This window comes from Kribbella sp. NPDC003557, assembly GCF_040610805.1.
Lineage (GTDB): Bacteria > Actinomycetota > Actinomycetes > Propionibacteriales > Kribbellaceae > Kribbella.
The window spans coordinates 939,273-996,022 of record NZ_JBEXMY010000002.1; the positions used below are offsets into that span (position 1 = coordinate 939,273).

At 70.1% G+C, this 56,750-nt stretch carries 53 protein-coding genes (1 of these 53 only partly in view); 29 read left to right on the forward strand and 24 right to left on the reverse strand.

The window, feature by feature from the left end; genetic code table 11:
• Positions 1-20 precede the first annotated feature (20 nt).
• From ABZW60_RS10485 to ABZW60_RS10495, 3 genes are read right to left on the reverse strand one after another with little or no spacing between them, the layout of a single operon-like run.
• Positions 21-830, reverse strand: a complete 810-nt coding sequence (locus ABZW60_RS10485) for an ABC-2 family transporter protein (protein WP_355475480.1) — start codon at positions 828-830, stop codon at positions 21-23.
• Complete coding sequence (locus ABZW60_RS10490; RefSeq protein ID WP_355475481.1) at positions 823-1,629, reverse strand: ABC-2 family transporter protein; 807 nt, start codon at positions 1,627-1,629, stop codon at positions 823-825. The genes ABZW60_RS10485 and ABZW60_RS10490 overlap by 8 nt, the downstream gene beginning before the upstream one ends.
• Positions 1,626-2,642, reverse strand: coding sequence for an ATP-binding cassette domain-containing protein (locus tag ABZW60_RS10495; RefSeq protein WP_355475482.1), 1,017 nt, complete (start codon positions 2,640-2,642; stop codon positions 1,626-1,628). The genes ABZW60_RS10490 and ABZW60_RS10495 overlap by 4 nt, the downstream gene beginning before the upstream one ends.
• A 196-nt stretch (positions 2,643-2,838) precedes the next feature.
• Between ABZW60_RS10495 and ABZW60_RS10500 the strand changes: the two genes are divergently transcribed.
• Positions 2,839-3,390: a MarR family transcriptional regulator gene (locus ABZW60_RS10500; RefSeq protein WP_355475483.1), complete on the forward strand. Its 552-nt coding sequence runs from the start codon at positions 2,839-2,841 to the stop codon at positions 3,388-3,390.
• 330 nt (positions 3,391-3,720) lie between these two features.
• On the forward strand, positions 3,721-5,142 hold the full coding sequence (locus ABZW60_RS10505; RefSeq protein WP_355475484.1) for a molybdopterin-dependent oxidoreductase: 1,422 nt from the start codon (positions 3,721-3,723) through the stop codon (positions 5,140-5,142).
• Here the strand turns inward: ABZW60_RS10505 and ABZW60_RS10510 are convergent.
• Positions 5,123-5,734 carry a TetR/AcrR family transcriptional regulator gene (locus ABZW60_RS10510; protein WP_355475485.1) on the reverse strand — a complete coding sequence of 204 codons (612 nt, stop codon included), beginning with the start codon at positions 5,732-5,734 and terminating at the stop codon, positions 5,123-5,125. The genes ABZW60_RS10505 and ABZW60_RS10510 overlap by 20 nt on opposite strands.
• 56 nt (positions 5,735-5,790) lie before the next feature.
• Between ABZW60_RS10510 and ABZW60_RS10515 the strand changes: the two genes are divergently transcribed.
• A complete protein-coding gene (locus ABZW60_RS10515) occupies positions 5,791-6,495 on the forward strand; it encodes a hypothetical protein (protein WP_355475486.1) in 705 nt (234 codons plus the stop codon).
• The gene (locus ABZW60_RS10520) at positions 6,492-8,555 is read left to right on the forward strand and encodes a YhgE/Pip domain-containing protein (RefSeq protein WP_355475487.1); all 2,064 of its coding nucleotides are present in this window, start codon (positions 6,492-6,494) and stop codon (positions 8,553-8,555) included. Before ABZW60_RS10515 ends, ABZW60_RS10520 begins: the two co-directional genes overlap by 4 nt.
• On the opposite strand, the gene ABZW60_RS10525 is transcribed toward ABZW60_RS10520, so the two are convergent.
• The 3 genes from ABZW60_RS10525 to ABZW60_RS10535 all read right to left on the reverse strand — a co-directional run bounded on the left by ABZW60_RS10525 (position 8,552) and on the right by ABZW60_RS10535 (position 11,478).
• Entirely contained in the window at positions 8,552-9,811 is a 1,260-nt protein-coding gene (locus ABZW60_RS10525) for a hypothetical protein (protein ID WP_355475488.1), read from the reverse strand. The genes ABZW60_RS10520 and ABZW60_RS10525 overlap by 4 nt on opposite strands.
• A 70-nt stretch (positions 9,812-9,881) precedes the next feature.
• Positions 9,882-10,775, reverse strand: coding sequence for a BadF/BadG/BcrA/BcrD ATPase family protein (locus tag ABZW60_RS10530; protein WP_355475489.1), 894 nt, complete (start codon positions 10,773-10,775; stop codon positions 9,882-9,884).
• Positions 10,776-10,845: 70 nt separating this feature from the next.
• Positions 10,846-11,478 carry a hypothetical protein gene (locus ABZW60_RS10535; protein WP_355475490.1) on the reverse strand — a complete coding sequence of 211 codons (633 nt, stop codon included), beginning with the start codon at positions 11,476-11,478 and terminating at the stop codon, positions 10,846-10,848.
• Between the two features lie 103 nt (positions 11,479-11,581).
• Here ABZW60_RS10535 and ABZW60_RS10540 point away from each other — a divergent pair, with 103 nt between their 5' ends.
• The 9 genes from ABZW60_RS10540 to ABZW60_RS10580 all read left to right on the forward strand — a co-directional run bounded on the left by ABZW60_RS10540 (position 11,582) and on the right by ABZW60_RS10580 (position 23,238).
• Positions 11,582-12,685: an FAD-dependent monooxygenase gene (locus tag ABZW60_RS10540; protein ID WP_355475491.1), complete on the forward strand. Its 1,104-nt coding sequence runs from the start codon at positions 11,582-11,584 to the stop codon at positions 12,683-12,685.
• A gap of 79 nt (positions 12,686-12,764) precedes the next feature.
• Positions 12,765-13,553 carry a TIGR03084 family metal-binding protein gene (locus ABZW60_RS10545; protein ID WP_355475492.1) on the forward strand — a complete coding sequence of 263 codons (789 nt, stop codon included), beginning with the start codon at positions 12,765-12,767 and terminating at the stop codon, positions 13,551-13,553.
• Positions 13,550-15,259, forward strand: a complete 1,710-nt coding sequence (locus tag ABZW60_RS10550; RefSeq protein ID WP_355475493.1) for an acyclic terpene utilization AtuA family protein — start codon at positions 13,550-13,552, stop codon at positions 15,257-15,259. Before ABZW60_RS10545 ends, ABZW60_RS10550 begins: the two co-directional genes overlap by 4 nt.
• Positions 15,256-16,368: an acyl-CoA dehydrogenase family protein gene (locus tag ABZW60_RS10555; protein ID WP_355475494.1), complete on the forward strand. Its 1,113-nt coding sequence runs from the start codon at positions 15,256-15,258 to the stop codon at positions 16,366-16,368. The genes ABZW60_RS10550 and ABZW60_RS10555 overlap by 4 nt, the downstream gene beginning before the upstream one ends.
• A complete protein-coding gene (locus ABZW60_RS10560; RefSeq protein WP_355475495.1) occupies positions 16,365-17,918 on the forward strand; it encodes a carboxyl transferase domain-containing protein in 1,554 nt (517 codons plus the stop codon). Before ABZW60_RS10555 ends, ABZW60_RS10560 begins: the two co-directional genes overlap by 4 nt.
• Positions 17,919-17,923: 5 nt before the next feature.
• Positions 17,924-19,900, forward strand: coding sequence for a biotin carboxylase N-terminal domain-containing protein (locus tag ABZW60_RS10565; protein WP_355475496.1), 1,977 nt, complete (start codon positions 17,924-17,926; stop codon positions 19,898-19,900).
• The gene (locus ABZW60_RS10570; protein ID WP_355475497.1) at positions 19,897-21,054 is read left to right on the forward strand and encodes an acyl-CoA dehydrogenase family protein; all 1,158 of its coding nucleotides are present in this window, start codon (positions 19,897-19,899) and stop codon (positions 21,052-21,054) included. The genes ABZW60_RS10565 and ABZW60_RS10570 overlap by 4 nt, the downstream gene beginning before the upstream one ends.
• A gap of 23 nt (positions 21,055-21,077) precedes the next feature.
• Positions 21,078-22,634: an AMP-binding protein gene (locus ABZW60_RS10575; protein WP_355475498.1), complete on the forward strand. Its 1,557-nt coding sequence runs from the start codon at positions 21,078-21,080 to the stop codon at positions 22,632-22,634.
• Positions 22,627-23,238 (forward strand): TetR/AcrR family transcriptional regulator, encoded by a 612-nt coding sequence (locus ABZW60_RS10580; protein ID WP_355475499.1) that lies wholly within the window; start codon positions 22,627-22,629, stop codon positions 23,236-23,238. The genes ABZW60_RS10575 and ABZW60_RS10580 overlap by 8 nt, the downstream gene beginning before the upstream one ends.
• Here the strand turns inward: ABZW60_RS10580 and ABZW60_RS10585 are convergent.
• Positions 23,211-23,942, reverse strand: a complete 732-nt coding sequence (locus tag ABZW60_RS10585) for a helix-turn-helix transcriptional regulator (RefSeq protein ID WP_355475500.1) — start codon at positions 23,940-23,942, stop codon at positions 23,211-23,213. The genes ABZW60_RS10580 and ABZW60_RS10585 overlap by 28 nt on opposite strands.
• A gap of 54 nt (positions 23,943-23,996) precedes the next feature.
• On the opposite strand from ABZW60_RS10585, the gene ABZW60_RS10590 reads away from it, so the two are divergent.
• Positions 23,997-25,115: an MFS transporter gene (locus ABZW60_RS10590; protein ID WP_355475501.1), complete on the forward strand. Its 1,119-nt coding sequence runs from the start codon at positions 23,997-23,999 to the stop codon at positions 25,113-25,115.
• A 1-nt stretch (position 25,116) separates the two neighbouring features.
• Here ABZW60_RS10590 and ABZW60_RS10595 read toward each other — a convergent pair whose 3' ends face one another.
• Both ABZW60_RS10595 and ABZW60_RS10600 read right to left on the reverse strand, forming a co-directional pair.
• Entirely contained in the window at positions 25,117-25,482 is a 366-nt protein-coding gene (locus ABZW60_RS10595) for a hypothetical protein (protein WP_355475502.1), read from the reverse strand.
• A gap of 33 nt (positions 25,483-25,515) precedes the next feature.
• Complete coding sequence (locus ABZW60_RS10600; RefSeq protein WP_355475870.1) at positions 25,516-27,741, reverse strand: NACHT domain-containing protein; 2,226 nt, start codon at positions 27,739-27,741, stop codon at positions 25,516-25,518.
• A gap of 152 nt (positions 27,742-27,893) precedes the next feature.
• Here ABZW60_RS10600 and ABZW60_RS10605 point away from each other — a divergent pair, with 152 nt between their 5' ends.
• Together ABZW60_RS10605 and ABZW60_RS10610 are read left to right on the forward strand one after the other, a co-directional pair.
• Positions 27,894-29,345: an MDR family MFS transporter gene (locus tag ABZW60_RS10605; protein WP_355475503.1), complete on the forward strand. Its 1,452-nt coding sequence runs from the start codon at positions 27,894-27,896 to the stop codon at positions 29,343-29,345.
• Between the two features lie 9 nt (positions 29,346-29,354).
• Positions 29,355-30,362 carry a GNAT family N-acetyltransferase gene (locus tag ABZW60_RS10610; RefSeq protein WP_355475504.1) on the forward strand — a complete coding sequence of 336 codons (1,008 nt, stop codon included), beginning with the start codon at positions 29,355-29,357 and terminating at the stop codon, positions 30,360-30,362.
• 102 nt (positions 30,363-30,464) lie between these two features.
• Here ABZW60_RS10610 and ABZW60_RS10615 read toward each other — a convergent pair whose 3' ends face one another.
• Positions 30,465-30,896 carry a MarR family winged helix-turn-helix transcriptional regulator gene (locus tag ABZW60_RS10615; protein WP_355475505.1) on the reverse strand — a complete coding sequence of 144 codons (432 nt, stop codon included), beginning with the start codon at positions 30,894-30,896 and terminating at the stop codon, positions 30,465-30,467.
• A gap of 28 nt (positions 30,897-30,924) precedes the next feature.
• Here ABZW60_RS10615 and ABZW60_RS10620 point away from each other — a divergent pair, with 28 nt between their 5' ends.
• Positions 30,925-31,383: a MarR family winged helix-turn-helix transcriptional regulator gene (locus ABZW60_RS10620; RefSeq protein WP_355475506.1), complete on the forward strand. Its 459-nt coding sequence runs from the start codon at positions 30,925-30,927 to the stop codon at positions 31,381-31,383.
• A 376-nt stretch (positions 31,384-31,759) separates the two neighbouring features.
• On the opposite strand, the gene ABZW60_RS10625 is transcribed toward ABZW60_RS10620, so the two are convergent.
• On the reverse strand, positions 31,760-31,933 hold the full coding sequence (locus ABZW60_RS10625) for a hypothetical protein (RefSeq protein ID WP_355475507.1): 174 nt from the start codon (positions 31,931-31,933) through the stop codon (positions 31,760-31,762).
• A gap of 228 nt (positions 31,934-32,161) precedes the next feature.
• Between ABZW60_RS10625 and ABZW60_RS10630 the strand changes: the two genes are divergently transcribed.
• Complete coding sequence (locus ABZW60_RS10630) at positions 32,162-33,457, forward strand: XRE family transcriptional regulator (RefSeq protein ID WP_355475508.1); 1,296 nt, start codon at positions 32,162-32,164, stop codon at positions 33,455-33,457.
• A gap of 4 nt (positions 33,458-33,461) precedes the next feature.
• Positions 33,462-33,995: a GNAT family protein gene (locus tag ABZW60_RS10635; RefSeq protein ID WP_355475509.1), complete on the forward strand. Its 534-nt coding sequence runs from the start codon at positions 33,462-33,464 to the stop codon at positions 33,993-33,995.
• A gap of 6 nt (positions 33,996-34,001) precedes the next feature.
• Here the strand turns inward: ABZW60_RS10635 and ABZW60_RS10640 are convergent, their stop codons facing one another.
• Positions 34,002-34,463: a helix-turn-helix domain-containing protein gene (locus ABZW60_RS10640; RefSeq protein WP_355475510.1), complete on the reverse strand. Its 462-nt coding sequence runs from the start codon at positions 34,461-34,463 to the stop codon at positions 34,002-34,004.
• On the opposite strand from ABZW60_RS10640, the gene ABZW60_RS10645 reads away from it, so the two are divergent.
• Both ABZW60_RS10645 and ABZW60_RS10650 read left to right on the forward strand, forming a co-directional pair.
• Positions 34,359-35,243 carry an oxygenase MpaB family protein gene (locus tag ABZW60_RS10645; RefSeq protein ID WP_355475511.1) on the forward strand — a complete coding sequence of 295 codons (885 nt, stop codon included), beginning with the start codon at positions 34,359-34,361 and terminating at the stop codon, positions 35,241-35,243. The genes ABZW60_RS10640 and ABZW60_RS10645 overlap by 105 nt on opposite strands.
• Positions 35,244-35,293: 50 nt before the next feature.
• Entirely contained in the window at positions 35,294-36,463 is a 1,170-nt protein-coding gene (locus ABZW60_RS10650) for an ROK family transcriptional regulator (protein WP_355475512.1), read from the forward strand.
• 19 nt (positions 36,464-36,482) lie between these two features.
• On the opposite strand, the gene ABZW60_RS10655 is transcribed toward ABZW60_RS10650, so the two are convergent.
• Positions 36,483-37,079: a ParA family protein gene (locus ABZW60_RS10655; RefSeq protein ID WP_355475513.1), complete on the reverse strand. Its 597-nt coding sequence runs from the start codon at positions 37,077-37,079 to the stop codon at positions 36,483-36,485.
• A 258-nt stretch (positions 37,080-37,337) separates the two neighbouring features.
• Between ABZW60_RS10655 and ABZW60_RS10660 the strand changes: the two genes are divergently transcribed.
• Together ABZW60_RS10660 and ABZW60_RS10665 are read left to right on the forward strand one after the other, a co-directional pair.
• Positions 37,338-37,859, forward strand: coding sequence for a sigma-70 family RNA polymerase sigma factor (locus ABZW60_RS10660; protein WP_355475514.1), 522 nt, complete (start codon positions 37,338-37,340; stop codon positions 37,857-37,859).
• A complete protein-coding gene (locus ABZW60_RS10665; RefSeq protein ID WP_355475515.1) occupies positions 37,856-38,107 on the forward strand; it encodes a hypothetical protein in 252 nt (83 codons plus the stop codon). Before ABZW60_RS10660 ends, ABZW60_RS10665 begins: the two co-directional genes overlap by 4 nt.
• On the opposite strand, the gene ABZW60_RS10670 is transcribed toward ABZW60_RS10665, so the two are convergent.
• On the reverse strand, positions 38,091-38,951 hold the full coding sequence (locus ABZW60_RS10670) for an NAD(P)-binding domain-containing protein (RefSeq protein WP_355475516.1): 861 nt from the start codon (positions 38,949-38,951) through the stop codon (positions 38,091-38,093). The genes ABZW60_RS10665 and ABZW60_RS10670 overlap by 17 nt on opposite strands.
• A gap of 42 nt (positions 38,952-38,993) precedes the next feature.
• Here ABZW60_RS10670 and ABZW60_RS10675 point away from each other — a divergent pair, with 42 nt between their 5' ends.
• The gene (locus ABZW60_RS10675; protein WP_355475517.1) at positions 38,994-41,864 is read left to right on the forward strand and encodes a BTAD domain-containing putative transcriptional regulator; all 2,871 of its coding nucleotides are present in this window, start codon (positions 38,994-38,996) and stop codon (positions 41,862-41,864) included.
• A gap of 94 nt (positions 41,865-41,958) precedes the next feature.
• Here ABZW60_RS10675 and ABZW60_RS10680 read toward each other — a convergent pair whose 3' ends face one another.
• The 5 genes from ABZW60_RS10680 to ABZW60_RS10700 all read right to left on the reverse strand — a co-directional run bounded on the left by ABZW60_RS10680 (position 41,959) and on the right by ABZW60_RS10700 (position 47,541).
• The gene (locus ABZW60_RS10680) at positions 41,959-42,912 is read right to left on the reverse strand and encodes an ABC transporter substrate-binding protein (protein ID WP_355475518.1); all 954 of its coding nucleotides are present in this window, start codon (positions 42,910-42,912) and stop codon (positions 41,959-41,961) included.
• The gene (locus ABZW60_RS10685) at positions 42,909-44,861 is read right to left on the reverse strand and encodes an ABC transporter permease subunit (protein WP_355475519.1); all 1,953 of its coding nucleotides are present in this window, start codon (positions 44,859-44,861) and stop codon (positions 42,909-42,911) included. Before ABZW60_RS10685 ends, ABZW60_RS10680 begins: the two co-directional genes overlap by 4 nt.
• Complete coding sequence (locus tag ABZW60_RS10690) at positions 44,861-45,931, reverse strand: glycine betaine/L-proline ABC transporter ATP-binding protein (protein ID WP_355475520.1); 1,071 nt, start codon at positions 45,929-45,931, stop codon at positions 44,861-44,863. The genes ABZW60_RS10685 and ABZW60_RS10690 overlap by 1 nt, the downstream gene beginning before the upstream one ends.
• Before the next feature lie 248 nt (positions 45,932-46,179).
• Entirely contained in the window at positions 46,180-46,638 is a 459-nt protein-coding gene (locus ABZW60_RS10695) for a group II truncated hemoglobin (protein ID WP_355475521.1), read from the reverse strand.
• 12 nt (positions 46,639-46,650) lie between these two features.
• Positions 46,651-47,541, reverse strand: a complete 891-nt coding sequence (locus tag ABZW60_RS10700; RefSeq protein ID WP_355475522.1) for an aminoglycoside phosphotransferase family protein — start codon at positions 47,539-47,541, stop codon at positions 46,651-46,653.
• Between the two features lie 46 nt (positions 47,542-47,587).
• Here ABZW60_RS10700 and ABZW60_RS10705 point away from each other — a divergent pair, with 46 nt between their 5' ends.
• From ABZW60_RS10705 to ABZW60_RS10715, 3 genes are all read left to right on the forward strand, one after another.
• Positions 47,588-48,295, forward strand: a complete 708-nt coding sequence (locus ABZW60_RS10705) for a hypothetical protein (RefSeq protein ID WP_355475523.1) — start codon at positions 47,588-47,590, stop codon at positions 48,293-48,295.
• Between the two features lie 61 nt (positions 48,296-48,356).
• Positions 48,357-48,590: a hypothetical protein gene (locus tag ABZW60_RS10710; RefSeq protein WP_355475524.1), complete on the forward strand. Its 234-nt coding sequence runs from the start codon at positions 48,357-48,359 to the stop codon at positions 48,588-48,590.
• An 11-nt stretch (positions 48,591-48,601) separates the two neighbouring features.
• Positions 48,602-49,381, forward strand: coding sequence for a Fic family protein (locus ABZW60_RS10715; RefSeq protein ID WP_355475525.1), 780 nt, complete (start codon positions 48,602-48,604; stop codon positions 49,379-49,381).
• A 10-nt stretch (positions 49,382-49,391) separates the two neighbouring features.
• Here ABZW60_RS10715 and ABZW60_RS10720 read toward each other — a convergent pair whose 3' ends face one another.
• From ABZW60_RS10720 to ABZW60_RS10730, 3 genes are all read right to left on the reverse strand, one after another.
• Positions 49,392-50,216, reverse strand: coding sequence for a siderophore-interacting protein (locus ABZW60_RS10720; RefSeq protein WP_355475526.1), 825 nt, complete (start codon positions 50,214-50,216; stop codon positions 49,392-49,394).
• Between the two features lie 72 nt (positions 50,217-50,288).
• Positions 50,289-51,320 (reverse strand): hypothetical protein, encoded by a 1,032-nt coding sequence (locus ABZW60_RS10725; protein ID WP_355475527.1) that lies wholly within the window; start codon positions 51,318-51,320, stop codon positions 50,289-50,291.
• Positions 51,321-51,322: 2 nt separating this feature from the next.
• The gene (locus ABZW60_RS10730) at positions 51,323-52,375 is read right to left on the reverse strand and encodes a hypothetical protein (RefSeq protein WP_355475528.1); all 1,053 of its coding nucleotides are present in this window, start codon (positions 52,373-52,375) and stop codon (positions 51,323-51,325) included.
• 182 nt (positions 52,376-52,557) lie between these two features.
• Here ABZW60_RS10730 and ABZW60_RS10735 point away from each other — a divergent pair, with 182 nt between their 5' ends.
• Positions 52,558-55,161 carry a hypothetical protein gene (locus ABZW60_RS10735; RefSeq protein ID WP_355475529.1) on the forward strand — a complete coding sequence of 868 codons (2,604 nt, stop codon included), beginning with the start codon at positions 52,558-52,560 and terminating at the stop codon, positions 55,159-55,161.
• A 1-nt stretch (position 55,162) separates the two neighbouring features.
• On the opposite strand, the gene ABZW60_RS10740 is transcribed toward ABZW60_RS10735, so the two are convergent.
• Entirely contained in the window at positions 55,163-56,281 is a 1,119-nt protein-coding gene (locus tag ABZW60_RS10740; protein WP_355475530.1) for an endonuclease, read from the reverse strand.
• 334 nt (positions 56,282-56,615) lie between these two features.
• Between ABZW60_RS10740 and cysS the strand changes: the two genes are divergently transcribed.
• Positions 56,616-56,750: the beginning of a cysteine--tRNA ligase gene (gene cysS / locus ABZW60_RS10745; RefSeq protein ID WP_355475531.1), read on the forward strand. It continues 1,320 nt past the right edge of the window; only the first 135 of its 1,455 coding nucleotides appear in the window; its start codon is at positions 56,616-56,618; the stop codon falls past the right edge of the window.

The following is a 56,750-nucleotide window of genomic DNA, read 5'->3' on the forward strand; positions in this document are numbered from 1 at the left end:
TTATCCACAGGCCCGGGAAGTCAGCTCCCGGGGCTCGTGTATCTCGGCATCATCTTGGTGAAGAAGGAGTAGCCCAGGACGAAGACCGCGGCCCCGGCGAGCGGGGAGAGGGTGGTCAGCCAGGTGGGAAGCGGGACGTCGGCGGTGCGGCCGAGGAGGACTGTCGCAGGAAGGAAGGAGATGAAGGCCATCGGGACGAGCGTGCAGAAGGCATAGAAGGTCGCCCGGCCGAACATGGTCAGCGGGTAGCCGGAGAACTGGGTGATCGAGTTGTCGGCGAAGATCCGGAGGGAGAACGTGGAGGTGGCGACGAAGGAGAGGCCGCAGAAGAAGGTCTGGATACCGGTCTCGACCAGGCTCCCGCCGACGACCGCGAGCAGTAGGTAGCCGACCTTCGCCGCGGTCCAGTCGACCGGTGCCTGCCAGCTGAAGATGATCAGCGCGCCGGCGCCGAGCAGCGCGTCGCCGAGCGACATCAGCGGGAACCACCGCGTGACCAGCTGCAGGAACGGGTTCACCGGTCGCAACAGAACCCGGTCGAACTCGCCGTCCCGGACCATCTCGTCGAGCAGCCGCAGCGACCCGAACGGGACGACATAGAGGGCGTGTGACGCGAGCCGCATCGCGAACACGAACGCGATCTCCGGGAAGCCCCAGCCCGCGATCAGACCGAACTTCCCGAGGAGGACACCGAGGAACAGCAACTGCGTGCCCTGGTACGCGACCCCGCCCATCAGGGTGGTCCAGAAGTTCACCCGGTACTGCAACTGCGCCCGCAGGGCGGCGCGTTCGAGGATGACGTACTGGCGCAACCACGTCTGCTCAGCCACCCTGCACCACCACCCGGTGGCGCGCCCGCCGCCACACCAACTCGAGGAGGACGACCAGCACGACCACCCACGCGAGCTGTACGGCGACCAGCGCCACGGCCTCGCCGCCGCGCGTCTGACCGAGGTAGATCGACACGGGTGTGTACACCTGCGCCTGGAACGGCAGCCATTCGACCGACGCCCGCAACCAGCCGGGCATGAACCACAACGGAATCAGCGACCCCGAGAGGAACGCGCTCCCGAACCGGTACACGATCAACGGCCCACTGACCTCGAACGTCCAGAACGTCACCATCGACACGATCAGGTTGCACAGCATCGCGACCACCACACCGCCGGCCGTCGCCACGACCGACAGGAGTCCCGCCGCCCACCCGGGCGGAAGCATCAGCGCACCGAGGAGCCCCGCGGCGGCGAGGCCGATCGCGCCGAGAGGCAGGCGGGCGAGCAGTACGCCGAGGTTCTGCCCGAACACTTGCCACATCAGGCCGAGCGGCCGGGTCAGGTCGGTCGCGATCTGTCCGTTCCGGATCCGCATCGGCAACGAGGAGAACTGCCACGGAAGGAGCACCGATTGCAGGCACGCCGCGATCGCCGCGTAGGCGACAGCCGTCCGGGCGTCGACGCCGTCGACCGGGCCACGCCCGGAGTACACGATCCGCCAGACCGCGATCGCCAGCACGACCTGGATGACCAGCGTGACCGCACCGGTGACCAGATCACCGCGATAGATCAGGACGGATCGCGTGCCCGCCCGGGTCATCCCGCGGAATGCCCTGAGCTGCGTTGCCGTGCTCACGTCAGCAAGCCGTCGTACAGCTGGGAGATCACATCGGTCAGTCGTGGATCGACGATGGACAACTCGTCCACCTGGTACACCTGCGACGCCCGCGCGATCAGCTCGGGGGTGGTGATCTCCCGCGGGTCGAAACGCAGGACGACGCTGCGGTCCGGGTACGGGAGGACGGTGCCGACGGCGCCGGCGTCGACCTCGGTCGCGAACGGGATGTCAGCAACGCGGCGGATACTGCGCTCCGCCAGCGTGAGGACGAGGAAGCGGTACGGCATGAAGCGTTCCTTCAGCCGGGCCAGGTCGCCGTCGTACAGGACGGTGCCCGAGTCGATCACGATGATGCGCTGGCACAGCCGCTCGACGTCGTCCATGTCGTGCGTCGTCAGCACCACTGTCGTGCCGGCGGACCGGTTGGTCTCGGCGATGAACTCGGTCAGCCGGGCCTTCGCGACCACGTCCAGGCCGACGGTCGGCTCGTCCAGGAAGAGGATCGACGGCTCGTGCAGCATCGCGGCGACCAGATCGCCGCGCATCCGCTGGCCGAGCGACAGCGAGCGCACCGGCGTGTCCAGGAAGTCGGACAGGTCGAGCAGTTCGGTGAACAGGCCGACACGTTTGCGGTAGGTCGACCGGTCGAGGTCGTAGAGATCCGCGAGTACCTCGAAGGAGTCCCGGAGCGGAAGGTCGTACCAGAGCTGGGTTCGCTGCCCGAACACCACGCCGATGTTGCGGGCGTTCCGGGCACGGTCGCGGCAGGGCTCCAGACCGGCGACCCGACAGACGCCGGACGTCGGGGTGAGGATGCCGGTGAGCATCTTGATCGTGGTCGACTTGCCGGCGCCGTTCGGGCCGAGGTACCCGACGAGTTCGCCGGGCTCGATCTCGAAGTTCACCCCGTTCACCGCGCGGGTGGTGTCGCGCTTGGTGCTGAACAGCGCCCGCAACCGCGGCAACCGGCCTTCCAGTACGACGGGTCTGCTGAACTCCTTGACGAGCTCGGCCGCCTCGATCACCGCCATGCGTACCCTCCCCAGCGAGTGCGTCCGGTCATGGTCCCACCGTTGCGGCAGCGACGCAGGTTGAATTTCACCGTTCTAGACCAGTTGGGCCGCAGCGTGTCGGTTACGCTCAGGAGGCTTACGATTAGGGGTCGATCTGTAGCCGAAAGGTCACCCCGTGTAGCGAAGTGACCTAGTCAGCTAATAGAGTCCGCGCATGACCATCGCGCCTTCGCTTTGCTCGCCCCTAGCGCTCGCCGATGCAGAACCCACTCGCGCCGCCGAACCCTGGGAAAGCGACGTGCTGACGGCCTACGGGTTGTTGCGAGAAGCAGCAGCCGAGCTGGATCACCTGATGCGCCATTCCCTGAAGCGCAGTGGACTGCAAATGGCAATGTTCGAACTGTTGCTGCGGCTCGCCCGCAGCCACGGTGAGAAGCAGCGTCTGACCTCCCTCGCCCGGGAGTTGACCGTCACCACCGGCGGCATCACCCGACTGGTCGACCGAGCCGAGAACCTCGGCCTGGTTCGCCGGGAGCCGTGCCCTGACGACGCCCGCGGCTCGTTCGCGGTCCTGACCGAGGAGGGGAAGCGGCGGCTGCGCGAAGCACTGCCGGATCACCTGCTCGAGATCGACAGCCTCTGGATGTCCCAGTTGGCCGACGAGCGGGACGTCGTCCTCGGCAAGCTCCGCCGGGTCCGGGACAACGCCCGCCGCTGGCCGAACGGCCGCCCGGGCCTCGGGCCGATCACGCCCGACCGGATCTGACCAACTTCACAACTACACAAAGCATTACCCGCGACTAACGGATGGGGCGCCCGACTGGTGTCGGGCGCCCCGTCGCGCAATGGTTGAGAAGTGAAACAACCCGCAGACCAGCCCCCCACCAGCACCACGCCCCACGAGGCCAACGGTCGCGGCGGGCTTGGCGGGGAAACCGACAGCCAGGCGACCGGCGAGGCCGGCGCTGCCGGGGCAACCGCCGCTCAGGCGGCCGGTGGGGTGCGGGGTGTGGCTCGGGGGGTTTGGTGGCGGGGGGCGGTTGGTGGGGTTTTGGCTGCTTTGGCGGGGTTGGCTGTGGGGAGTGTTGTTGCGGGGGTGTTGGGGACTCCGCAGACGCCGGTGGTGGCGATCGGGTCGGCGTTCATCGATCGGGTGCCGCCTTGGTTGAAGGATCTGGCGATCTCCTGGTTCGGGACGCATGACAAGACTGCGCTCCGGGTCGGGATCCTGATTGTTGTCGCGGTGCTTGCCGCTGTGGGCGGGATGCTTGCCGTACGGCGGTACTGGGCCGGCGCCCTGATCACCGTGGCGCTCGCCGGGGTCGCGGTCGCGGCAGCGGTGACCCGCGCCGACTCCGGCCAGACCGGGTTCCTTCCCTCCGCGCTCGCCGGTGTCACCGCGCTGATCATCCTGAGACTGTTCAGCCGCCGCCTCGAACCACTGCTCGACTTCCCCGACGACGGCGTCAGCCGCCGCGGGTTCCTGCAATTGTCGGCCGGCGTCGCGCTCGGCTCCGCCGCGGTCGCCGTGGCCGGCAACATCGTCGGCGGGAACCGTGCCGCCGTGGCAGACGCCCGCAAGCAGCTCCGCCTTCCCCAGCCGCCGACCCTGGCCCCGCCCGCCGGTGTCCAGGCCGAGGGCGCCGTACCGTGGGCGACGCCGAACGTGGACTTCTACCGCATCGACACCGCCCTCTCGGTGCCGCAGATCGTGCCCGCGGACTGGAAACTCCGCATCCACGGCATGGTCGACCGCGAACTCACCCTGACCTTCGACGACCTGCTCAAGCGCCAGGTCATCCACAAGTGGGTCACGCTGACCTGCGTCAGCAACGAGGTCGGCGGCGACCTGATCGGCAACGCGTTGTGGTCCGGCGTCCTGCTGAAGGACCTGCTCGAGGAGGCTGGTCCGGCGAAGGACGCCGATGCGATCCAGTCGATGTCGAAGGACGGGTTCACCGCCGGTACGCCGCTGCCGACGCTGCTCGACGACCGGCAGGCGATGCTCGCGTTCGCGATGAACGGCGAGCCGCTGCCGGTGGAGCACGGATTCCCGGTGCGCATCGTCGTCCCCGGGCTGTACGGCTACGTGTCGGCGACGAAGTGGCTGGTGGACATCGAGGTGACGCGGTTCGACCGGTTCGAGGCGTACTGGACGCCGCGCGGCTGGTCGGAGCTCGGCCCCATCAAGTTGTCGTCGCGGATCGATACCCCACTCGGGAAGAAGGTCGACCCGGGACCGGTCACGGTCGCGGGCGTGGCCTGGGACCAGCACGTCGGGGTGTCCAAGGTCGAGGTCCGCGTCGATGGGGGCCCTTGGCAACAAGCCACGTTGGCCACCGACCCGTCGATCGACACCTGGCGGCAGTGGCACTGGACGTGGAACGCGACGGGAGGCACGCATCTGCTGCAGGTACGCGCGTTCGACGCGGAGGGCAATCCGCAGATCGAGGCCTCCGCGCCGCCGGCCCCGGACGGCTCGACCGGCTTGCACACGGTCAGCGTGAAGGTCGGCTGACCGCTTCCAGCACCATCGGCAGGAACGTGTGCTCGAGCGAGCCCGCCGGCACCTTCCGCGGCTCGAGCAGGCTCTGCGAGCGAGCCCCCTCGTGCAGCGCGATCACCATCCGGACGAACTGCTCCGCCGGCACCGTCAATTCCAGCCCACCCGTCTCGGCGATCTGCTCGACGAGCCGGGTCAGGCTCTCGCGGAACATCGCGCGCTGCTTGTTCAGCGCCTGCGCCGCCTCCGGATCGCGCAGTGCGTGCAGCGTGAACTCGGCCGAGATCAGATGCCACTGCCGCTGGTCCGCCGCGGCCTCGTCGAGCAGCCCCAGGACGGCGTCCAGCAGTGTGCCGGGCTGCGTGCCGAGGTCGGGGAGCAGCGCCTCGATCTGCTCCAGCAGGCGGTCGGTCGTGGCCTGGAACAGCGCGAGGACCAACTCGTCCTTGGATCCGAAGTTCGAGTAGAAGGCGCCGCGGGTGAATCCGGCCCGCTCGCAGATGTCCTCCACCGACGCGCCGTGGAAGCCGCGCTCGGCGAACACCTCCAGGGCTCCCTCGAGAAGTCGGGCCCGGGTGTTGGAGCGGCGGCGCTTGGGCGGTTCCATAGGAGTAGGATACAGTTCTGTATTGAATACACAACCGTATTGAACGGGGATGCAGGATGGAGCTCGAGGCCGCCGGGATCAGCGTGCGGGGTCCGCACGCGCCGATGCTGCACGCCACGTCGCTGTCGGTCGCGGATCACCAGGTGGTGCTGCTGACCGGCTACCCGGGCGCCGGCCACGTGGCAGCGTCGCTCGGTCTGTCCGGGCGGCTGAAGCTCGACACCGGTTCGGTCCGGCTCGACGGCAAGGCCGACGCGGCCATGCTGCGACGGCGCGTTGCCGTGGTCGACACACCCGGCATCACGGAGCCGGACGACGCCCTGCCCGTCCAGACCGTGGTGGGCGAGGAGCTGGCGATCGCGGGTCGCAAGGCGGGACGCAAGGCCGTGCTGGAGTGGCTGAACGAGCATGACGCGGCAGAGCACGCCGACAAACGGTTCGAGCACCTCCCGGTCGCAGTACGGACCAGGCTGCTCACGGAGCTCACCGTGGCGCGCCCCGACGTACAGGTGGTCATTCTGACCATGCCGGACAGGCACGGAGGCGATCCGCACGAGTGGTACGAGCTGGGACGCGGGCTGGCCGCACAGGGGTATGGCGTGATCATCACCTGCGCTGACGCGTCCGCCCGGCTGCTGGACGTCAAGGCGGCCCGGATGGGCGAGACGGACCAGCCCGACCCGGTGCAGGTCACCCCGATCGCTCCGGTGGAGCCAGTCACCCCAATCGAAGAAGAAGAAGAAGTGGAGACAGAGGCGTGACCGCGCTGCGGATGGCCCTGAGTGAACTGCGGCGTCTGACGGCCGGACGGCTGCCCAAGCTGGCTGTGGTGGCGCTGCTGCTGGTGCCGGTGCTGTACGGCGGCCTGTACCTCTACGCGAACCACGACCCGTACGGCCGGCTGAACAAGGTCCCGACCGCGGTCGTCGTCGAGGACGAAGGTACGACGCTGGCGACCGGTGAGAAGCTCAACGTGGGACCGCAGGTCGCGGACGAACTGGTGAAGTCGAAGAGCTTCGACTGGCACCAGGTGAACCGTGCCGACGCGACGCAGGGGGTGTCGGACGGCAAGTACGAGTTCGCACTGGTGCTGCCGAAGACGTTCTCGGCCGACCTTGCGTCGAGCGCGGACTTCACGCCGCGGCAGGCCGAGCTGGAGCTGCTGACGAACGACGCCAACAACTACATCGCGCATACGATCGCCAACCAGGTCGTCGCGCAGGTGACGAAGACCGTGGCGTCAGAGGTGAGCGAGACCGCGGCGTCGCAGCTGCTGGCCGGCTACAACACCATCCACAAGAACGTGAGCTCAGCGGCTGCTGGTGCCGCACAGCTGCAGACCGGCTTGACGTCGGCGGCGACCGGAGTCACGAAGCTCCAGTCCGGCGCGTCACAGCTCAACACCGCGCAGAAGCAACTCTCGGCCGGTGCGACGCAGCTGGCCGCAGGGGCCACACAGGCTTCGCAGGGCGCTTCTTCGTTGGCGACCGGCGCCGCGAAGCTCGACAACGGTCTGGACACGTTGCAAGACAAGACGGCCTCGCTGCCGAAGCAGACGAAGCAACTCGCTGCCGGTGCGGACCAAGTTGCGGATGGCAACGAGAAGATCGCCGGTGCGGGCCGGCAGGTGGCGTCCGCGTCCAACACGTTGGTGAAGGACCTCAAGACCTTCGACACGCAGCTCGCGGCGCGGCTGAAGGCGCAGGGGCTCAGTCAGCACCAGATCAACCTGGTGCTGACGGAGACGGCCAAGCTGCGGACCCCCGTCGTACAGGCGAACACGAAGATCCAGTCGACGTCCAAGCAGCTCAACACACTCGCCACCGGCGCGCGCAAGGTCTCGAACGGCGCGTCTGCTCTGGCCAAGGCAACGCCCGCTCTGACGAACGGCATCCGTACGGCGTCCAGCGGGGCGCACCAGCTCAGCACCGGCGCCGGACAGCTCAAGATTGGGCTGGGGACGTTGCAGACCGGTGCGCAAAAGCTTGCTGCTGGTGAGAAGCAGGCCGTGACCGGACAGGGACAGCTGCTGACCGGCGTGAACAGCCTGGCGACCGGTGTCGGCCAACTGAAGACCGGTGCGACGCAACTGAACACCGGTCTGCAGAGCGGTGTGAAGCAGATCCCGAACCCGTCCGCGGACCAGCGCAAGGCTGTGGCGGAGACGCTCGGTGCGCCTGTCACGCTGCAGAACGTCTCGCAGGCCACGGCCGACAGCTACGGCGCCGGTCTGGCTCCGTTCTTCCTCAGTCTGGCCTGCTGGATCGGTGCGTACGTGCTGTTCCTGCTGGTGCGGCCGCTGTCGCCGCGTGCGCTAGCCGCTTTGCAGTCGCCGTTCCGCGTGGCGCTCGGCGGTTGGTTGCCTCCAGCCCTCTTCGGCGCGATTCAGGCCACGCTGGTCTTCGTCGCCGTCGTCCTCGGACTCGGCATTCACGCCGCGCACCCATGGCTGACCGTCGGGTTCCTGATCCTGACGTCATTCACCTTCGTCGCGATCCTGCACGCGCTGTCCGCATGGTTCGGCGCGGTGGGTAAGTTCCTCGGCCTGGTCCTGATGGTCGTTCAGCTGGTCAGCGCCGGCGGCACGTTCCCGTGGCAGACCATTCCCGAGCCGCTGTACTTCTTCCACCACGTCCTGCCGATGAGCTACGCCATCGACGGCGTCCGCCACCTGATGTACGGCGGCCCGGGCGCCTCGCTCGGCGGAGACCTCCTGGCGCTCGCCCTCTGGTTCACCGCCGCCCTCACGGCCTCCACCCTCGCTGCCCGCAACCAGCGCGTCTGGCCTGCCAAGAAGCTCCAGCCAGAACTGGCTCTCTAGCTGTTCACGAAAGCCGCGGTCTGGGTGATGAGCTGGTGGGTCGTCGGTTGGTCGAAGAAGGTGATGAGGGCTTCATAGGTGCCGGCCTCGGCGGCCGACGGGTCCACGACGTACCCGTAGTAGCCGTCGGTGTAGCCGACGACCCGGGTGATGGGGTGGGTGCTGTCGGACTGGAGACACGCGCCGTGGACCGCGAAGAGCTCGACCGGGAGGTTGATCCAGCAGACGTCGCCCATGGTCACCGTGCTGATGTTGAGGTCCAGACTCGGCGGCAGTGACGCGGCGGCCATCAGGGCCTGGCCGCGGGCGCCCTCCAAGCGGGTCTGGGAGATGCGTCCGGAGGGGTCGCCGGCGCCGTTGGTGCGGGACTCGGCGTCGACACGGCTCTCCACGACGGACGCGAGCTTCTCGGACTCGTCGACGGGTGGGACGGACCGGACCGGCAGCGTCAGCGTCGTACGGCGGATTGTCGGCGCGGACCGCGGTAGCTCGAGGCCCGGAGAAGCCAGCGCCTCACGGACCCGGGCAGCCAGCAGACCGCCCAGCCTGGTGACCTCGGTGGCACCGCGACCCTGACGAGTGAAGCGCGGACTGACGTCACCGGCCGCACCCTGTAGGAACCCGACCACAGCCGGAGCCAACGCGGCGCGGGCGGCGCCCGGCCAGTCGGCGGAGTACTGCAGGTTCTCCGGGCCGTACGTCGTCGGGTGGCACGCGAAGTCCAGCAGCACCGCCTCCAGCGAGCCGGACGCGCCGTGGAGCGCGAGGATGCCGGCGGTGTTGTCGTGCGGCCCGTTCTTGCGGTGCCGGTTGGTCCCGACGCCGACGACCTCGATCGAATGCCAGCTCGGCGTCACCGGCTGCCGCTCCAGCCGGGCCGCGCGCACCGCGCCGACCAGCGAGTCGACGAGGTCACATTCACGCTCGGCCGGGATCACCGGATGGATCTCACCGGTCCACCCGGACGGGCCGGAGTGGGTGTGCGAAGCGGACACCACGACCTGCGACGGCGGGATGCCTGCGGCGGCTCCGGCGGCCTCCGCGAGCTCCGATGAGAGCGTGCTCCCGGCCGCGATCGCGTCCAGCGTGAGCCACAGCACGCCCGGATCGTCCGCAGTCGACAGCCAGATCAGGGTGGCGTGAAGCGCGTCCGCGGTGCCGGTCGAGAGTCCTGTACGGGCCGCGTACCCGTCGAGCCGGTGGCCGGGCGGCGGCGTGACGTCCAAGGACGTCGCGGCCAGGAGGAGTTCGTTCACGTGAAGTCTCCAGCTGTCGTACCGGCTCGGATCGGACGATGCCTGCCAAGATATACGGTCAACACCGTAATTATCGAGGGCGCGGATGCGCGACGATCAGATCGGCGTACGGCCCCACCGGACCGGTGGCCAGGCGTTCGGCGCCGTCGAGCGAGTTGCCGGCCGCCGCTGTCAGTCTTGCTCGCGCGGGCAAGGCCTCGCGGACCGGCGTCAGCAACTGGTCCCCGGCGCCGTCGAACAGGCCGCCGACGCAGGCGACCGGCACCGGGCCTTCGCCTGCCAGTTGGGCGACCGCGGCGCTGATCGTCTCGGCGATGTCACCAGCTGCGTGGACCAGGAGCTCGACGGCGACCGGGTCGCCTTCGGCCGCGCACCGCAGGACCTCGGGGGCGAAGCGGGCCACATCGTCGACGAGCGTGGTCGACCGGTAGAGCGCGACCGGATCGAGCGCGGTGTCCGCGAGCTTCGTCATCGGACCGCGGCCGTCCCGGGCCCGCTGGACGGCGACCAGGCCGGCGCGGCCGATCGCGAACGCGCTGCCGGCGTCGCCGAACAGGTAGCCGTGCCCGTCGAGCTTGCGCCACGTACCGTCGCGATCCACCGCGAGACAGACCAGCCCGGTGCCGGCGGCGACCACCACGCCGTACCCGTCCGGTAACGCGCCGGCGTGCGCCGTGACCATGTCCTGGGTGAGACGCACCTCGTCGGCGTCCAGCAGCTCACCGACCTCGGCGGCGAACCGCTCGGCGGCGCCGTGGGCTTGCGGGTAACCGGTGAGGCCGAGCGCGACGACGTCCACCCGACCGTCCACCTCGGCCTCGGCCGCGGCGATGCGGATCGCGTCGAGCAGCTTGGTCACGGCATCAGGTCCGTGCGTGTAGCCGGGACCCTTGCCGGTCCGTTGGGACGGGAGGACACGAAGACGGAGCGCGGACTGGCCGCCGTCGATGGCGATGCGGGTCATTGGGTCGTCCCGGGTGGATAGTCCTGACAATTCCTGACACTGCTGACAGGAGCGTACCCACAGGTTCCCGCTACCGGGGAAGGGCTGCCTCGAACTGATTCAGCAACGCCGGCAGCTCGACACCGGTGAGCTGGATGCTCGGATGCATCCAGTCGTTGAGGATCGGGTCCTCGGTGGCCAGGTGGTCCGCGAGCTCGGTCTGGCTCAACTCGAACACGTGCGCCGGGTTGCCGGTGAGGTCGACGACGGTCTGCATCAGCCGGCCGACCTGGTCCTCCCACAGGACGTGGTCGTGCTGGTCCGGGCGGATCAGCAGGATGTCCACGTCGCTGTCCAGCTCACCGTCGCCGCGGGCGATCGCGCCGTACACACTTCCGTGGACCGGCGGGACCCGCCAGCCGCTGATCTCGTCGGCGAGCCGGCCGACCAGCAGACCGCGGAGATTCGCGAGCTGCTCGACGATCGGGGCGGCCAGGTGCTTGCGATTGAGGCGGTACAGCAGCGAGTTGCCGAGATCGTCGACATGGACGAGCCCGGTCGCGGCCAGCCGCTGCAGCACGAGCCGCACCCCCGCGACACTGCCGGAGCCGGCGAGCTTGTGGATCTGCCGGCCGGACAAGCCGTCCTCGGCCCGGGCCAGCACCTGCAGCACCGGCCCGTCGAGCGACGGCACCACAGTGCTGATCGGGCTGTTCAGATCCATAATCCGCACCACAGTAGTGATCACCGGACGGCTCAAGTAATCACCATGACGGGTCAGCTACCCCGGATCATTCGGTACGCCGGCGAGAAGTACCCTCCGCCGCATGCCTGATCGTGAACGAACCGCACTGGTGATCGGCGCCGGGATCGGCGGACTGGCGGCGGCGATCGGCCTGCGGCGCGCCGGCTGGTCGGTGAGCGTGCTCGAACGCGCGCCGGTCATCGCCGAGGTCGGCGCCGGCCTGACGTTGTGGCCGAACGCGGTGAAGGCGCTGGGCGCGCTCGGCCTCGACGTCACGGATCGCAGCGTGCCGACGATCTCCCGCGGGAACATCCTGACGCCGCGCGGGCGATGGGTGCGGCGGAATCATCCGGGGGACGTGGGTGTGCTCGCGATCCACCGCGCGGACCTGCACGACGTACTGCGGAAGGCGTTGCCGGAGTCGGCGTTGCACACCGATGCCGAGGTGACCGCGGTGTCGGTGGACGGGAGCGTGACGTGCGCGGACGAGGAACTGCGCGCCGATCTGGTGGTTGCGGCCGACGGGGTGAACAGCTTGGTCCGGCGGACGTTGTGGTCCGGGGAGGCGGTGTTCCAGCATCGGACGGTCTGGCGGGGTGTGACGGCGCCGGGGTCGGTGTGGCCGGTGCAGGAGTCGTTGACGATGGGGCGCGGGGTGCAGTTCGGTGTCCTGCCGTTGCCCGGGGAACGTGTGTACTGGTTCCTCACCGCGAACGAGCCGCGGGCGAACACGTCGTACGGCGATGAGCGGGCCGAGGTCCTGCGACGGGTCGGCGACTGGCACGAGCCGATTCCGGCGCTGGTCGCCGCGACGCCGGAGGATCAGGTTCTGCACAACGACATGCTGGACATCGATCCGGTGCCGACGTTCGTGAAAGACCACGTCGTACTGCTCGGCGATGCTGCGCACGCGATGACACCCGACCTCGGCCAGGGCGCGTGCCAGGCGCTGGAGGACGCGGTAGTCCTGGCCGCGAACGCGGACGACCTGCCACGCTACGACCGCGAACGACGAGCCCGAGTCCACCCGATGCTGACCGCGGCCCGAGCCAGCGTCACCCGCAACTCCGACACCAACCCGCTGCGCCACGCCGCTCTCCTGGTCGCGGCCCGCCTACTTCCCCCCGCCACCTGGCGCAAAGCCACCGCCCAATGGTCCAACTGGACCGCCCCCACCCTGCCGTAGTCCAAAAACAAGCACGCTTGATTCTTTTTGTGGGGCGTGGGACGCTCGGCTGGACGACGGTCTCGGTTGGGAGTGCGGCGTGCGACTGGACGAGGTGCTGGCGGATCTTTGGGCTGAGAGTGCTGAGCTGGACCGGCTGGTGGGTGGGCTGGCGGCTGAGGAGTGGGCGACGCCTACGCCGGCCGAGGGGTGGACGATCGCTCACCAGATCGCTCACCTGAGCTGGACGGACGAGGCTACCCAGCTCGCCGCGACCGACCCCGAGGCGTTCAAGGCGTCGCTGCAAAGAGCAGCGGCCAGCCCGACGACGTACGTCGACGACGGCGCCGCCGAGACTGCCGCGCTACCACCCGACCAGCTGCTGACGTACTGGCGGGAGACCCGCGCCGAGGTCGCCGAGGCGCTGAAGAAGGTGCCGGCCGGCGAGAAGGTGCTCTGGTACGGGCCGCCGATGAGTCCGACGTCGATGGCGACCGCGCGGCTGATGGAGACGTGGGCGCACGGGCAGGACGTGTTCGACGCCCTCGGCGTACGACGGCAGCCGACGAACCGCCTGCGGCACGTCGCGCACCTCGCGGTCCGCACGCGCGACTTCGCGTACCTGCTCAACAACCGCAAGCCGCCCACCGACCAGTTCCGGGTCGAGCTCACCGGCCCGGACGGCGACACGTGGACCTGGGGCCCGGAGGACGCGACGCAACGGGTGACCGCGCCGGCCCTCGACTTCTGTCTGCTCGCCACACAGCGCCGGCACCGGGACGACCTGTCCGTGCAGGCCGAGGGCGCTGATGCCGAGGAGTGGCTGGGGATCATCCAGGCCTTCGCGGGACTGCCCGGGAAGGGTCGGCAGGCGGGGCAGTTCGCATGACCGAGCCGATCCGGATCGGGAACGCGTCGGGGTTCTACGGCGACCGGTTCAGTGCGGTGCGGGAGATGCTGACCGGCGGGCCGTTGGACGTGCTGACCGGGGACTACCTGGCCGAGTTGACGATGCTCATCCTCGGCCGCGATCGGATGAAGGACCCGGGTCTGGGTTATGCGAAGACGTTCCTGAAGCAGCTCGAAGCAGGGCTGGGTGAGGCGCTCGATCGCGGCGTGAAGATCGTCAGCAACGCAGGCGGGCTCAACCCGGCCGGCCTCGCGCAGGCGATCACCGACCTGGCGGAGCGGCTCGGGCTGCATCCCAAGATCGCCTGGGTCGAGGGCGACGATCTGCTCGGCCGCGCGCAGGAGCTCGGACTGGGCCAGCCGCTCACCGCGAACGCGTACCTCGGCGCGTGGGGCATCGCCGAAGCCCTGCAGGCCGGTGCGGATGTGGTGGTGACCGGGCGAGTCACGGACGCGTCGGTGATCGTCGGGCCGGCCGCGGCGCATCACGGGTGGAAGCGGACGCAGTACGACGAACTGGCCGGCGCGGTCGTCGCCGGGCACGTGATCGAGTGCGGCTGCCAGGCGACCGGCGGCAACTACGCGTTCTTCACCGAGATCCGCGACCTCGGGCGGCCCGGGTTCCCGATCGCGGAGATCCACGCGGACGGCAGCAGCGTGATCACCAAGCACGACAACACCGGCGGCGCGGTCACGATCGACACGGTCAAGGCGCAGCTGCTGTACGAGATCGCCGACGCCCGGTACGCCGGACCGGACGTCACCACCCGCCTCGACACGATCGAGCTGGCCGCGGACGATCCCGACCGCGTCCGGATCTCCGGGGTCCGCGGTGAAGCCCCGCCGCCGACGTACAAGGTCTCGCTGAACAGCGTCGGCGGGTTCCGCAACGAGGTCGACTTCGTGCTGACCGGGCTGCAGCTGGAGCAGAAGGCCGAGCTGGTGCAGCAGCAGCTCGAGCAGGCGCTGCCGAAGCGGCCGGCCGAGCTGAAGTGGACGCTGGCCTGGACCGAGAAGCCGAACGCCGAGTCCGAGGAGGAGGCCAGCGTCTTCCTCCGGTGCGCGGTGAAGGACCCGGACCCGAAGGTCGTCGGCCGCGCGTTCAGCAGCGCCGCGGTCGAGCTGGCGCTGGCGAGCTACCCCGGTTTCCACGTCACCGCGCCGCCCGGCGACGGTTCGCCGTACGGCGTTTTCCGCGCCGGGTACGTCGACATCCACGAGGTGGAGCACGTCGTCGTACTCCCCGACGGCTCCCGGCACGTCGTCGAACCGGCGCTCGAAACGCGCCGGCTCGAACCGGTCGACGACATCGAGGCGCCGATGCCGCTGCTGCAGCTGTCCAGCGGACCGCCCCGCACGCGCGAGGTCCCGCTCGGCCGGATCGCCGGCGCCCGGTCGGGTGACAAGGGCGGCGACGCCAACGTCGGCGTGTGGGTGCGCGACGAGAAGGACTGGCGCTGGCTCGCGCACACACTCACGGTCGAGCTGTTCCAGACACTCCTTCCGGAGACGCGGCCGCTGACCGTCACGCGCTACCTGCTGCCGAACCTGTGGGCGGTGAACTTCGTCGTCGAGGGCCTGCTCGGCGAGGGCGTCGCGGCGCAGGCGCGGTTCGATCCGCAGGCGAAGGCGCTGGGCGAATGGCTGCGGTCGCGGTACGTCGACGTCCCGGAGGTGCTGCTGTGAACGACTTCCGGGAGTCCGTGCGGCGATTCATGGCGGCGGAGGTGCTGCCGCATCTCGATCAGTGGGAGCGGGACGGCGAGCTGCCGCGCGAGCTGCACAAGAAGGCGGGCGCTCTCGGGCTGCTGGGGGTCGGGTTCCCGGAGGCCGTCGGTGGTGGCGGCGGGTCGTTGCTCGACGCGATCGACGTGGTCGAGGAGATGCACTACGCCGGCGGATCCGGCGGCCTCGTCGCTTCGCTGCTGACGTGTGGCATCGCGCTTCCGCACATTATTGCTGCGGGCAACGAAGAGCAGGTCGAGCGGTGGGTCCGCCCCACGGTCGATGGTGAGCTGATCGGGGCGCTGGCGATCACGGAGCCCGGTGGCGGGTCGGATGTGGCGTCTCTTCGGACGACGGCGCGGCGCGAGGGTGACGTGTTCGTGGTGAACGGCGCGAAGACGTTCATCACATCGGGATGCCGCGCGGATTTCGTGACGACAGCGGTTCGTACCGACGGCCCCGGCGCGCGGGGGATCAGCTTGCTGGTGATCGAATCCGGGTTCGTCGTGTCGCGGAAGCTGGAGAAGATGGGGTGGCTGTGCTCGGACACGGCCGAGCTGTCGTTCGACGACGTACGGGTGCCGGCGAGCAATCTGGTCGGCGCTCCCGGCAGCGGGTTCGTGCAGCTGGCCGTGAACTTCGTGGCCGAGCGGTTGACGTTGGCGGTGCAGGCGTACGCCGGGGCTCAGCGGGCGCTCGACCTGACCGTCGAGTGGTGCCGCAACCGGGAGACGTTCGGGCGGCCGTTGATCTCGCGACAGACGGTGCAGCACACGTTGACCGAGATGGCGCGGCGGATCGACGTGGCGCGGGTCTATGTGCGGGAGGTGGCGCGGCGGGCGGATGCCGGTGAGGACGTGATCGCGCAGACCTGCTTCGCGAAGAACACCGCGGTCGAGGCCGGGCAGTGGGTGTGCGACCAGGCGCTGCAGCTGCACGGCGGCCTCGGGTACATGCGGGAGGCCGAGGTGGAACGCCAGTACCGCGACCAGAAGATCCTTGCCATCGGCGGTGGGACCACCGAGATCCTGACCGGCCTGGCCTCGAAGAGACTGGGGTTCACCGCATGAGCAATCGTGAGGCGATGCTGGAGAAGCTTGCCGCGCTGGACGTGGAGCACGCGAAGGCGCTGGCGGGCGGCGGGGAGAAGTACGTCACCCGGCATCACAAGCGCGGGAAGTTGCTGGCCCGCGAGCGGATCGAGCTGCTGCTCGACCCGGACTCGTACTTCCTCGAGCTGTCGCCGCTGGCCGGCTGGGGGTCGGACTTCACGGTCGGCGCCAGCCTGGTCACCGGGATCGGCGTGGTCGAGGGTGTCGAATGCCTGATCACCGCCAACGACCCGACCGTCAAAGGCGGATCCAGCAACCCCTGGACGCTGAAGAAGGCGTTGCGCGCCGACGAGATCGCCCGGGCGAACCGGCTGCCGGTGATCAGCCTGGTCGAGTCCGGCGGCGCGGACCTGCCGACGCAGAAGGAGATCTTCATCCCCGGCGGCGCGATGTTCCGGAACCTGACCCGGTTGTCGGCCGAGGGGATCCCGACGATCGCGCTGGTGTTCGGCAACTCGACCGCGGGCGGCGCGTACATCCCCGGCATGAGCGACTACGTCGTGATGGTCGACGGCGGCGCGAAGGTGTTCCTGGCCGGGCCGCCGCTGGTGAAGATGGCGACCGGTGAGGACGCGGACGACGAGTCACTCGGCGGTGCGTCGATGCACGCGCGGCAGTCCGGTCTCGCCGACTACTTCGCGGTGGACGAGCCCGACGCGATCCGGCTCGGGCGGCAGATCGTGTCCCGGCTGAACTGGCGCAAGCTCGGCCCGCCGGCCGCGCCGTCGTACGACGAACCCCGGTTCGCCGCCGACGACCTGCTGGACATCGTGCCGGGTGATCTGAAGGTCCCGTTCGATCCGCGGGACGTGATCGCCCGGGTGGTGGACGGGTCGGTGTTCGACGAGTTCAAGCCGCTGTACGGGTCGTCGCTGGCGACCGGGTGGGCGTCGGTGCACGGCTACCCGGTCGGGATCCTGGCGAACGCACGCGGTGTGCTGTTCAGCGAGGAGTCGCAGAAGGCCGCGCAGTTCATCCAGCTCGCGAACCGGGCGAACACGCCGCTGATCTTCCTGCACAACACGACCGGCTACATGGTCGGCCAGGAGTACGAGCAGGGCGGGATCATCAAGCACGGCGCGCAGATGATCAACGCGGTGTCGAACTCGACGGTGCCGCACCTCTCGATCCTGATGGGCGCGTCGTACGGCGCCGGGCACTACGGGATGTGCGGGCGCGCGTTCGACCCGCGGTTCCTGTTCGCGTGGCCGTCGGCCAAGTCGGCGGTGATGGGGCCGCAGCAGTTGGCCGGCGTGCTGTCGATCGTCGCGCGCGCGGCCGCCGACGCGAAGGGGCAGCCGTACGACGAGCAGGCCGACCGGCAGATGCGCGCGTACGTCGAGGGGCAGATCGAGGCGGAATCGCTGCCGATGTTCCTGTCCGGCCGGCTGTACGACGACGGCGTCATCGACCCCCGCGACACCAGGACCGTGCTCGGCATCTGCCTGTCCGCCATCCACTCGGCACCTGTGGAGGGCACGTCCTCCTTCGGTGTCTTCCGGATGTGAGCCCGATGAGAACCCCCGATCAGGAGCCGCGCGTGATCAACTCGGTGCTCGTCGCCAACCGGGGCGAGATCGCTCGCCGCATCTTCCGGACCGCTCGTTGTCTCGGGCTGTCAACCGTGGCTGTCTACTCGACCGCGGATGCCCGGATGCCGTTCGTGGACGAGGCGGACGCGGCCGTTCAGCTGCCTGGCAACACACCTGGCGAGACCTATCTGCGGGCCGATCTGGTCGTCGACGCGGCGCGGCGGGCGGGCGCGGACGCGGTCCATCCCGGGTACGGGTTCCTGTCGGAGAACGCCGCGTTCGCGCAGGCGGTGATCGACGCCGGGCTGACCTGGATCGGTCCGCCAGTGGACGCGATCTCGTCGATGGGGTCGAAGATCGAGGCGAAGAAGCTGATGGCTGCGGCCGGGGTACCGGTGCTGGCCGAGCTCACGCCCGCCGAGGTGTCCGCGGACGATCTGCCGGTACTGGTGAAGGCATCGGCCGGTGGGGGCGGGCGCGGGATGCGGGTGGTGACGCGGCTGGCGGATCTCGCCGCGGAGATCGACGCGGCGTCGGCGGAGGCGGAGTCGGCGTTCGGGGACGGGACGGTGTTCTGCGAGCGGTATCTCGCGTCCGGGCGGCACATCGAGGTGCAGGTGATGGCGGACCGGCACGGGACGATCTGGGCGGTCGGTGAGCGGGAGTGCTCGATCCAGCGCCGCCATCAGAAGGTCGTCGAGGAGGCGCCGTCACCGCTGGTCGAGCGGCTGCCGTCGATGCGGCCGCGGCTGTTCGACGCGGCCCGGAAGGCGGCCGCGGCGATCAACTACGTGGGGGCCGGGACGGTCGAGTTCCTCGCGGACGAGGACGGCAACTTCTACTTCCTCGAGATGAACACGCGGCTCCAGGTGGAGCATCCGGTGACCGAGGAGACCACCGGCCTCGACCTCGTCGAACTCCAACTCGCCGTCGCAGCCGACGAACACCTCCCACCGGAGCCGCCGCCAACCGTCGGCCATGCGATCGAGGTCCGCCTGTACGCCGAAGACCCGTTGCACGACTGGCAACCACAGACAGGAACACTCCAGCGCTTCGCGCTGGAGCAGGAGGTGCGGACGGCCGCTGACCCGGGCCAGGTCAGGTCCCGGCACACGGGAGTTCGGGTGGACTCCGGGGTGGAGAGCGGGTCGGAGGTTTCGGCGTACTACGACGCGATGCTGGCGAAGGTGATTGCGTTCGGGACTGATCGCGCGGCGGTGGCTCGGCGGTTGGGCGGGGTGTTGGAGCGGGCGGTGATTCATGGGGTGGGGACCAATCGGGACCTGCTGGCATGGGTTCTGCGGCATCCGGCGTTTCTTGCGGGGGATACCGACACCTCGTTCTTCGACACGCACGGTGTGGGCCCGGCGGTGGACGACGCGGTCGTGCGCGTGTCGGCTCTGGCTGCTGCTCTGGCGGATTCCGCTGGGCGGGTGGGGCCTGTGCGGGTGCCCAGCGGGTGGCGGAACCTGGCCTCGCAGCCACAGCGGAAGAGCTATCGGTACGGCGACGAGATGGTCGAGGTCGAGTACCGCCTGACGCGGGACGGGTTGGTTGTCGACGACGGCATCCAGCTGATTTCCCTGGACCATGGGCGAGTAGTGCTCGAGGTCGACGGTGTGCGCAGGGCGTTCGACGTCACGGCGTACGGCGGGCTCACCTGTGTGGACTCCCCGCTCGGCAGCGTCGCGCTGCACCCGGTCGAGCGGTTCGTGGATCCGGCCGACCAGGTCGCCGCCGGGTCGTTGGTGGCGCCAATGCCCGGCACCGTGATCCGGGTCGGCGTCGCGGTCGGTGACGTGGTGAAGCAGGGACAGCCGCTGCTCTGGCTGGAGGCGATGAAGATGGAACACACGATCGCCGCCCCGGCGGACGGCGTGGTCGGTGAGTTGAAGGTGGCAGCAGGACAACAGGTCGAGGTCGGCGCCGTACTGGCTGTGGTTGGGGAGGACGTATGAGTTTCGTCGAGTCGGAAGAGCGTCAGCAGCTGCGCAAGGTCGTCGCTGAGCTCGGGAAGAAGTACGGCTACGAGTGGTTCAACCGGCAGGCGCGGACCGGCGGTCACACCACCGAGCTGTGGCTGGAGGCCGGCAAGCTCGGGTTCCTCGGCGTCAACCTCCCCGAGGAGTACGGCGGCGGTGGCGGCGGCATGGCCGACCTGTCGATCGTCCTCGAGGAGCTCGGCGCGGCCGGATGCCCGCTGCTGATGATGGTCGTGTCGCCGTCGATCTGCGGCACCGTGATCTCCCGCTTCGGCACCGGCCAGCAGAAGCAGCACTGGCTGCCCGGCCTCGCCGACGGGACGACGATCATGGCGTTCGCGATCACCGAGCCGGACGCCGGCTCGAACTCGCACCAGATCACCACCACGGCCCGCCGGACCGACGACGGCTGGTCATTGACCGGGCGCAAGGTGTACATCTCCGGACTCGACGTCGCGAAAGCCGTCCTGGTCGTCGGCCGCACCGAGGACGCCCGCACCGGCAAGCTCAAGCCGGCGCTGTTCATCGTCCCGACCGACGCGCCGGGCGTCGAGTTCCAGCAGATCGAGATGGACCTGATCAGCCCGGACAAGCAGTACGCGCTGTTCCTCGACGACGTACAGCTGCCGCGCGAGGCGCTCGTCGGGGCCGAGGACGCGGCGCTCCTGCAGCTGTTCGCGGGGCTCAACCCGGAGCGGATCATGGCGTCCGCGTTCGCGATCGGCATCGCCCGGCACGCGCTCGGCAAGGCGACGGCGTACGTCAAGGAACGCCAGGTGTGGAAGCAGCCGATCGGCGCCCACCAGGGCATCGCGCACCCGCTCGCCCAGATCAAGATCGAGCTCGAGCTGGCCCGGCTGATGATGCAGAAGGCGGCGGCGCTGTACGACGCGGGCGACGACCTGGCGGCGGGTGAGGCGGCGAACATGGCGAAGTACGCCGCGGGCGAGGTCGCCGTACGAGCCACCGACCAGGCCGTGCAATCGCTCGGCGGGAACGGTATGACGGTCGAGTACGGCGTCGCCTCACTGGTCGCCGCGGCCCGGGCCACCCGGATCGCACCGGTCAGCCGGGAGATGATCCTCAACTTCGTCGCACAGCACAGCCTCGGGCTGCCCAAGTCTTACTAGCTCGTACCAGGAGGAGTGGGGCCATGATCATCACGAGTGAATTCCCGCCGGTCGAGGTACTCGACGTACCGATCCACGACGCCGTGCTCGGCAGAGCCCAGGAGTACGGCGACCGGCCGGCGATGGTCGACGGCGTCACCGGCAAGGAGCTCAGCTACGCCCAGCTGGACCACCTGACCCGGCGGGTCGCGGCCGGGCTGGCCGAGCTCGGTGTCCGGCACGGCGACGTGATCGCGCTGTACAGCCCGAACACGATCCTCTACCCGGTGGTGTTCTACGGCGCCACCCGCGCCGGCGCGACCGTGACCACGGTGAACGCGCTCTATACCGCGGACGAGTTGCACAAGCAGTTGATCGACTCGAAGGCGAAGTTGCTGGTGACGATTTCGCTGTTCCTGCCGGTCGCGACCGCCGCGGTCGAGGGCACCGACGTCGAGCAGATCTTCGTCTGCGACCAGGCCGACGGGTACCGGTCGATCCAGGAGCTGTTCGCCTCCACCGGCCCGGAGCCGTCGGTGACGATCGACCCGGCGTCCGACGTCGCCGTCCTGCCGTACTCCAGCGGGACCACCGGCGCGGCCAAGGGCGTGATGCTGACGCACCGCAACATCGCGACGAACATCGCGCAGGCCGAGGCCACGATCAAGCTGGGCGAGGACGAGCGGGTCATCGCGATCCTGCCGTTCTTTCACATCTACGGGTTGACCGTCCTGATGAACCTGCCGCTGCGGCTCGGCATCACGGTGGTGGTGCTGCCGAAGTTCGACCTGGAGCAGTTCCTGACCACGCTCCAGGACCAGCGGATCACGCGAGCGTTCGTCGCACCGCCGGTGGTTCTGGCGCTGGCGAAGCACCCGGCCGTCGACGCGTTCGACCTGTCCGCACTGCAGCACGTGATGTCGGCCGCGGCGCCGTTGGACGGCGAGCTGGCCGAGGCGTGCGCGAAGCGGCTCGGTCTGCACGCGGTGACGCAGGCCTACGGGATGACCGAGTTGTCACCGGGTACGCACGCCGTACCGCAGGACGACCCGGAGCCTCCGCCCGGCGCCGTCGGCAAGCTGTTCCCCTCGACCGAGATGCGGCTGGTCGGTGCCGACGGCAACGATGCGGACGAGGGTGAGATCTGGATCCGCGGGCCGCAGGTGATGAAGGGGTATCTCGGCCGGCCCGCCGAGACCGACGCCACCATCGACCGCGACGGCTGGCTGCACACCGGCGACATCGGCCGGATGGACGCGCGCGGCTACCTGTACGTCGTCGACCGCGTGAAGGAACTGATCAAGTACCACGGGTACCAGGTGCCGCCGGCGGAGCTGGAGGCCGTGCTGCTCACCGACGACCGGATCGCCGACGCCGCCGTCATCGGGGTCGACGCGGACGGCAACGAAGTGCCGAAGGCGTTCGTGGTGCCGATGCCCGGCGTCTCGCTGACGGCCGACGATGTCATCGAGTACGTCGCGGCGCGGGTGGCGCCGTACAAGAAGATCCGGCAGGTGGAGTTCATCGACGCGGTGCCGAAGGCGGCGTCGGGGAAGATCCTGCGGCGCGAGCTGCGGGCCCGTGAGGCCGCGCGTGAGTGAGGCCCTGAAGGAACCCCAGCAGGACCGTTCGCGGGCCACCCGGCAGCGGTTGCTGGAGGCCGCGGTCGAGTCACTGGCCGAGGTCGGGTACGCCGCGACGACGGTGTCGGTCGTCGCGGCCCGGGCCGGGGTCTCACGGGGTGCGGCGCAGCATCACTTCCCGACCCGGGCGGACCTGTTCGCGGCGGCGGTCGAGTACATGACCGAGGTACGGCTGGCGGAGATCCGCGCGCAGGCGGCCGCGCTGCCGAGTGGGGCGGGGCGGACCGAGGCGATCGTCGGGATGCTGGCCGACGTGTACACCGGGCCGCTGTTCCGGGCCGCGCTGCATCTGTGGGTGGCGGCGTCGACGGAGGAGGCGTTGCGGCAGCAGATCGTGCGGCTGGAGGCACATGTGGGCCGGCAGGCGCACCGGGCGCTGCTCGACGTCCTCGAGGTGAGCGAGCGGACGCCTGGGGTGCGGGAGACCGTGCAGGGTGTGCTGGACATGGCGCGCGGTCTGGGGCTGGCTGACCTGCTGACGGACGACAGTGCGCGGCGGCGGGGCATCGTGCGGCAGTGGAGCCGCATCCTTGATCAAGCCCTGCGCGATCCCGGGGTGTGACCGAAGGCGCTCTTGAACGTGTCGATGAACGCACTCGTCGACGCCCAGCCGGTCCGGTGCGCCACCCGCGTCACGGACTCCCCGTCCGCGAGCAACACCAGCGCCTCGTGCAGCCTCAACTGAGTCCGCCACTGCGGAAAACTCATCCCCAGCTCAGCCCGACACAGCCGACTCAACGTCCGCTCACTCGCCCCCACCTCCCGCCCCAACTCAGTCAGCGTCCTGGAGTCCGCAGGGTCGTCCCGCAACAAGTCACAGACCGCAGCCAGCCGCACGTCCCGCGGCGCAGGCAAGTAGGTCGGCCGCTGAGGCGACACCTGCAACTGATCCAACAACACACCCCGCAACCGCCCCCGCTCAGCAGTCTCACGGCCCTCCTCTGCTGTGTAGGTGAGGATGAGTTCTCGGAGGAGGGGGCTGACTACAAGAGCTGAGGGAGTGGTGAGGGCGAGGGGGTTTTCTCTGAGGCCTACGGTGTGCAGGGTTGTCTTGCCGTAGGCGCGGTGTTGGTGGACCGTGCCGGCGGGGATCCAGATGGCTCGGGTGCCCGGGGCTACCCAGCTGCCGGCGTCGGTGGTGACTGAGAGGACCCCGCGCCCGGCGTACACGATCTGGTGGCGGTCGTGCCAGTGCGGCTCGATGCCGCCGCCGGCCTCGATCGGTCGCCGGCCGGTGGTCGCGGGACGCTGGCGGGTTTCCGGCATGGATTGGCATTTTATCGGAAGCCGGACACGCCCCCCGCCACAGACGATCGACAGGTGAAGAAACCGATCGGACTGATGGCCACCGGCCACGCGTGCGTGGACATCTACCAGGGCTGCGTGCCGGCGCTCGTCCCGTTCCTGGTCGCCGAGCGCGGCCTCGGGTACGTCGCGGTGTCCGGCATCACGCTGGCCGCGACGCTGCTCTCCTCGGTCGTCCAGCCCGTGTTCGGCGTGCTCACCGACCGGCGCCCGCTCACCTGGCTGATCCCGGTCGCGATGACCACCGCCGGTCTCGGCATCGCCCTGATCGGTGTCGGGCACGAGTACTGGCTGACCTGGCTGGCGGCCGCGCTGTCCGGCCTCGGCGTCGCGGCGTACCACCCGGAGGCAGCCCGGATGGCCCGGATCGTGAGCGGCGGCAGCCACGTCGGGATGAGCTGGTTCTCGGTCGGCGGCAACGTCGGATTCGCGCTCGCGCCCGTCCTGGTCACACCGATCATCGCGACGGGAGGGCTGTCGCTGACCCCGCTGCTCGTCGTACCGGCGATCCTCGGCGCCGCGATCACCTCGTGGGCGATCCGCACACGCGTCGCCGTCACGGTCGCCCACGGCCGGACCGAGGGGGCGGACGACTGGCCTTCGTTCCTGCGGTTGTCGCTGATCATGATCTGCCGGTCGATCGTGTTCGTCGGCCTCGGCACCTTCATCGCGCTGTACGCCGGCCAGCGGGTCGGCGGCGGTACGACGACCGGCGGTGTCGCGCTGTTCGTGCTGTTCGCGGCCGGCGCGCTCGGCACTCTCCTCGGCGGTCGGCTCGCCACCCGCTACGGGCGGGTCCGCACGCTGCGAACGTCGTACGCCGTCGCCGTACCCGCGATCGCGTGCCTCGTGTTCGTGCCGGGACCGGCCTTCTTCGGCTTCCTCGCCGCGACCGCTATCGCCATGTCGATCCCGTTCTCGCTGCACGTGACGCTCGGCCAGGACTTCCTGCCCGGACGGGTCGGTACGGCGGGCGGCATGACGCTGGGGCTCGCCGTCAGCATCGGCGGTGTGGCGACGCCGGTCCTCGGCACCATCGCAGAGCACACCTCACTGCGGCTGGCGCTCAGCACGCTGATCGCGCTGGTCCTGTGCAGCACGCTGATCGGCTACGCCATCAACGAGCCCGCCTGAGCTACCGGTCGAACTTGCGGTAGGACGCGTCCAGCTCACGCACCTCGGCGGCGGCGTGCAGCGTCACGCCGTCCTGCGGCGCGATGAACTTGCCCAGCAACTCCAGCGTTGCCTCGGTCAGCCTCGCCTTCACCTCGTCGGTGCGACCGGGCAGCAGCCCGATGGACACCGTGACCAGCGCATGCCCCTCGTCCGCGCGGTCGTCGTACCCGTAGGCCGACAGACAGTCGTGCCGGATCAGCGTCTTGCACGCCTCAGGCTTGGCCGCCGCGATCTCCACAACAGCCTCGTGCAACGACCGGGTGAACCCATCGACATCGAAGGCGTCCTCCACCGGATGCGAGTAGTCGACCGTGATCTGCGGCATGCGCGCTCCTCTCCTACGCCGAACAACAGCACCCTAACGGCCCGCCCGCTCCGCAATCCGCCTGTCCACCTTCGCGGCGAGCTCGTCCGGTACACACTCGGCCAGGTGGTCGCGCACGAGCAGGTGGATGAACGAGTACTGCGCATGCCCGGTGCGGGCCAGCACGTGGCGATCCGCGGCGTACTGCAGGAACGCTCTGCGGTGCCAGGGCAGGTACCCGGTCCAGCGCAGCAGCGAGTCGTGCAGCAGCCGGGACATCGGTCCCGCGAGAACCGGCGGTCTGCGACGCCACGCCTTGGCAGCCACAGTGCCGACGACGATGCCGACGACTGCCTCCAGTTGCGGCGACGCCAGATCCGCTCCGAGCAGCACTGCGACCAGAAACGCTGCAACTGCTCCACCGGCGACCCACGGGTCCATCCGCCAGCCCTTGTCAGCCGTGCTGGGCAGATGGTCGGTGGGCAGCGACTTCACCATCCGAACGCCCTGAGCGACCAACAACCCCACCGCCACCCCACAGGCGTAGGCGGTGGCGTCACCAACGCTCAGGGTGATCCAGCTCGCCACCACAACCGCAGCCACCCGTACGCCGAGCAGCATCCGCCGCCGGTTGTTGTGGAACACGATCAGCTCGACACCGTAGGCGCCCGCGATCACCGCGGCCTCGACGACGAGCGCCGGCTTGGCCGTGAGCAGCTCGACCAGGCCGAGCGCGGCAACGATAACGGCGACCGTGACCGCCGTACCGCCGAACAGGATCAGGAGGAACAGTGGCACGCGGTCCGGTCCGCTGCCTTCGCGCTTCTGCCACGGATGCGGCACCAGGTGCACGAGCAGCAAGGCAGAGCCGGCCGCGGCGAGTCCTGCGAGTACGCCGTACTGCGCGACCATCACGAGCGTCACGCCGGCGGTCAGTGAAGCGAACAGGGCGGGCAGACAGACCGCATGCGTCAAGTCGTCCACCTCCGGCAGCGACAGCCCGTACCAGCCGTCGGGCATCATCCACCGCGGCACCGCGGTACGGTCGCCGGCGCGACGACGGGTCCACCAGGCCAGACACCACAGACGCCGTACCGCGGTCCTGGCGTCGTACTGCCGCGCGGCCCGGCGGTTCCGGGCGAGGACCTCGCAGATGTAGGTGTCGAAGAGCTCCCGGCGCAGGTCTGCGACGCCGCGGGCACTGACGTCCTGCGGAGCGCGGCCCTGGTACGCGAGGACCATCACGTTGAGCATCAGCGGCGAGTTGACCAGTTCCCAGAGCGCGTCGTCCTGCTCGATCGCCGCACGTGCGCCGTCGAGCGCGGGGCCGACAGCGGCGAAGTAGTCGAGGACCTGTTCCCTCGTGAGCGGTCTGATGTGCACAGCACCGAACAGCCGGAGCTTCTGCGGCAGGCGCTCGTAGTCGTTCGTCCGGCACGTCACCGCGAGCTGACCGATGCGGTAGTTGTGGCGAAGCCCCTCCAGCACCGGCGCGAGTTTGGCGCGGTGCGGTTCGGCGATCTCGTCCAGTCCGTCGAGCAGCAGCGTCAGCTGACCGTCGCCCAGCCAGGTGCGTCCGACAGCGGGCGGAATGCCGTAGCGGTCGTCGAGTTCGTACAGCAGCCAGCGGACGAAGCCGGCGACCAGCGGGCTGTCGTCAGGGTCGTCGTCCTTCTGGTACGACGTCTGCGCGGACCAGCCGGCCAGGTCCACCACCACCGGCAGGGCGCGCTCCTTGTCGGCCTGTGCCTGCTCGGCGAGGTTCCGGGCGAGGTTGAGGAGCAGCGTGGTCTTGCCGGCACCTGGAGCGCCGAGGATGAGCATCGAGTCCTGGAGCTCGTCGAAGACACCTGCGATGTCCGCTTCGTTCGGAACCCGGCGCGGCGCACTGTCCAGCGGCTGGACGAACAGGTCGTACGGGCGGACCACGACGCCCGGATGCTCGTCCAGCGCCAGCGCGATCCGGGTGCGGGCGGCCAGCGAACCGGCGCGACGTTCGGAGTAGTACCGGTCGATGCGGGCGAGCGCGTTCGGGCGGTTGCGCGGCTGGTCGGCGGCGCGCCGCGAGATCCGCGGCAGGCGGCGGTCGCGGAGCTCGAACAGCGCGGTCAGCACGGCGACGATCCAGAGGATCCCGATCACCGGCCACACCCAGCCGACGTACGGCGCGAGGAACTCCGGAGCAGTGCCGCCGGTGCCGACGTTGATCGCGATCGGCAGCAGCACCAGGCCGAGCGAGACAGTGGCCACGAGCACGACGCCACGCAGCACGGCCCGCATCCTCACACTCGGAGCGTAACGGTCCGTAAGCCCACCGTCCCGCCGGAGCGCGTCCTTGCAGCCGGGCCTGCTGCGTCGTCGTACAGGGGGTCGTCCAGTGGGCGGTCCGTGGGTGGGGAATGGTTGTCGGTTCACATACATTGGTTGGTGATATGACTACGGAGCGAATCGACCGGGCGGGTGTGGGGCTCCGGTCGGAGCGAGGTCCGATTCTGCTCGCGGTGATGCTGAGCATCGGGCTGGTTGCGATCGATGCGACGATCCTGGCCACCGCCGTACCGTCGGTCGTCGCCGACCTCGGCGGGTTCACCCAGTTCCCCTGGCTGTTCTCGATCTACCTGCTCGCGCAGGCGGTGTCGGTGCCGATCTACGGCAAGCTCGCGGACCAGCGCGGCCGCAAGCCGATCATGTTGCTCGGCGTCGGGCTGTTCGTGCTCGGGTCGGTGCTGTGCGGGTTCGCCTGGAGCATGCCGGCGCTGATCGCGTTCCGGCTGGTGCAGGGGCTCGGCGCGGGCGCGATCCAGCCGATCGGGATGACGATCGTCGGCGACATCTACACGGTCGCGGAGCGCGCCAAGGTGCAGGGCTACATCGCCAGCGTCTGGGGCATCTCGTCGTTCGTCGGCCCGACGCTCGGCGGCGTGTTCTCGGACTTCATCTCCTGGCGGTGGATCTTCTTCGTGAACATCCCGCTGGGGATCGCGGCCGCCTGGGTGCTGGTCCGCCGGTTCGAGGAGAAGGTCGCGGACAAGACCGGCCACCGGATCGACTACACCGGGGCGGTCCTGCTCGCGGTCGGCGGTTCGCTGCTGCTGCTCGGGCTGCTCGAGGGCGGCGTGATGTGGGACTGGGACTCGGCGGCGAGCATCGCGATCCTGGCCGCGGCCGTCGTCCTGCTGGTCGCGTTCGTGTTCGTCGAGCGGCGGGCGGCCGAGCCGATCCTGCCGCTGTGGGTGCTCCGCCAACGGGTGCTGAACTCGGCGAACTCGGCCGCGCTGCTGATCGGGCTGCTGATGATCGGGCTGTCGACGTACGTGCCGCTGTACGCGCAGAGCGTCCTCGGTACGTCGGCCCTCGTCGCCGGGTTCGCGCTCGCCGCGATGACACTGGGCTGGCCGATCGCGGCGTCGTTCGCCGGGCGGATCTACCTGCGGGTCGGGTTCCGCACGACGATGCTGATGGGCTCGCTGATCGTCGTCCTCGGGTCCGGGGTGCTGCTCACGGTCGGCTCCGGGAGTTCGGTGCTGCACCTGGCCGCGGCGTGCTTCGTCATCGGGGTCGGGCTCGGCTTCTCCGCGTCGCCGTCGGTCGTGGCCGCACAGTCGTCGGTGGACTGGCAAACCCGCGGCGTGGTGACCGGCGCGAACATGTTCGCCCGGTCGGTGGGCAGCGCGGTCGGGGTCGCGGTCTTCGGCGCGGTGGCGAACGGCGTCGTCGCCGCGCGCCTGGGCGACGACCACGCGGACCTGGAGAAGGTGCCGTCCGGGATCCTGGCGCCCGCCATCCACGACGTGTACTACGGCGCCGCCGCGGCCGCGCTGCTCCTGGTCGTCGCTGTGCTCTTCATGCCGAACCGCATCACCGAGCGCCCGCTCAGGGCCTAGGTTGGCTGTATGCGTGCGGTCGACTGTGTAGGTGCCTTGATCCGCGACGAGCAGCATCGCGTCTATCTGCAGCGGCGTACGGCGGATCGGCGGTTGCTGCCGGGGATCTGGGACATCGTCGGCGGGCATCTCGAGGCGGGCGAGACGCCTGAGCAGGCGCTGGCGCGCGAGGTCGAGGAGGAGACCGGCTGGAAGGTCCGCGACATCGTCCGGACCGTCGCGGACTGGGAATGGGAGTGGCAGGGCCGGGTACGGCGCGAGGTCGACTACCTCGTCACCGTCGACGGAGACCTCGGCCGGCCACGCCTCGAAGCCGGCAAGCACGACGCGTCCGCCTGGGCGGGGCCGTACGACCTCGACCTGCTGATGGTGAACCGGACCGACGGCGACCGGCGACTGCGGGACCTGGTGGCCCACACGGTCCGGACACGGTTCACCGACCGGCTGCGGCTCGAGCCGATGACCGGTCCGAACGGCGTGGTCCCCGGACACGCGGCGGACCTCCAGCGGATCTTCGAGGACCCGTGGGTCGCGCGCTGGTACGACGAGACGCTGTCACTCGAGCAGGCGGCGGTGCGGGTCGCGGAGCACCAGGCGGGCTGGGAACGGGACGCTGCCGGCAAGTGGATCGCCTACGAGCGGGCCAGCGGCGAGGTTGCCGGGCGGGGAGGGCTGTCGCGAATTCCCGTCGAGGCGCCGGCCGGAGAGGCGATCGCCGAGCTGGTCGGCCCGGCGTGGGCCACAGACCGGCTCGAGCTCGGCTGGGCGCTGACCGAGCACGCCCGCGGCCGTGGTCTCGCCACCGAGATCGGCCGGGCCGGTTTGGAGTACGCGTTCAGTACCTTGGGCGCCGCGTCGGTGATCGCCCTCACCGAGCGGGTGAACACGGCCTCGCAGGCGGTGATGCGGCGCCTGGACATGCAGTACGCCGGGGAGATCCGGGCGGAAGGGTGGAACGCCGACGCCTCAGCCGTCGTGCCGGACGCGCCGTTCGCGGTCTACGTCGCCGATCGGTGATCACCTAAAGGTGACCTTGACCAGGCTATTTCCTGTCCATGGTCCCCAGTGGCTGTTCACGCCTGCCAGTTCTGGTCCGGGTCGCGGACCGGAAGCGGACATCTAGCGGTCCAGGGCGGTGACGAAGCGGGTCAGGAGGGCGGCGAAGTCGTTTCGTTCGTCGGGCGTCCAGTCTTCCATCGCGGCGGCGAAGCGATCGCGGCGGAAGGCGTGGACGGTGTCCAGCTGGGACCTGCCGGCGGCGGTGAGGACGAGGTTGGTGCGGCGGCCGTCCGCCTGGTCGGCCTCGCGGCGTACGAGGCCTGCCGTGACCGCGGCAGCGACGAGTTTGCTCGCGCGAGGCTGGTCGACGCCGAGGGCCGCGGCGACGCCGTTGACCCCGAGCGGGTCGGGCTCGGCGGCCTCGATCGCGTCGAGGACCTCCTGGACCGGGTCCGGTCCGCCGGACTGGACGGCGAACGTCCGGCGGGTCTGCCGCCGGCGGATCGCGATCATCGCCGCCTCGACCGCGGCGGCTGGGTCGGTCTTGTCCATGTCCGGCTCCAACTATATGCTTATTGACATGTATATGTCCGGTGACAACAAGCCTATCGGCTGGTGGCTGAAAGAGGTCGACCGCCTGCTGGAGCAGTCGTTCGAGCAGTTCCTCGCAGACGACGGGCTGACCCGGCGTCAGTGGCAGGTGCTCAACGCAGCGGCAGGCGGCACACCTGGAGGTGACGCGGGGCCGAACGGCCGGGACGGTGCGAGCGAGCCCGGCGGAGGCGTGAGCGGAGCGATCGCGGCAGCGTTGGCGCCGTTCCTCGGTGGGGAGCCGGCGGAGCTGGCCGCGGTTACGGAGCCGCTGGTCCAGCGCGGATGGTTGGTCGGCGAGACGCTGACCGCCGCCGGCGAGGACGCGCTGCGGGGGCTGGCCGAGAAGGTGCAGGAGCAGCGGCGGCGGGTGGCGGCGGGGATTTCGGAGGCGGAGTACGTGGCGACGGTCGACGTGCTCCGGCGGATGGCCGGCAACCTGACGTGAAAGGGGCTCCGAGTGTGACCGCCCAGGCGCGGCGGTCACACTCGGAGCCGACCACCTCAAGGGGGAGGTTCCCGGTGAGGTGTCGGGAGCCTCCGGTGTCCTACCGCCCAGGACACTCGGCCCTGCCTGGCCCGAGGTGTCGGCCAGGAGGTGGGTTGGAACGGCTGGGCGGCGGCGATACAGGGAGTCAGCCGCCAAGCCCAGCCGGGTCAGGTGGGCGGTGCGGTCCGGAGCTGAGGAGTGCTCCGGACCGCACCTCGGGTTTCGTCCGGAGCTGAGGAGTGCTCCGGACCTTCCAAGCGCTGCCCCTGAACGTGAGGAGACTCCAGGGCGCAGCGGACCGGGTCTGAGGAGGACCCGGAAGCGATCGGGTGTTTCAGTCGAGCGGGTCGGCCGGGCCGAGCAGGTCGTTGGTCACCTTGAGACCGGCGAAACGGCGCCGCATCGCCTGTTCGTAGCGGGCTGCCAGTGGCGCCTCCGCGACGTACTGCGCGATCACGTGCTCGCCGAACCAGACCCGGACTCTGCGCCGGTGCTGCCTCGACGTCATTTCCGCGATGGTCACAACCTCTCACCCCGTAACTCTCAGCCCTTGCAACCAGTTGGACTTACTGGTTGTCATGGCAGTAATGGTGCACGAGCCCAACGTGACCGCTCTAGGACCTGGACCGGACCTTTGCCGGACCTCTTCCGGTCCTCTCGCGGACATCTGGGGGACAGCACCTTGTCGTGGGGCACAAGTCGAGACAACGTCTGACTGACGTGAACGGGAGGAACGATGGCGGGTAGGTACGCGCCAAAGACGGTCCTGGCGCACCTGATCCAGCGCCGGAACCAGACCTACTCCGAGATCGTCGCCGAGTTCGTCGAGCTGGGTGGAACCATCACCGAGCGGCACCTGCGTCGCCTCGCATCGGGCGAGCGTGCGGGGACCACTCCTCAGACCCGGCGCACCCTGCAACGCATGTTCGGCAAGCCGGTCGAGGAACTCCTCTCGCCGTACGTCGCCGAGCAGGCCGCCCAGGTGGTGCCGGCACCTGCCGCGAGTGGACGGATCACGACAGGTAATGAGATGGAGGTTCTCGACATGGCTGCCAGCCGCGCGAGGGCGTTTGCCCTCGCGGCCCAGTCCGGTCTCGGAAGCGAGGCCATGGAACAGGTGTACGCCGACGTACGCCACGCCGCCCAGGCGTACCCGCAGCGTCCACTGCCGGAGATCCTCGGCCAGCTGGTCGAGACGCAGGACCTGGTGTTCGGCCTGCTGGAGAGCCGGCAGCGCCCGGAGCACCACCGTCAGCTGTACTTCCTGGCCGGCGTCACCGGCGGCCTGCTCGCCAAGGCGTCCCACGACCTCGGCAACCCGCACGCCGCGCTGACCCAGGCGCGGACCGCGTTCATGTGCGCCGACAACGCCGACCACCACGGCCTGCGCGCCTGGGTGCGCGGCCTGCAGTCCCTGGTCTCGTACTGGGCCGGCAACCCGCACGACTCGGTGCGGTACGCACAGCTCGGCGCGGGCTACGCCGAGCAGGCCAACAGCACCACCAGCGTCTGGCTGCCGGTCAGCGAGGCCCGCGCCTGGGCCGCGCTCGGCAACCCGGAGGCCACCCGGGCCGCGCTGGAGCGCGCCGAGGAGGCGTGGAACTCGGTCCACAACGACGACCTCGACGACATGGGCGGCCTGTGCACCTTCGGCCGCAACCGCCAGCTGTACTACGCCGCCGACGCGCTCGCGCAGCTGCCGGGTGAGGTCGAGCAGGCCCAGCGGTACTCGAGCCAGGCCGTCGACGCCTACACCGACCAGAGCCACCCGGAGTGGGCCTTCGGCGACGCCGCCGGCAGCCACGCGGCGATGGCGATCACCCGGATCGCGAGCGGCGAGCTGGACGGCGCGGCGGACGCGCTGGCCCCGGTGCTGACGCTGCCGACCGAGCGCCGGATCAACGGCGTCGTGCACTCGGCCCGCCGGGTCCACCAGGCGCTGCGGCAGTCCGGCCGCGCCGACGACGCCCGGGAGCTCCAGGAGGAGATCGAGACCTTCACCCGGACCCCGATGCAGACCTACCCCCGATAGCCGGATGGATCCGCTCACCGGCCGACTGACCGTACTGCGCGAATTCCGGACAACCGACCTCGACGACTATCTGTCCATCGCCGGTGACGACCGGGTCACCACCTGGATGGCCTTCGACAGCTACGACCGGGCGAAGGCCGAGCAGAACCTGGCCGGCATCGTCGAGCGCTCCGCCCAGGACAACCGTCCCGACTACATGCTCGCCGTGACCCGACCGGACGACGATCGCGTGATCGGGTTCGCCCGGGTCGCGCCGAGCGGGGCCTGGACGGCGAAGCTGGGCTACGCGATCGGCGCCGACCACTGGGGCCGCGGGTACGCCACGGACGCGGCCCGGGTGCTCCTGCGGTTCGCCTTCGGCCCGCTCGGACGGCACCGCGTCACCGCCGCGATCGGCCCCGAGAACGAGGCCTCGATCGCGGTCGTCAAACGCCTCGGCTTCACCTACGAGGGTCACCTGCGGGACCACGTCTTCACCAACGGCGCCTGGCGCGACTCCCTCCTGTACTCGCTGCTGCACCACGAACACACCAGCTGAGCCTGCTCAGGGCGCGGCTCGCCAGGCGGCGGGCCCGCCCTCGGCGAGGTCGGCGCCTAGCGGTGTCCGCGTGTACAGCACCCGGCGGCCTTCCCGGTGGGACGTCACGATCCCGGACGCCGCCAGCACCGACAGGTGGTCGCTGACCGTGCCGGGAGACACTCCTATCCGGCGCGCCAGCCACGTCGTGGTCCTCGGCAGCTCAGGGCCTGCAGGATCGCCGCGCGCGACCGTCCGAGCAGGGCCGAGAGCGCGTCCTGCTCGGACGCGGCGCCTCGCGGCTCCCACACCAGGGCCGATCCACGCGCCGCGCGCGGACCAGGGCACCCTGCTCGAGATCAGCGGCTGAGCAACACTGGGGGTATGGCCGCCACCACCATCACCACGCCGTTGCGCGACAGCCTTGCCCGGATGATCCTGACGAAGGTGGCCGGTCCGGACCCGCAGACCGAGCGGAACCGGGTGCACGGGACGCCCGGGCCGCGGTGGTTCGCGCCGGATGCGCCGATCCGCCGGGTGCACGGGGACGCGTCGATGTTCGCCGGTGGCCTGCGGGCGCTGCTGCTGCAGTCGCTGCACCCGCTCGCGATGGCGGCGGTGGCCGCGCACTCCGGGTACCGGGGTGACCCGTGGGGGCGTCTGCGGCGCACCAGCTACTTCCTGGCGATCACGACGTACGGCTCGATCCCGGACGCGGAAGAGGCGATCGCCCACGTCAAGGGCGTGCACGAGCGCGTCCGCGGGACCAGTCCGGACGGGGTGAAGTACCGGGCGTCGGACCCGCACCTGCTCAAGTGGGTGCATCTGGCCGAGGTGGACAGCTTCCTCGCCGCTCACCAGCGGTACGGCGCGCGGCCGCTCACCGCCGAGGAGCAGGACCAGTACGTCGAGGACGCGGCGCTCGTGGCCCGCAAGCTCGGCGTCATCGACCCGCCGACCACAGTGGTCGAACTGCAACAGCTCCTGAAGGAGTACCAGCCCGAGCTGCGCGGTACGACGGAAGCCCGCCAGGCCGCCCGCTTCATGCTGGTGCACCCGCCGGTGCCGTGGGCGGTCCGACCCGCGTACGGCGTACTGACGGCTGCCGCGGTCGGTCTGCTGCCGTGGTGGACCAGGCTGCCGCTGCGTCTCCCGTACCTCCCACTGGCCGAGCAGACCGTCGTCCGGGCCGCCGGCGACGGCCTCACCAGGACCATCCGGTGGGCGCTGACCTCGCCAACACTGGCAGAAACCGGCGCGGAGGCATGACGCGCCGGTAAGTTGTCCTCGTGCCGCTCCGTCCACATCGTCCACTCCCGATGGCCACCCCAGCGGGAGTCGAGGTGCTGACCAAGATCCTGACCCAGGGACCGATCCCGCGGGTGGAGATCGCGCGCCGGACCGGGCTGTCCCAGGCGGCCGTGACGAAGGCGGTCGCGCCGCTGATGGAGACCGGGTTCGTCACCGACCAGGCCGCGCCGGCGGACGGGGACAGCCAGCTCGGGATCGGGCGGCCGGTGAGCCCGCTGACCGTCGTCCCGAGCAGCGTCTCGGTGATCGGCGTCAAGGTGACGCCGACGAGCCTGATCGGCGTCACCACGGACTTCACCGCCGGCATCCTGAACGTGCGGCACGACCCGCTGGACGACACCGATCCGGAGGCGGTGATCGAGCAGCTCGCCGAGCACGTGAAGGCGCTGATCGCCGCGCTCAAGTCCGGTACGGCGGCGGCCGGGCCGCTGGCCGGCATCGGGATCGCGGTGTCGGGTGACGTCGACGCGGCGCACGGCGTGGTCCGGGACTCACCGCTGATGGGCTGGCGGGGCGTGCCTGTCGCGGAGCTGCTCGGCAAGCGGGTCCGGCTGCCGATCGTGGTGTCGAACGACGTCCGCGCGCTGACCGTGGCCGAGCACTGGTTCGGGGTCGGCGTGAACGCGGACTCGTTCGCGGTGGTGACGATCGGCTCCGGCATCGGCTGCGGCCTCTACATCAACGGCGAGGTGGTCTCCGGCGCGTACGGCGTGTCCGGCGAGCTGGGCCACCTACCACTCGCGCCGGGCGACCTGGTGTGCACCTGCGGGCGGCGCGGTTGCGTGGAGACCGTGGCGTCGTCGGACGCGATCCTGGCGCGCACGCGGGAGACGACCGGGCGGGCCGACCTGGACCTGGCCGGCGCGATCGAGCTGGCGCACGAGGGCAACAAGCACGCGCGCGAGGCGTTCGACCGGGCCGGCGAGGTGATCGGTGCGGCGCTGGCCGCGATGGTGAACCTGGTCGGTCCGGAGCTGGTGATGATCGCCGGCGAGGGCGTGGCGGAGTACGACCTGTACGAGGAGCGGATGCGGCGCGCCTTCGCGGAGCACGCGTTCGGCGCGGCCGGGGACTGCCGGCTGATGCTTCGCTCACACACCTTCGACGACTGGGCCCGCGGCGCGGCCGCGACCGTGCTCCGCTCGTACGTCCGTGGCGAACCGCCACTGCAACGCTGAGCGGAGCACCGACGCGAGGTCAGCTGCGGGCCGCGGCCAGGATCTTGCGCCAGACCTTCTTGTAGGACTCCAGGCCGTCCGCCGCCAACGGGCCGGTCGGACCCGCGGTGATCGAGACGCGCTCGGGGATGGTGCCCCAGACCGGGATGCTCTCCTGTGCGTACTGCTGCATGGCTTCTTGGTACGAGCGCGTGTACGTCCGCGCCGAGCAGATCACCAGACCGGCCGGCACGTCGTCCGGCACCAGCTCCAGCACCGCCTTGACGCGTGGGGTCTCGACGCCGCCGACGCGCGTCGGGATGATCACGATCCGGGCCCGTTCGAGGGCCTTGTTCAGCAGCCGCTCGTGGGACGGCGGCATGTCCACGATGCCGATGCCCTCCGGCGGGACCTTGTCCAGCGCCTTGTTCAGCAGGCGCTCGGTCGGCGCCTCCGCGATCTCGATCCGGTTCAGTTGGCCGTCCTCGGACTCCGCGATCCAGTCCGCGGCGCTGCCCTGCGGATCGGCGTCGATCAGAGTGGATGTGCGACGGTTGGAAGATGCCAGCGCGGCCAAGTACACCGACGTGGTTGTCTTACCGACCCCGCCCTTCAGTGCAGCTGTCACGATGATCATGAGAGTGAACTTACCCGGTTTTGTCCGATTTCCGGCGTGTCATCGGCGTTGCCCGCCCACATCGTGATAGTTGCCGCTGGCCCGTGTGTACAAGCTCAAGCCGACTTCAGCCTGAATCCTTTCGCCCGGCGGGTGCCTCTTACTCCCGATATCGCCCCCCGATGAAGGAGCACCCCATGACCTGGATCATCGTCGCCGCCGCCGTCGCGGTCCTGCTGCTCGGCACCTGCAGTGTCGTCGTCCTGCGCCGGCGGACCCGTGGCTGACCTCGACGAACACCTGATCCGCGCCGCCCAGCACGGCGACGTCGACGCCCTCACCACACTTGTCGCCGACTCGCACCCGACCGTACGGCGGTTCGCCCGGACGCTGTGCGCCACGCCGGAGGACGCCGAGGACGCGGCACAGGAGGCGCTGATCATCCTGTACCGCAAGATCGGCATGCTCCGCGCCACCAGCGCACTCACGTCGTGGATGTTCCGGATCATCCGCAACGAGTGCCTGCGCCGGGCCCGCGCCGTCCTGCGCGATCAGCCGCTGGCCCCGGACACCGCGCCGTCCGCGGAGGACGAGGCGCTGCGCCAGTTGGAGGCGCAGGCAGTGGCCGCGGCCATCGCACGACTGCCTGCCGACCAGCGCAGCGTCCTGATCCTCCGCGACGTCCAGGGCTACAGCGGCCCGATGGTCGCCAAGGCCCTGGGCCTCACCGTCCCCGCCATGAAGTCCCGCCTGCACCGCGCCCGCAGCACCGTGCGCGAATCCCTCGGAGCCCTGTCATGACCTTCGCCAGCACCTCACTGTCCCGCCACCTGTTCCGCGGTGCCATCGGCTTCGCCAGCCTCGTCGCCGCGTTCGCTCTGATCCCGACCGTCGGTCCGTGGAGCCTCCTGCTGCTGGCCGCGACCTTGCTGGCCTTCCGCGGCTGCCCGACCTGCTGGGTGATCGGCCTGATCGAGACGGTCTCTCGCGGAAGACTCCAGCGCGATTGCGTGGACGGTCAGTGCACGCTGACTAGCCGGCCTTCTTGACCAGTTCGACCAGCGCGCTCAGGCCGTCGGCACCGTACCCGGCAGCATCGGCGCGGGCGAACAACGCGGCGACGGCACCCGGGACGGTCACGTCGAGACCTGCCTCGGTGAACGCCTGGACGGCGTGCTCGGCGCCGACGGCCTGCATGTGGAGGTTGTTCTCGGCGCCCGGGTGCTCTCCGGACTCCAGCTCCGCGGTCAGGATGCGGAGGAAGCCCATCGGCCCGTCCTCGGTCAGGTCGGCCAGCATCGTCGCGGCGTACGGGCGGAGCCGTTCGGCGCTGCCGACCAGGCTCGCCGAGTAGAAGTAGCTGATCAACGTGGTCCAGAAGATGTTCAGCATGGCTTGGTAGTAGAGCATCGCCAGTCCGGGATCGGTACCCATGTGGTCGACGCGGCCCAGCACCGCCAGCGTCTCGCGGTGCGCCGCCACCGCGTCGCCAGGCCCTGCATAGAAGGCGTACGAGCCCGGCTGGCCGATGCCCGGCGGCGGCACCATGATGCCGCCGGCGACCAGCGTCGCTCCGCGTTCGTCGGCCCACTCGGCCGCCGCACGCAGCCGCGCCGGGCTGTCCGAACTCAGGTTGACCAGCACCCGGCCGGTCAGATCCGCGTCCGCCAGCGAGTCGAACATCGCCTGGTAGTCGACCTGGCTGATCACCACCAGCCTGCTCGCGGCCACCGCCTCGGCCGCGGTCGTCGCCTCGACCGCACCGAGCCCCGCGCCCTTGCCGGGCGTCCGGTTCCAGACGGTGGTCGGATGCCCGGCCGCGACGAACGTCCTGGCCATCGTGGACCCCATCGCGCCGAGCCCGATCACTGTCACTGCTTCTCGTGAACTCATGCACCCGATGCTCGAAGAACGCGCTACGGGTTTACTACGGGTATGTACTTCGGGGTGCTCGGTCCGCTGATCGTGCGGACGGACACCGGCGAACCGGTCGCCGTCCCCGACCGGAAGGTCCGGACGCTGCTCCTCGACCTGCTGGCGAGCCAGGGCCGTCCAGTGAGCGCGGACCGGTTGATCGACGACCTGTGGGGTTCCCGCCCACCGCGCAACGCGACCGGCACCCTGCAGGCCCGTGTTTCGCAGCTGCGCACCGCACTGGATCGCGCCGAGCCAGGTGCCCGCGGCCTGGTCCGGCACAGCCCGGCCGGCTACGCCCTGACCGCGGACGTTGTCGACAGCAACATCTTCGAGCAGCACGTCCGGACCGGCCGGCTGAGGGAGGCGCTGGAGCTCTGGCGCGGTCAGCCGTACGCCGAGGCGCTCGACCACGAGTTCGCCCGAGCCGAGCGCGATCGGCTGGAGGCCCTGTACCTGAGTGCGATCGAGGACCTGTCTGCCCGCGGCGAGGACGTTCTGCAGGAGACAACCACACTGGTGCGGCAGCGTCCGCTCGACGAGAGGCTGCATGCTGTCCACCTCCGGTCGCTCTACCGGGCGGGACGTCAGCACGACGCGCTCCGTGCGTACGCCGACCTGCGCACCGCGCTGGCGGAGGAGCTGGGTGTGGACCCCGGGCCGGAGCTGGCCGAGCTGCACCAGGCGATCTTGCGCCACGACCCGTCGCTGCGCCGCCGGACCGCGCTTCCGGCGCCGCTCAACGACCTCGTCGGCCGGGACGAGACTCTGGCCGAAGCACACCGGCAGTTGACCACCAACCGCGTGCTGACGCTGGTCGGCCCTGGCGGGGTAGGAAAGACCCGGCTGGCGCTTGAGCTCGGGCGCAGCATGGCCGATGCCCTGCTCATTGAGCTCGCTCCGCTGCAGCAGGACGACGTACTGGACGCCCTGGCCGCCGCATTGGACCTGCGCGACGAGTCGACCGACCTGCTCCCGCGGCTGCTCGACTCACTCAGCGGCCGGCAACTGCTGCTCATCCTCGACAACTGCGAGCACCTGGACCTGGCAGACCTGGTACGGCGTTTGCTGGCCGCAGCGCCAGGCCTACGCGTACTCGCGACCAGCCGTGAGCCGCTCGGACTCACCGGCGAGCACGTGCTCGACGTACCGCCGCTGACCACCGAGGCCGCAGCCGAGCTGTTCAGGGCCCGTGCGGGCGTCACCGGCGACGTGTCGGCGATCTGCGACCGCCTCGACGGCATCCCGCTCGCACTGGAGCTCGCCGCGACCCGCGTACGCGCGCTAGGTGTGCAGGGTCTGGCGGATCGCCTCGACGACCGCTTCCGGCTGCTGTCCGGCGGCAAGGGCGGACCGGAGCGCCAGCGCACCCTGCGCGCGACGATCGACTGGAGCTGGGACCTGCTGGACGACGATGAACGGCGGATGCTCCAGAGGCTTGCTGTCCAGGCCGGCACCTTCTCGCTGGAGGCGGCCGTCGAGGTCAGCCAGCTACCCGAGCACCTCCTGCTGGCTCTGGTCGACAAGTCGCTCGTGGTCGCCAGTGGCGGCCGGTACCGCCTGCTCGAGTCGATCGCGGCGTACAGCCTGGAGCGACTGGTCGAGGCCGGCGAGGAGGCCGCCACCCGCCGGAGGCATGCGGACTACTACCTGGCGCTCGCGCAGCAGGCCGAGCTGCGCGGTCCCGCTCAGCGCGAGTGGCTGCAGCGACTCGACCTGGAGGCAGCGAACTTCCGCGCCGTCCCACCGTCGCTGGAACTGGCCACCGCGCTCGCCTGGTACTGGTATTTGCGCGGCCGCCACGGCGAAGCACGCCGGTCCCTCGCGGCAGCCCTCGCGCTGCCCGGGCAGGACCCGGCGCTGCGCGCGCAGGCCACGGTCTGGCTCGTCGGCATGGCCGCGACCGATGCCGAGGGCACCGATGTCGCGAGAGCCGGCGACGACGCCCTGCGCGCCGTCGGCGACGACCCGCACGCGCTCTGGTTCCTGACCATGACCCGGTGGGCGTACGGCGACGCGGCCGTCCTGTTCGACCGGATCGACCGCGCGATCGAGGCGTTCACCGACCGCGGCGACCGGTGGGGCCTCGCCGCGGCGCTGAGCACCCGGGCGCAGCTGAGCATCGTGCACGCGGACCTGGCCGCGATGCGCCGCGACAGCCTGCGGAGCCTGCAGCTGTTCGACGCGCTCGACGACGACTGGGGCCGGCTGCAAGCGACGTACACGCTGATCGTGGCCGCCGAGATCAGCGGCGACTACCCGACCGCCACGGCGTACCTGGAGGACGCGATCCGGCAGGCCGAGGATCTCGGGCTGTGGACGGAGGTCTCGTTCCGGACCGCCGGCCTGGGCCGGATCGCGCTGCTGACCGGCGACTACGCGCGGGCGGACGAACTGCACGAGCAGGCCCGGCGGCTGGCGGTCGACCAGTCGAACAGGTCGGCCGAGGAGTACGCCGAGGTGGGCCTCGGACTGACCGCCCGGCGCCAGGGCCGCCTCGACGACGCCGAGCGGCACTTCACGAAATGGCTGACCTGGCTGACCCAGGTCGGCGGCACTCCGGGCATCGCCTTCATCAGCAACCAGCTCGGCTTCGTCGCCGAACAACGCGGCGACCACGCGACGGCCCGGACCCTGCACGAACGCGGCCTCCGCCTCGCCCGCGAGATCGGCGACCACCGCGCGATCGCCCTCGCCCTCGAAGGCCTCGCGGGCGCGACCGAAGACCCCGGCCACGCCCTCGAGCTCCTCACCGAAGCAGCAGCGCTCCGTCAGCAGGCCGGCGTACCGCTGCCGCCGGCCGAACGCTTCGACGTGGACCGGATCGAAGAAAAGGTGAGGGAAGGAAGAGAAAGTCAGAGTAGTGGCCGGCTTCGGCGACCGCTTGGATGATTGTCACCGGACCGGCGAACCCAGCCAGGCACCCAACTCCCCATCTATCTTCTGCCTTTCCTTTCTTTTTCTTTCTGTTCTTTGAGCTTTTGAACTACTTGCCGAGCCAGGCGTCGACTTTCTGCCGATTCGCGGTGACCCACTTCTCGGCGGCCTGGTCGGGTGTGAGCTTGTCGACGGCGATCATCCGGGCGACGGCGTTCTGGTCCTCGTTGGTCCACTGGAACTTCTTGACCAGGTCGTAGGCCGGGCTGCCGGAGTCGGCGAACTTCTTCGAGACGATCTTGTCCAGGTCGTACGGCGGGTAGTCGCAGGCCACCTTCGCGGGGTCCGCGTCGCAGCCGGCCGTGTACGCGGGCAGGTTGACCTTGACCAGCTTGATCTCGTTGAAGAACCACTGCGGCTCGTAGAAGTACGCGAGCAGCGGCCGCTTGTTCTTCTCCGCGTCCCGGAACGCCTGGATCAGCGCGGTCTCGGAGCCGCTCTGCACGACCTTGTAGTTCAGCGACAGGTTCTTCACCAGCGCCTCGTCGTTCGTCACGTACGACGGGTCGCCGTCGAGCAGCTGCCCCTTGCCGCCGGACTCCGACGTCTTGAACAGGGCGGCGTACTTGTTCAGGTTCTTCGAGTCCGTGATGTCCGGGTACTTCTCGGCCATCCACGGCGGCACGTACCAGCCGATCACGCCCTTGACGCCGGTGGAGCCGGCCTCGACCGCGACCTTGTCGGTCTCGATGTACTTCTTCTTCAGGTCCTCGTGACCCCAGTTCTCCAGGTTCACGTCGACCTCACCGGTCGAGAAGCCCTGCCAGGCGATCTCCTCCTTGAGGTTCTTCTTCTGCACCTTGCAGCCGAGGTCCTTGGTCGCGACGTACGCCACCACGGCAGCGTTCGCCTCGTACCCGACCCAGGGGCTGACGGTGAGGTTGAACGAACCGCACTCCTTCCCGCCGGCCGGCTGCTCCTGGGCGCCGACCTTCTGCCCACCGCATCCCGCGACCGCCAGCGCGACCGCCGTCAGCACACCGGCGTACCGGAGTCTGTTCACCGCTTGTCTCCTCTACTTTGGAAATCCTGCGTACGGCGTGCGGCGGCCTGCGTGATGCGGTCGAGCATCACGCCCAGCAGCACGATCGCCAGACCGGCGGCCAGCCCCTTGCCGTACAACTCGCTCTGCGCGAACCCGGCGGCCACGTCGTACCCGAGCGCACCCGCGCCGACCAGTCCGCCGACGACCACCATCGACAGCACGTAGATCAGCCCCTGGTTGACCGCGAGCGTGATCGCCCGCCGCGCCACCGGCAGCTGCACCTTGCTGATCACCTGCCAGCCGCTCGACCCGACCGAGTTCGCCGCCTCCACGGTCGCGACCGGCACCGCCTTGATGCCGTCCGCAACGATCTTCGTGGTGACCGGTACGGCGAACACCACCGCCGCCGCGATCGCGGTGAACCGGCTGGTGCCGAACAACGCCAGGAACGGCACCAGGTACACGAACGGCGGCATGGTCTGCCCCGCGTCCAGCACCGGCCGGATCCAGGCGTCCACCCGCCGGTTCCGCCCGGCCCACACGCCGAGCGCGAGACCGACGGCGACCACCACGACCGTGGCCAGCAGCGTCGACGCCAGCGTGACCATGCTGTCGTGCCACACCCCGGTGGCGACCAGCAGCACGCAGCACACCGCGGCCGGGACCGCACCACGCCAGCCTCCGAGCAAGGCGCCCAGCGCGACGAGGACCGCGCTCACGAGCCACCACGGCGATCCGGTCAGCAGGCCTTCGAGCGGGTTGAGCAGCGCCACGGTCACCACGTCCCGCACGCCGTACGTGAACCCGCCGAAGACGTCCTGGACCCACGTGGTCACGTCCGACGCGACCACGGCGATCCGCGAGCCGATGTTCACGTCCGACGGGAACTCGGCCGCCCACACGTAGGTCCGCGAGAACCAGACCGCCACGAGCACACCGACGGCCCCGGCGCCGAGCAGCACCTTGCGGCGCACACTCGCCGTACGCCACGGCCGGTCGCCCGCCGCCGTCGTCACCCGGTCGAGCACGATCGCGATCACCACGATCGCCAGCCCCGCGTTGAACGCGACGCCGACGTCCAGCGTCTGCAGCGCCTTCAGCACGGTCTGGCCGAGGCCCGGTGCGTCGATCAGCGCGGCCACGGTCACCATCGAGAGCGCGGCCATGATGGTCTGGTTGATGCCGACGACAACGGTCGACCGCGACATCGGCAGCAGCACCTTCAGCAGCGTCTGCCCGCGGGTCGAGCCGAGTGAGCGCGCGGCCTCGACGCTCTCCGGCGGCACCGAGCGGATCGCGTGCGCGGTCAGCCGGACCGCCGGCGGGGCGGCGTAGATCAGCGTGGCGATCGTCGCCGCGGCCGGTCCGATCGCGAAGAACAACGTCAGCGGCGCGAGGTACACGAACGTCGGCAGCGTCTGCATCAGGTCGAGCACCAGCGTCGCGACCCGGAACGCCCGGTCCGACAGCCCCGCCCAGATCCCGAGCGGGATCGCGACCAGCAGCGACAGCAGCACGGCCGCGATCGTCAGCGCGAGCGTGTCCATACTCTCCTGCCACAGCCCCTGCAGCCCGACGAAGGCGAGCCCGGCCGCGGTCAGGACGGCGACCTTCCAGTTGCCGAAGGCCCACGCGCAGTACGCCGAGATCGCGACCACACCGAGCCACCCGATCACCGGGACCGGGCGGTCGAACGACGGCTGCGAGATGACGTTCTGGAGCAGGACGACGAACTGGTCGACGACGACCCGGATCGCGTCGAAGAACGCGTTGCCCTGTCCGACGTCGTCGCGGTGATCGGTCAGCCAGCGGTGCAGCGGGGTCGTCTCCTGGCCGCCGAGCACGAGCGTGTCGATGCCCCGCAGGACGAAGTACGCCGCGACCCAGACGACGAGTAGGACTCCGACGACGACGCTGCGCCGAGGCCGCCGGACCTCGACCTCCACGTCGCTCGTGACGACGGCCATCAGGCGAGGTTGTCTCTTGGCGGCGCGACGACGGCGAGGATCTCCTCGTCACGGATCACGCCGAGCAGCGTGCCGCCGTCGACGACCTTCACCGGGCGGTCGGACTCGAGCACCAGCCGGGTCGCCTCGCGGACCAGGACATCGGGTGCGAGCTCCGGGCCGTCGAGCGGCTCGCCCGGGCGCGGGTCGCGGACGATCCAGCGCAGCGTCAGGACGTCGGCCCGCGGTACGTCGCGGACGAACTCGCGCACGTAGTCGTCGGCCGGCGCGCCGACCAGCTCGTCGCCGGTGCCGAGCTGCACCGCGGCGCCGTCGCGCATCAGCAGGATCCGGTCGCCCAGCTTGAGCGCCTCGGACAGGTCGTGGGTGATGAACACCATCGTCTTGCCGACCTCGCGGTGCAGCCGGACCACCTCGGTCTGCATCTCGCGCCGGATCAGCGGGTCGAGCGCGGAGAACGGCTCGTCGAAGAGCAGCACGTCGGGATCGTTCGCGAGCGCCCGCGCCAGTCCGACGCGCTGCTGCATCCCGCCGGACAGCTGCTCGGGGTACAGCTGCTCGTTGCCGGCCAGGCCGACCAGGTCGATGACCTCCTGGGCGCGGCGGCGCCGGTCGGGCCTGCTCTCGCCGCGGATCTCCAGGCCGTACGAGACGTTGTCGATCACCTTGCGGTGCGGCAGCAGTCCGAAGTGCTGGAAAACCATCGAGAACTTGCTCCGGCGCAGGGCGCGCAGCCGCTTCTCGTCGGCCGCGCGCAGGTCCTCACCCTCGAAGGTCAGCCGCCCGGCCGTCGGCTCGATCAGCCGGGTCAGGCACCGCACCAGCGTCGACTTGCCCGAGCCGGACAGCCCCATCACCGCGAACACCTCGCCGGGCGCCACGTCGAAGCTCAGGTCGCGGACGGCCGCCGTACAGCCGGTCTTCGCGTACAGCTCCGGACGATCGAGCGCGGCGAGGTCCGGCCGGTGCGGGACGCGCTGCGCCTTCGGGCCGAAGACTTTCCACAGGCCCTGAACGGACAGCAGCGCGCCGGAATCCTGAACGTCGGGGTACTCGAGCTGAGCGGTCACAGGTAGGTCCTGTCTGGTAATCCAGCGCCGTAGCGAGGAGGTACTCGGTGCGGTGCATCGGCGTGCGGGGGCGAAGGTCTCGATGCGGCGCATCGTGGCCTTTGCCTCCGTGCGGCGAGGTGCCGTGCCGAGTGCCCCGCAGTAGGCGCTGGATTACCAGACAGGACCTCGACCCTCGCATCCCCGCCGGCAGACACAACGTGAACCGGGACTCTACCCAACCACGAGGCCCCCGACTCCTGTCAGGGTTAGGGCTGGTACGGCGGGGCCTCGCCCCAGCCCCAGTGCGGGACGGGGGCCTGCGGCGGCGGGGTCGCGCCGGGCTGGGAGTTCGCGAGGGCGATCCGGGTGCCCCACTCGACATACGCGACGAAGGCCGAGCGGAACTCCGGGTCGTCCGGAAGGCCGGCCGGGTCGGCGCTGCGGGCGATCAGCGCGGCCCACCGCGACCGCTGCTCCTCGGTCAGCCCGAGGTTGAGGTGATGCGACAACATCGCCGGATACCCACCGAGCTCGTCGGTGTACCGGCTGTGGCCGCGGAACACCTCGCCCAGCCAGATCGCCACGTGCTCGCGGTGGTGCTCGCTCATGTGCGCGAAGACCGGTGCCAGGATCGGATCCTCGAGCACCTGGTCGTAGAACACCTCGGTCAGCCGGCGCAGCGCCTCGTGCCCGCCGGCCCACTCGTACAACGTCGGGGTAGTCACGTAATTATGTAATCACACCAAGAGGGCAGCCGTGACCGCCGCGAGCTCGTCCTCGATCCGGGTGTCACCGTCCTCGGTGAACCACAAGATGTTCTGCAGGATCCGCCCGGCGGTCCAGCCGAGGGCGCGGTCCCGGTCGATGCCGGTCACCTCGAGCATCAGGTCGAACCGATGGCGGATCGCCTGCGCGAGGTCTCCGGTCGCCACCAGGTCGTCCCACCGGTTCCACACCGCGGGCATGAGCTCGAATCCGGGGTCGCCGGCCAGCGGCTTCGGGTCGATCGCCAGCCACGGCTGCCGCTTCGCCGCGAGCACGTTGTAGTAGTGCAGGTCCCAGTGCAGCAGGCGGTCGCCGGGCTCCGGCAGCAGCTCGGTCACCTGCGCCACGAGGCGCCACGTCAAGGCCCGCTCGGCAGGATCGGCGAGGAGCGGAATCAACCGCGGCGCGTCCGCGAGCATGCCGGCCGCGACGTCCGCCAGCCGACGGATCCCCGGCGGCGCCGGCACGGCGCTCAGCCGCACCAGCAGCTCCGCGAGGATGCGGGTCGCCTCGACGGCGTCCGGCAGGTCGTCGAGGCTGCGACCTTCGAGCCGTTCCAGCAGCAGCGTCGATGTCTCGGGGTCGTCCTCGAGGACCTCGACCACGTCGTCGTGGTGCCAGGTCCGCAGCGCGAGCGCCTCGCTCTCGGACTCCTCGTCGACGCGCTGCAGCTTGAGCATCGCCGCGGTCCCGTCCCGCCGGACGACCGGGAGGATCAGCGACGCCTCGCCGCTCAACGGGTCGCCGGAGATCGTCAGCTGCCACTCGTCGACGTACCGCTCGACCGCCCCGGGCAGACCGTTCAGCCAGTCGGCGGCCTTCAGGCTGTGGTTCCGGACGAGCTTCGCGGGAATCTCGATCACCCTCGGCAGAGTAGGTGCTGCGGCAGACATGTGCTTGGGTTTTCCCGTGGAGAGCAGGCATCGGCGGGTGCAGCGGTTGGTGGCGGCGATTTATCTGGGGATTCCGGCGCTGCTGCTGGTGGTGGTCGCGCTGATCGCGGCGACCGGGCCGGCGGCCGCATGGATCGGGTGCGTCGTGCCGGTGGCGATGCTGGTGGTCGGGTTCGTCCTGCGCCGGCGGCACCGATACACGCCGCGGTGGTGGCTGGCCGTCGCCGGGTTGTTCGGCGGGCTGGCCGGGCTGACCGTGACGCTGTTCCCGTTGGCGGTCGGGGTCTGGTGGCCGGCGATCCTCGCCCTGCCCGGGCTGATCCTCGGCATCGTCGGCGGGCTGGCGCTCGCGCGCGCCGCCGACCGCGCGCTGCTGGTCCCGTTCGTCCCCGAGCTCGCCGGCACGCCGTACGAGCTGGTCTTCCGGCTCCGCGGCATCCCGCTCGCCGCCGTTCTGGTCGGCGCGGACACGGTGACCGTGCAGTCGCATCCCGTCCCGCGGTCCGAGCAGCAGTTCCGCACCTACCCGCTGAGCGCGATCACCGGGACGCACGAGTTCTCGCTGTCGGGTGCGGAGCGCCTCCGGTTCCCGATCGCGATCACGCACGCCGTCGCCAGCGAGGGCCCGGCCGTGATCCTGCAGGCGAACGGCGAGGACTGGGTGCTCCCGACCAACCAGGCCGGCACCTTGATCGACGTCCTGGCCGAGCGCCGCGGCACCTGATCCGGACCCTGCGGTTCCGTAGGATGAGGTGGATCCGAGCGGAGCAGAAAGGGGCTGGGCCGTGGCCGAGCAGCTGAACGTCGAGGAGCGCTGGCCCGAACTGTTCGCCCCGCTCGACGAGGACCAACGTCGCGCTGTCCTGCAGTCGCTGGCCAACGCGTGGCACGAAGGCTGGGAGCCGAACCGCGAGGACGTCGAGAACCTCACCGACCGCGCCCGCGGCACCATCGACCAGGACGAGTACCTGCGCCGCGCGCACGCGGCGGCCCGCCGGCGCGCGACGGGCCAGGGCTGAGGCGGCCGCGCGTGGCAACAGACCCGTATGTCTACCCACCGCCCCACCAAGAGACACTGCGGAACAAGTTCGGCGAGCTCGACAAAGACACGCTGAAAGGCCTGGAGTACGCGGCGGCGGCCGAGCGTCAGCGACAGCTGGAGTCCGGCGAGGCCGACATCCCGCGGACCTACGACGGCCGGCACGTGGAGGCGATCCACGCGCACCTGTTCCAGGACGTCTACGAGTGGGCCGGCCGGCGCCGGACCGTCGAGCTGGCCAAGAGCGGACCGGGCGGCTTCGCGCCCATCGGCCAGATCGACCGCTACCTGACCGATGCCGCCAAGCTGATCGAGTCCGCCGACTGGGCGTCGATGGACCTGGACCAGTTCGCGGAGAAGGCCGCCGAGGTGCACGCGTACGTGAACCAGGCCCATCCGCAGCGCGAGGGCAACGGACGGGCGGCCAAGGTGTTCATGCAGCACGTGGCCGAGCTGTCGCCGTACCAGCTCGACTTCAGCAAAGTCCCGCCGGCGGTGTGGAACCAGCGCTCGATGCTGACCGATCCGGACCTCGGCAAGTACGAGCCGGTGCCCGAGATGATGGTGCCGGTGTTCAAGGCGATCGCCGAGCCGCGCCCCGGCGGACCGACCGCGACCCTGCTCCCCGCGGAGCTGAAGGAGGCCCGGCGGGTCGCCGGGCTCGACCCGAACGAGGTGTCCACCCGGGCCACGACACCACCAGGCACCGGCGAAGCCGACCGCAAGAACCCCTCCCGGGGCCGCGGAGGAACGTCGGTCGAGCGGGACTGATCCGCCGGCTTCAGGAGGAGCGTTCCTGGCGCGCGGTTTCGGCCTTTTCGGCCTGCCAGCCGTCCTCGTTCTTGCCTAGGCGCCAGTAGCCGGACAGGGAGACCTGGTCGCGGGACAGGCCGCGCTCCTGGAAGAGGTTCTTGCGGATCCGGAACACGAAACCGGCCTCGCCGTGCACGAACACGTGCGGCGTGCCGTCCGGGAAGTCGAACGCCTCCACGGCCGCGACCAGGCCGTCGCCGCGCTCACCTCCGGCGGTCGCGCGGTGGAACCAGCGCACGTCGACGTCGCCCGGGCCGCCGAACTTCTGCTGCTCGCTCTCGTCCGCCACCTCGAGGAGAACGGTCGCGCGGGCGCCCGGCGGCAGCTGCTCGACCGCGGAGCCGATCGCCGGCAGCGCGCTCTCGTCACCCACCAGCAGGTGCCAGTCGGCCGCCGCGTCCGGTGCGTAGGCGCCGCCGGGGCCGTTGAACCACAGTACGTCGCCCGGCTGCGCCGACGCCGCCCACGGACCGGCGACACCCTCGTCGCCGTGGTGCACGAAGTCGATCGCGAACTCGCGCGTCGCCTCGTCCCAGCTCCGAACCGTGTAGGTCCGCATGGTCGGCCAGTGCTCGGCCGGGAAGGTCTCCCGCACCACGCCCATGTCCAGCGGCTCGGGATACTCGACGCCGTCCTGGCAGAACAGCAGCTTCACGTAGTGGTCGGTGAAGCCGTTGTCGGCGAAGTCGTCGGACGTGAACACGACCCGGATCATGTGCGGCGTGATCCGCTCGGTCCGGAGGACGACGGCGCGCTTGCAGACGCGGTTACGGCGGGGTGCGGGTGTGGTCACGCGACGACGGTCCTCTCGGGCGGGCAGGTTAGGTCAGCCTAACTAACCCTAACCCACCTGCCCAACAGGCGCTCAGGTCCCGCGGATGTAGAAGACCTTGCTGAAGCCGGCCGTGTAGTTGTAGCACTTCGGGAAGTAGACGCGGTACGGAATCAGGCCCTTGTACGCCGGTTGCGCGTAGAGGGTGAACTTGCCGCTGTAGGACCGGATGTTGCCCGCGGGGCTGACGGTCTTCCACTGGGTGGCGCCGTACAACCGCTGCAGGTACACCTTGCACGAGGACGGGGCCCCGGCGACGACACCGTTCACGGGGACGATCGTCCCGACCGGCGCGCTCGTCCTCGACGGCGTCGCGGACACGACTCCGGGCCGGACGACTACGAGGCCGAGCCCGCCGACCGACGCCGGATTGCCGGGCAGCAGCAGGCAGTTGACCCACTCGGCGGCGTCGGCGGCGTAAGACTTGGTCACCAGGCCGTTGGTGCCGGTCAGGTTCGTGTAGCCCGGGCCGAAGTACTCGGCGCAGATGTTGTCGGTGCCGAGGACCACGCGGACCCGGGAGCCGTACGGCTTGCCGGTCTGCGCGTCCGTGACCGCCCAGGTGATCTTGAAGCCGGAACCGAACGGCACCACCTTCGGCGACACCGACGCGGTGATCTTCGGCTGATGCGTCCCGGTGATCGCGAGCGACGGCCCGGAGTACGGCGTCGGGTCGGTCATGCTCCCGCTACCGGGGAAGAACGGGCCGGTCTGCACACCGGTGACCTTGAACGTGCCGTTCGCCGTCGACGGGACGTTCACCGGCCCGCTCCAGGTACCGTTCGCGAGGCGCGGCAGGTTGGTGGACCACAGGTACCGCTCCTGGCCGGTGCCCCCGGTCCGTTCGAGGAGCACGTTCACCGAAGTGTCGGCGTCGGGGGTGTACGTGCCCTTCACCGTCACCGTGACCGGCGCGGTGTTGAGACCGCTGACGGCGACGCTGGTCTTGTTCAGCGTGATCGAGTCGATCTTCAGGTCCGGGTCGGGTTCGGCCTGGGCCGCGGCCGGGAACAAGGCCAGCACCAGGGGTGCCGCGAGCAGGGCGGCGAGCACTCGGCTTCTCATCATCACGTCCCTCGGATGTAGAACGTCTTGCTGAACCCCGCGACGATGCTGCCGCAGGCCGGGAAGTAGACGCGGTACGGAATCTGACCCTTGTACGCCGGTTGCGCGTTGACGGTGAACCGCCCGGACTGCCGCACCGGCGCGGTGCTGACGGACCGCCACTGCGACGCGCCGTACAGCCGCTGAAGTTGCACGGAGCAACCACCCACGCGGTAGACCGAACCGTTGACCGGGACAACGGTCCCGACCGGGGCGCTGGTCTTCGAGGGCACCGCCGAGACGATCGCCGGGTGCGCCACGAACAGCCACTGGCCGACGATGTAGTACGGGTCGGCGTAGAGGTGCGCACAGTTCAGCGCGCCGCCGTCGGAGGCCGTGTACGACTTGGTGATCAGGCCGTTCGTCCCGGTCTTGTACATCGGGCTGCCGCCCTCGGCGCACGGCGTGTCGACACCGAGGCCGATCGGGATCTGCGAGCCGTACGGCTTGCCGGTCGCGGTGTTCGTGACCGCCCACGTGATCGTGTACGGCTTGTCCCACGGCACCACCTTGGGATTCACCGACGCGGTGATCTTCGGCAGGTTGGTGCCCTTCACGGTGATCGTCTGGCCGGCGTACGGCGTCGGGTCGACCGGGGTCCCCGAGCCCGGGGAGCCGTACGGGCCGGTCATCACGCCGGTGACCTTGAAGGTGCCGTTGGCGGTCGACGCCACGTTCAGCCGGCCGGTCCAGGTGCCGTTCTCGACCGTTCCGCCGCTGCGCTTCAGGTCCGCGGACACGATGCTGTCCCGCGGGCCGGTGCCGCCGGTGCGTTCGAGCACGACGTTCAGCACCACGTTGTCGTCGCCCGGCTCACCGGAGTGGTAGCCGCCCTTCACGGTGACGTTGATGGGGTAGGTGTTCAGGCCGGACACCGCGACCGACGTACGGGCGAGGGTGACCTGGGAGATGGTCAGGTATGGATCCGGGGAGGCCTGGGCGGCCGGCGCACCACCGAGCATCACTCCCGCAAGCGGTGCGGCCAGCAGCGCCGCGAGTACTCGTCTGATTCGCATGCCACTGAGAGTGACAGCGGTACAGGGTCGTTCCAAGCATTTCGGCGCAGGAGTGCGCGAACGGGCCGGGGTCTGTAGACCGGTTGCCGCGCGCTCGGGGTTCAACTCCCGGGGGCCGACTGTTAACCGGTCGGTCATGCGTCGCCCGCGTCGGCGACGGCTACGGTCCGCACGCTGGTCCAATGAGCCAGGTCTTCGGTACGGTCCGGCACCCGGCGTACTCCGTCGCGCGGACCGACCGGCTCGGCAACCCGATCTCGCTGGGTGAGGTGCTGCCGGAGAGCAAGGCGATCCTGTTCACCGGTCCGCCCGGGATGGGCAAGAGCTCGGAGCTGGACCGCGCGGAGGACCTGGCGGCCCGCCGGGGCTGGACCGCGATCCGGCTGACGGCCTCGGCGAACGTCCCGCTCGAGCACCAGCTGACCGGCGCGGTCCGGACCAACCTGGACGCGCTGCGGGCCCGGTTCCGGCGCGGCCCGGTCCGCAAGCTGAGCCGGACGGTCGGCGACCTCACCCGCAGCGGCCGCAAGACCCGGGTCGGCGTCGAGTACCGGCTCGGTGGCGGTCCGATGCCGGTCGAGCTGATCGGCAAGAGCGAGAAGGACACCACGGCGTACGACGATCTCGGCACCACGCTGAACGACTTCGCCGACGAGCTCGGCAAACTGACCGAGATCGACGGCAAGCCGATCCTGCTGCTGGTGGACAACATCGACCAGGCCTCCGAGCACGACCGGGCCGGCCTGAACGAGCTGGCGATCCACATCGAGCAACTGAACCGGCCCGTCTGGCTGGTCGCGGCCGGCGGCTCGATGTCGACCAGCGCGCTGATGAACGCGTCCCGCCGGATGTCCGGGATCGCCACCACGATCACCAACCAGTTCGACATCCGCGAGCTCGGCCCGTTGACCGACGCGCAGCTCCGGCCGGCGCTGACCGAGCCGCTGGACCGGGCCGGGATCGCTTACGACCACGCCGCGATCGACGACCTGCTGACCGCTGCCAACGGCGACCCCGGCCGGCTGCGGCGGCTCGGCCAGGCCGCGGTCGCGTACCGGGACCGGCAGCGTGGGATCACCGTCGGGTCCGCCGCCACCGCGACCGCCCAGGTCAGGGCCGACGCCGCGGTGATGTACCAGAGCGTCTGGGACCAGAAGGGCACCACGCACGCGCAGAAGGACCTGCTGGCGCGGGTCGCCGCCCAGGGCCAGGCCGGGCTGTCCATGCCGGACGAGACCGGCGCCGCCGCGCCCGGGAACTGGCAGGAGATCGACCGCGCCCGCCAGGAGCTGGTCGCCCGCGGACTGCTGCGGGAGCACGACGGACGGGTCGTGACGATCCCCGACCGCGGGTTCCGCGACTGGGTGAACGACCACCTGGGGCAGACGCCGACGACGTCCACCGCGCAGCCGATCGAGCCCGGCCGCCAGGAGGCGGCTCTCGCACCGGCTCACCCGCTCGGCGACCGGGCCCTGGTCAACCAGGTGTTCGGCAACGCCCGGGACCTCGTCCATCAGGTCGACCGCAAGGACGAGCAAGGCCGGCCGGTGTCGCTCGACCAGCGGACACCGAGAGGCACCTCGGTGCTGTTCACCGGCCCGCCCGGGATGGGGACCAGCCAGGAGTTGTCCCGGACCAAGGCGTTCGCGGACGAGCAGGGCTGGATCTCGATCCGGCTGGACGCGTCCCGCCGGGAGTCGCTGGAGGCCCGCGTCATCCGCGCCGTCCAGGGCCAGCTGCGGAACTTCGAGGGCACGTACCCGGCCGGTGAGGTGAAGGAGCTGAAGCAGCTCCTGAACAAGATGGCGATCCGGACCCGGAACTCGATGCACACCGCGCAGGTCGGGCTCGGCATCGCGCCGGGGCCGAAGATCCGCGTCGGGACCGCGTGGGAGGGCGTCAAGAAGGACTCCGTCGGTACGACGCTGAACGACGTCGCCGAGCACCTCGCGAAGATGGCACACCCCAAGCGGCAGCCGATCCTGCTGATGGTCGACAACCTGGACGCCGCGTCGAAGACCGACCTGGTCGCACTGACCGAGCTGTCGGCGCACCTGCACCGGTCCCGCAAGCCGCTGTTCCTGATCGCGGCCGGCGGCGAGGAGGCCACCAGCCGGTTGCTAGAGGCCTCGGGTGGGCACGCCGGTGTCGAGACCCAGGACGCCGCGCGGTTCGACGTCCGGCGGCTGACGCCGCTGAGCGCCGACGAGCTGCGGCCGGCGCTCACCCAGCCGCTGCAGCAGGCCGGGATCCGGTTCGACTCGGAGGCGGTGGATCACCTGGTGAGCGCCGCCAACGGCAACCCGAGCCGGCTACGGACCCTGACCAGCGCGGCCCTCGAGCTCGCCGGGCCCGACCAGGGCATCACGACCGAGGTCGCCACGACGGCGACGAGCCGGCTCAACGCCCAGTCACGGGCGCTGTACGACGCGGCTTGGTACAACTGCGCTCCGACCGAGAAGGAGCTGCTGGCGAAGACCGCGGCGCACGGCTCTCGCGGGATGCCGATCCCGTCCCGCTCCGAGGCCGCCGCGCCGGCCCGCTGGGACCTGGACAGCGCCGCGCAGAAACTCGTCTCCCGCGGACTGCTCACCCGCACCGGCCACCAGATCCGCGTCGCCGACCCGGGCTTCCAGGACTGGGTCCAGACCCGGCTCGGCGTCGCCGCCGCGCAGACCGGGATCGCGCTGCCGTCCGCGGCGCCGGCCCAACTCACCGCGGACGCGCTCAGGCCCGCCCTCGGTGCGGGCGGGCCCAAGCGCGAAGACCTGCAGGCGAACCGCTAGCTCACGGCCAGATGGACGCGATCCACTCCGGGTGGTCGATGAACGGGTTCCGGTTGTGCTGGAACTGGCTGTAGATGACCTCGTTGCGGTTCTTCTCGAACGCGTCCGGCGGGTCGGCCGCGGCCCAGGCCTTCAGCACCGACAGCTTGCCGATGTACGGCGCGGTGCCGTTGCCGACCGAGTTGTTCAGCTCGAGGTTGGCGAACCCGTCGTCGCCCTCGTACCGAACGGCCATGTAGAAGATCATCCGGGCGACGTCGCCGCGGACGGCCGCCCGCGGCGCGAACGAGTCCGAGTCCGCCGTACAGCCGGAGCACTGCGCGACCGACGTGCCGCCGTTGTCGAAGTCGAGGTTGCCGCGCGCCGAGTTCACCGTGACGTCCTCGGGGCGCAGGTGGTGGACGTCGGTGCCCGGGCCGGTCGCGGTCCCGAAGTCGCCGTGGGACTTGGCCCAGACGTGCTCGCGGTTCCAGTCGTCGGCGTCACCGCCGTTCAGGCTCTTGCTGATCGAGCGGCCGGAGTAGATCTCGATGACGTTGCTGCTGTTGTTGGGGTCCTGGTCGGTGACCTTCAGCGCGTCCCAGACCTGGTCGTAGGTGAGCTTGGTCTGACTCGAGATGATCGTGTGCAGCGCGGACTTCAGCGCGGCTCCGGTCTTGCCCTCGGCGCCGGCGTAGTAATCGCCCGGATCACCGGGATCCGACGAGCCGCCACCGCCGGTGAAGGCGGTCGCGTTCTTCAGGCCGGGATGCGAGAAGTACGCGGCGAGCGTGCCGGTGACGGTGATCTGCTTGCCGAGCAGGCTCGGGTTGCTCTGCAGCCCGTACGACGCGCGGAACTCGGCCGGGATCTGGACGTAGAGCATCGACGACGTGCTGGTCTGGGACGCCGAGTCGGCGAGGGCCAGCGCGTAGTCGTTCGGGAAGTTGCTGCGGACAACGGTGGTGGTCGCGGTCGGCTGACCGACGACGTAACCGGTGACCGAGGCAACTGATCCGTCCTGCCGGCCGATAGCCGTGCTGACGGAGATTGCGGTGGCGGCGTTCGACGGCGTGATGCCGAAGCCGAGCAGTGCTAGTACGACGGTGACGAGCAGCGCCGGGCGGAGATATCGGGACACGGCTACTCCCAGGGGCGGTTGGGGACCGGACGCGGTCAGTCTGCCCCGGATGCCGGGCCACTTAACAAACAGCAGGTGAAGAGTTGAACCGGTGGGGCGATGAACGAGTGAGTGCCGTTCACCACCCCACCTGGGTGAATGGGCCCCCATCAGGCCGTGACTGACCGCCGCGGCCTGCTCTGCCCACACACCAGCGAGGTGCTACTGGCGGGCAGCACCTCACCGTCGAGGTCGGCGTTGAGCGGACGCCGTTTACGGACGGTACTCACTCCACCACGCGTTGTCCATGCCTCCGCCGGAGCCATCTCACTCTCCGACCGGTAGCATCGCGCGGGTGACCGTGCCGTTGCGTCTCTTCAACTCCCTCGGACGCCGCATCGAGGACTTCACACCCGCCACGGACGGTGTGGTGCGGCTGTACAGCTGCGGCCCGACGGTCTACAGCTTCGCGCACATCGGCAACCTGCGC

Coding starts and splice junctions, on each gene's coding strand:
- ABZW60_RS10495 (WP_355475482.1), bottom strand. CDS start 2,642: ATGGCGGTGATCGAGGCGGCCGAGCTCGTCAAGGAGTTCAGCAGACCC.
- ABZW60_RS10500 (WP_355475483.1), top strand. CDS start 2,839: ATGACCATCGCGCCTTCGCTTTGCTCGCCCCTAGCGCTCGCCGATGCA.
- ABZW60_RS10510 (WP_355475485.1), bottom strand. CDS start 5,734: ATGGAACCGCCCAAGCGCCGCCGCTCCAACACCCGGGCCCGACTTCTC.
- ABZW60_RS10515 (WP_355475486.1), top strand. CDS start 5,791: ATGGAGCTCGAGGCCGCCGGGATCAGCGTGCGGGGTCCGCACGCGCCG.
- ABZW60_RS10530 (WP_355475489.1), bottom strand. CDS start 10,775: ATGACCCGCATCGCCATCGACGGCGGCCAGTCCGCGCTCCGTCTTCGT.
- ABZW60_RS10535 (WP_355475490.1), bottom strand. CDS start 11,478: ATGGATCTGAACAGCCCGATCAGCACTGTGGTGCCGTCGCTCGACGGG.
- ABZW60_RS10540 (WP_355475491.1), top strand. CDS start 11,582: ATGCCTGATCGTGAACGAACCGCACTGGTGATCGGCGCCGGGATCGGC.
- ABZW60_RS10550 (WP_355475493.1), top strand. CDS start 13,550: ATGACCGAGCCGATCCGGATCGGGAACGCGTCGGGGTTCTACGGCGAC.
- ABZW60_RS10560 (WP_355475495.1), top strand. CDS start 16,365: ATGAGCAATCGTGAGGCGATGCTGGAGAAGCTTGCCGCGCTGGACGTG.
- ABZW60_RS10565 (WP_355475496.1), top strand. CDS start 17,924: ATGAGAACCCCCGATCAGGAGCCGCGCGTGATCAACTCGGTGCTCGTC.
- ABZW60_RS10570 (WP_355475497.1), top strand. CDS start 19,897: ATGAGTTTCGTCGAGTCGGAAGAGCGTCAGCAGCTGCGCAAGGTCGTC.
- ABZW60_RS10575 (WP_355475498.1), top strand. CDS start 21,078: ATGATCATCACGAGTGAATTCCCGCCGGTCGAGGTACTCGACGTACCG.
- ABZW60_RS10585 (WP_355475500.1), bottom strand. CDS start 23,942: ATGCCGGAAACCCGCCAGCGTCCCGCGACCACCGGCCGGCGACCGATC.
- ABZW60_RS10595 (WP_355475502.1), bottom strand. CDS start 25,482: ATGCCGCAGATCACGGTCGACTACTCGCATCCGGTGGAGGACGCCTTC.
- ABZW60_RS10600 (WP_355475870.1), bottom strand. CDS start 27,741: ATGCGGGCCGTGCTGCGTGGCGTCGTGCTCGTGGCCACTGTCTCGCTC.
- ABZW60_RS10605 (WP_355475503.1), top strand. CDS start 27,894: ATGACTACGGAGCGAATCGACCGGGCGGGTGTGGGGCTCCGGTCGGAG.
- ABZW60_RS10610 (WP_355475504.1), top strand. CDS start 29,355: ATGCGTGCGGTCGACTGTGTAGGTGCCTTGATCCGCGACGAGCAGCAT.
- ABZW60_RS10615 (WP_355475505.1), bottom strand. CDS start 30,896: ATGGACAAGACCGACCCAGCCGCCGCGGTCGAGGCGGCGATGATCGCG.
- ABZW60_RS10620 (WP_355475506.1), top strand. CDS start 30,925: ATGTATATGTCCGGTGACAACAAGCCTATCGGCTGGTGGCTGAAAGAG.
- ABZW60_RS10625 (WP_355475507.1), bottom strand. CDS start 31,933: ATGACGTCGAGGCAGCACCGGCGCAGAGTCCGGGTCTGGTTCGGCGAG.
- ABZW60_RS10630 (WP_355475508.1), top strand. CDS start 32,162: ATGGCGGGTAGGTACGCGCCAAAGACGGTCCTGGCGCACCTGATCCAG.
- ABZW60_RS10635 (WP_355475509.1), top strand. CDS start 33,462: ATGGATCCGCTCACCGGCCGACTGACCGTACTGCGCGAATTCCGGACA.
- ABZW60_RS10645 (WP_355475511.1), top strand. CDS start 34,359: ATGGCCGCCACCACCATCACCACGCCGTTGCGCGACAGCCTTGCCCGG.
- ABZW60_RS10650 (WP_355475512.1), top strand. CDS start 35,294: ATGGCCACCCCAGCGGGAGTCGAGGTGCTGACCAAGATCCTGACCCAG.
- ABZW60_RS10655 (WP_355475513.1), bottom strand. CDS start 37,079: ATGATCATCGTGACAGCTGCACTGAAGGGCGGGGTCGGTAAGACAACC.
- ABZW60_RS10665 (WP_355475515.1), top strand. CDS start 37,856: ATGACCTTCGCCAGCACCTCACTGTCCCGCCACCTGTTCCGCGGTGCC.
- ABZW60_RS10670 (WP_355475516.1), bottom strand. CDS start 38,951: ATGAGTTCACGAGAAGCAGTGACAGTGATCGGGCTCGGCGCGATGGGG.
- ABZW60_RS10675 (WP_355475517.1), top strand. CDS start 38,994: ATGTACTTCGGGGTGCTCGGTCCGCTGATCGTGCGGACGGACACCGGC.
- ABZW60_RS10685 (WP_355475519.1), bottom strand. CDS start 44,861: ATGGCCGTCGTCACGAGCGACGTGGAGGTCGAGGTCCGGCGGCCTCGG.
- ABZW60_RS10725 (WP_355475527.1), bottom strand. CDS start 51,320: ATGAGAAGCCGAGTGCTCGCCGCCCTGCTCGCGGCACCCCTGGTGCTG.
- ABZW60_RS10730 (WP_355475528.1), bottom strand. CDS start 52,375: ATGCGAATCAGACGAGTACTCGCGGCGCTGCTGGCCGCACCGCTTGCG.
- ABZW60_RS10735 (WP_355475529.1), top strand. CDS start 52,558: ATGAGCCAGGTCTTCGGTACGGTCCGGCACCCGGCGTACTCCGTCGCG.